Consider the following 52,912-nt stretch of genomic DNA (forward strand, 5'->3'; position numbering starts at 1 on the left):
ATGCCGCTGGGGCGGTGGCTCGTGGCCGCGACCTCGATGTGCGCGATGGGCCGCGCGGCCTGCGAGGGCGCGATGGCCGCGGCCTTGACGGTGCGCGTGATGCCGGTGGGCGCCGCGGCCTCGACGACGGTGCCCCACTGCTGGCACTCGGCGCAGCGACCGACCCATTTGGCGGTGCTCCACCCGCACTCGGTGCAGCGGAAGGCGGTGCTCGTTCGGGCCATGCCCAGAGCCTAGCCGGGGCCCCCGACACGCCCCCGCAGTTCGGCCAGGCGCGAGATCACCGCGGGCCGGAACGCGCCCGCCCAGACCCGATAGCCGCGGTCGTTCGGGTGGAACCAATCCTTCGCGAAGCCGGTCAGGATGCCGCGCACGCCCTGCCGCCTCGTCGCCTCGTGCAGGGGCACGACGACGAGTCCGCGCGCCGCGGCCTCACGGCGGAGGATCGCGTTCGCCTCGGCGACCTTGCGCTCGTTCGCGGGGAAGTAGAAGCACGGCAGATCCGCGACGACGGCGTGCTCGGGGACCGCGTCGAACACGGCGCGGATGCCCTCGGCGAAGGCCGCGGCATCCCAGTCGGCGATGTCGTTCGCGCCGATCGCGACGGTGACGACGTCGGGGCGCAGCTTGCCGAAGCGGGGGAGCTGGTCGCGCACCGCGAGCCCGACGGTCGCGCCGGAGACGCTGAGGTTCACGACCCGCACCGTGCGCCCGCTGCGGCTGCGGAGCTCGTCGGCGAGCAGGCCGACGTAGCCGAGATCGGGACGGCTTGCGCCGATGCCCTGGGCGGCGCTGTCGCCGATCGCGACGTAGAGCAGCTCGCCGCGGGTCTTCGCGAGCTCACGCCACCACTTCGAGTGCACGGGGAGCGTCTCGTTCAGCACCGCGGACTGCTCGCGCCGGCGCTCGCCGAAGGCGCGCCAGCCGAGGGCGCCGGCAGCCGCGGCGGCACCGACGCCTCCCGCGACGAGCGCGATGGTGGCGAGACGGTGCGGAGCGGGCATGCGACGAAACTATGGGTGTCCGCTGAACGTCTGCTGAGCCATCCGCCGTCCGTTCGTTTTGGCCAGCCGGGCGGGATCGTCTACTATCGATCCCGGTGACGTGTCCGAGCGGCCGAAGGTGCAACTCTCGAAAAGTTGTGTAGGGTAACCCCCTACCGTGGGTTCAAATCCCACCGTCACCGCCAGTGAAAAACCCCCGATCTCAGCTGAGATCGGGGGTTTTCTGCGTTACTGGGACGGCAGGGCCTTCCGGAGCAGCGAGGTCAGCTGCGCCTGCTCGTCGGGCGACAGTCGGCCGAGGGCCTCGCGGGCGAAGCCGAAGGCGCGGTCGAATCGCTCGGTGAGCTGTTCGCCGGCCGCCGTGCGGGCCACCATCCTGACGCGCTTGTCCGTCGGGGATGCCTCGCGGGAAGTGAGCCCCATCCCGTCGAGGCGGCCGACGATCTGCGTGATGTTCGAGGCGTCGCAGCCGAGCTCCGCGGCGAGCCCGCCCATCGAGCGGTGCTCGGAGAGCCGGCCGAGCACGCACGCCTGGGCCGCGCTCAGCTGCACGGACGCGGCGGCCCGCTCGAACGCCTGCTCGTAGGCGTTCACGAGGTCGAGGAGCACGCCCTCGGCCTCCGTGGTCTCGGTCGCGATGCGGAGGGGGAGCGCCATGCCCCGATCCTAACGCTGGAGCCGATCAAGCAATCAGGGCCGGTGCGCCGGCGAACCCGGAGCGGCCTCGTCGTCGGCGACGAGCAACGCCAGCTTCCCGATGTAGTGCTCGCGGAGCGCGCGATGGGCGTCCTGCACCCGGGCCATCGGGAATCGCTGCGCGACGTGCGGCGTGAACGCGCCCGCCGCGATGACGGCGTTGAGCCGGTCAAATGCCGCGCGGCTCCGGTCTCCATCGAAGCGGAGGATCGGCGCTGCGGGCGCGGAGGAGGTGACGGGATGCACGCCGTTCGGCCAAGCGATCCGCCCGGTAGGGGAGACCGCGCGGAGCGCGCGCTCGGCGGCCGGGCCGCCCGCCGTTGCGAGCGCGCCATCGATCCCGCCCGGGGCGAACGCCTCCGCCGCGGCCAACACGTCCTGGGTGCGGCCGTCGACCACCGCGTCCGCGCCCTGCGCCCGCGACAGGGCGACGCCGTCGGCCCCGGAGGAGACAGCGAGGACCCGGATGCCTCGGTGCCGCGCCAGCTGCACCGCCAGGTGGCCCATGCCTCCGCTGGCGCCGAAGACCATGAGGGTCTGGCCGGGGCGGAGGTCGAGCAGTTCGAGGCCGCTCTGCGCGGTCAGGGCGTCCCAGGCCATCACGCCGGCCTGCTCCATCGAGAGCGGTTCGGGGAGGTGCGCCGCGTGCTCCTCGTCGACGACGCCGAACTCGGCGTAGAAGCCTCCGCGCGGCACCGGCATGGAGGCCGCGTAGACGCGGTCGCCGACCGCGAAGCGCGTGACCTCGGTGCCGACCGCCGCGACGGTGCCGGCCGCGTCCCAGCCGAGGATGTACGGGAAGCGCGACGGGATGCCGAACACGCCGTCGTAGTGCCCGCCGCGCTCCTCGGCGTCCCAGGAGGCCACGCCCGCCACGCTCACCCGGATGAGGACCTCGCGTGCGCCCAGCTCGGGGACGGCGATCCGTCGGACGGCGAGTTCGTCCTCGTCTCCGAAGCGGTCGAGGACGACGGCGTTCATCTGGGCGGGCGCCGTCGTCGGGGACGGCGGCTGAGGTTGCGTGCGCATGCGTGCTCCTATTTGCTTGATCGAATCAACTAAAGCATCGATGCATGAGTCGATCAAGGAATTTGCCCCGCGGACCACCCAAGCCTCAGCCCTGACGGAATAATTGGGTACGCTGTACGCGTTTCAATGGATCGCGCACTGAGAACGCGACCAGGACCGGAAAGAGAGCACGACGCATGACGACCACAGAAACGCACGAGATCACCGCTGCCGCCGCAGGCGGCGACGCGACCGCCGAGCAGCTCGCCGAGGTGCTCGCCTGGTTCGACCACTATGACGAGCGGGTCGCCGCCGGCGACCTGAACGGCATGGCGGACCTCGCCGCCTTCCCGATCAACGAAGTCACCGACGACGCCGACGGCTACGGCATCGCCGCGGCCTGCGACCGGGACCGGTACCTGGCGCAGATGCGCGAGGTGGTCGGCGCGAACTCCGCCGAGCTGACGATGCACTCGACGAGGCATCCGATCTTCCTCTCGCCGGCGCTCTGCTTCGTCGTCACCGACGCGAGCTTCGAGGTCGGCGGGCACACCCAGCAGATGCGCTACGGCGATCTGCTGGTGCGCTCGGCCGACGGCTGGCGCTTCCAGACGATGGTGGCGGGCGGATGGCAGGAGCAGTTGTGACCCGCTGATCGGCGCCGGGGGAGAATGGCCGTATGCCCGACGACCGCACCGGCACGAGCGCCGGCGATCCCGCCGCGTCGATCCGCCTGCTCTGGCGCGCCCGACTCGCCCAGCCGGCGTCCCGGCCGGGTCCGCGCCCGACCTTGAGCGTCGACCGGCTGGTCGAGGCGGCCATCGAGCTCGCGGACGCCGAGGGGATGACTGCGCTCACCATGCGCCGGTTGGCCGAGCGGCTCGCGACGAAGCCGATGAGCCTGTACCGCTATGTGCCCGGCCGCGCCGAGCTCGTCGACCTCATGTTCGACCGCGTGTACGAGGGGATGCCCCGGACGCCGCACGGCGGCACCGACTGGCGCGCGCGAGTCCGGGCGCTCGCCGACGCGAACCGGGCGCTCTACCTGGCGCACCCGTGGGCCGCCGAGCTGTCGACGCTCCGCCCGCCGCTCGGACCGGGGCAGCTCGCCAAGTACGAGCACGAGCTGGGCGCGTTCGCAGGATCCGGGCTCTCGGACCTGGAGGTCGACGACGCGCTCACCCTCGTCCTGTCGTTCGTGCGGGCCAATGCCGCGGACGCCCTCGCCGCCGAACGAAGCCGCGCGGCCAGCGGCCTCGACGATCGCGGTTGGTGGGCGGTCGCCGGCCCGATCCTCTCCGGACTCGTCACGGACGACGCGTATCCGCTCGCGTCGCGGATCGGCTCGGCCGCGGGCGAGGCACGGGGGAGTGCCCACGACCCCGAGCACGCCTACGAGTTCGGGCTCGAGGTCATCCTGTCGTCGCTCGGAGTCTTGGCCGCCGGGGCCCCTGACGCTGGCTAGTCCTGCGCGGGCTCCACGTCCTGCACGTCGGCGCCGACGCCGATCGGCTGCCGCGGGTCGACCGGGATGGGCTCGGGGTCGAGGTGCTCCGGCACGAGCTCGATGCCGCCCGTGCTGTTCGCCGAGCGCATGAGGTCTTCCAGCCACTGAGCGTTGAGCTCGGGGCGCTCGGGCTCGGTGAAGACGAAGCGCAGCGGGATGGCCGGGTGCAGCCAGAGCGTCTCGCGCCCGCGCGGCTCGTCGTCCGGGTGCCGCCAGGACAGGGTGAAGCTCTCGTTGCGGCGCAGCTTGGTGGTCAGGACGATCTTCAGATGCGCGAGGGCGCGATCCTCGATCCCGATCGGGGTCTGCGAGTCCCCGTAGTACAGCGTTCCCATGACGCCGACCGTACCGTTTTTCTCCGGTTGTATTGAAGTCGTCGGCGGGCGACTGCGCGTTCCGTCCTGCTCGCTGCGTATTGCGGCTCCTGCACGCCTGCGGCAGGGGCTTGACGTGATCCGATGCCGTGCGGGACGGTGCTGGGGAACGGAGGAGCGGGATGCCGGTGCGGAACGGAACGGACGAGGAGACCGAGCGGCTGGCGCAGGCGGTCGCCGCGGAGGCCGGTCGGCGCGGGCTGCGCATCGGGGCGGCGGAATCGCTGACGAGCGGCGCCATCGCGGTCGCGCTCGGAAAGGCGGATGACGCGAGCGAATGGTTCGCGGGATCCATCGTGGCGTACGAGGCATCCGTGAAGTTCGAGGTGCTCGGGGTGACGCCCGGGCCGGTCGTCACCGCCCGCGCGGCCGAGCAGATGGCGACCGGCGCCCGGGAGCGGCTCGGCGCCGATGCCGCCGTCGCGGTGACGGGGGTGGGCGGCCCCGGTGAGGAGGAGGGGCGGCCGGCGGGCACCGTCTACGTCGCGGTCGCCCTCGGCGACGAGGTGCGCAACGGCGAGCACCACTTCGACGGCGACCCCGCCGAGGTCGTCGCGGCGACCATCCGGGCGGCGCTCTCGGCGCTGCTGGAGGGCCTGCGCGGGGGTTGACCGGCCGCACCCCCTGGAACTCTCAGCTGCATCGCGTACACTGGGACGCAGTGACTCACCGTGCAGCCCAACCGGTCGTCACGCCCGAGTGCCCGTCATCTTCGAGCACCGTCGCGTTCAACGCGTCCCGATTCCACCACCGCGCTTGGAGCGCATCCTCAGCTTCCCGCAGCCGCTGACGTCGACGTCACGCCGGCCGCCGTATCGAAACGATCGTTCTCATCTCTCTGCTCTTCACCAGTTCGTCCCCTCGCCTGCACTGGCGGCAAGCCGATCACGACGTGCACAGCGCCACGCGTGATGGCGAATACGCCGGGCACGTCGTGGCCGACGGCGACGCCTTCCTCGTCTCCGACGCGATCGGCCGCGCCGTGGCCCGCTGCGACTCGCTCGATGCGGCCTTCCTCGCCCTCGAGACGGCGAGCCCTCCAGGCATCCACTCCGCCGGCGACCACCTCGCCCGGCGCACCAAAGCCCCGCGGCGGCGCCGTCGCCGCGGATTCACGGATCACACCCGTGGTCCCAGACAACGAAGGAATGACGTCATGGCCACCGGCATCGTCAAATGGTTCAACACTGAAAAGGGCTTCGGCTTCATCGCTCCCGACGACGGCTCCGCCGACGTGTTCGCGCACTTCAGCGCGATCACCGGCAGCGGCTACCGCGAGCTGACCGAGAACCAGCGCGTCGAGTTCGACGTGGAGCAGGGTCAGAAGGGCCTCCAGGCCACCAACATCCGCGGCCTGTGAGCTCCCGGCCGGCCCCGTCGAGGCGGGGTCGGCCGTCCACTCCCAGCAGGGTCACGGGAGGTATGCAGGCAGCGGCATGGTTCGCCGCCTAGCGTGGGGACAGCGATGGGCACCCGCCTTTGGCTTCACGGCCGAAGACTCGCGGCCCAGCACAGACAGGCAGCCCCCATGCCGACCGTCCCCATCGTCCAGGAGGCCGTGCTCGGCCCCGTCCGACAGACCTACGCCCGCGCCGGCGACTTCCCGCCGATCACCCGGGCCTACAGCCAGCTCTCCCAGATCGTCCGCGAGACCGGGCTCCTGCGCCGCACGCCGTGGTTCTACGGCCTCGTCGGCGCGGGCATCGCGCTCGGCTTCGGCGGAGCGGTCGCCGGCTTCATCCTGCTCGGCGACAGCTGGTACCAGCTGCTCATCGCCGGGGCGCTCGGTGTGCTGTTCACGCAGCTCGCGTTCCTCGCGCACGAGGCGGCGCACCGCCAGATCCTCGCCTCCGGGCCCGCGAACGACCGGCTCGCGAGGGTGCTCGCCGGCCTCGTCGGCATGAGCTACGGCTGGTGGGACAGCAAGCACAGCCGGCACCACGCCAACCCGAACCGCGTCGGCAAGGACCCCGACATCGAGGTCGACACGATCTCCTTCCTCGACGAGGATGCCGCGGCTGCCCGTGGCCTGCGCCGGCTCCTCACCCGCAAGCAGGGCTGGTGGTTCTTCCCCCTGCTGACGCTTGAGGGCCTCAACCTGCACTTCCAGAGCCTCCGGTATCTCTTCGCCCGCGGCCCCGTGTCCGGCCGCTGGACCGAGCTCGGCCTCATCGCGGCGCGCTTCGCCGTGCTCTTCGTGCCGGTGTTCCTCGTGCTCCCGCTCGGCATGGCGTTCGCCTTCGTCGGTGTGCAGCTCGCCGTCTTCGGCGTGTACATGGGGGCCTCCTTCGCGCCGAACCACAAGGGCATGCCGGTGATCGCCCCCGACGCGAAGCTCGACTTCTTCCAGAAGCAGGTGCGCACCTCACGCAACATCCGCGGCGGCTGGTGGGCGACGTGGCTCTACGGCGGCCTCAACTATCAGGTCGAGCACCACCTCTTCCCGAGCATGTCCCGCATGCACCTCGCCCAGACCCGGGAGATCGTGCGCGAGTACTGCCAGACGCACGACGTGCCGTACGCCGAGACGTCGATGTGGCGCTCCTACGCGATCGTGATCGCGTACCTGAACCGCGTCGGGCTCGCCGCCCGCGACCCCTTCGACTGCCCGGTGGCCGCCAGGTACCGCTGAGCGCGCGCTGCTCGTCCGCCGCGCCGCTCGTCCGTGGCTCTGGGGGAGTTCCCGGGTGGATGGCGGACACTGGATGGAACCGGGGACCGGGGCTGACGGGGGAGGCGCGACGATGGGCATCAGACGACGTCGCGATGCGCCGCCGCCGACGAACCCCGAGGACGACCCGTATCTCGCCTACCTGATCTGGAAGGGCGAGCAGCCGCAGGCCGAGCCGGAGCCCGAGGCGCCGCCGAAGCGCGGCTGGTGGCAGCGCGTGCTCGGCCGGCGCGACCCCGACGGCGGCTCGCGGCGCGAGTCGTGAGGCGCTGCCTGCCGGGGCTCAGTGCGTGACGGTCGTCTGCTGGTAGAGCGCGAGCCGCGTCCGGCCGTCGCGGAGCACGTACACGCTCGTCATCAGGGCGGAGAACGGGTCCTCATCGCCGTCGCGCGCCGCGCGCGCCCGGTAGACGAGCGCCGCGGCATCGTCGCTGATTCGCACGAGCCTGGGCTCGGTGAGCTCGAACTCGGCCCAGGGCGGCGCCTCGTCGAGCGAGGCGGCGACCGCGTCGCGGTCGAGGACCATGCCGTTCACGAGTACCATGACGGCCTCCGCCGTCATCAGCTCGCCGTAGAAGCGCCCGCCGCGTGCACTGCAGAGCGCGTTCCAGCCGTCGCGCTCGAGGGCGAGCAGGGTCTCGAGGGTGAGTGCCGTCATGCGGCGGAATTTACGCGATCCTCGCGGGCGCCGGGAGGGCTTGACCGCGGGATCGTCAGCGCCCGGCGATCACATCGGCGACCTTCGCGATCACGGAAGTGCGCGGACTCGAGGAGCGCTGCTCGACCCAGTCGGCCACGGAGTAGGCGCGGTACAGGCCGTTCGCCCCGATCCAGCGCAGCGGCTCCGGCTCCCAGCGCCGCGGGCGCTGCCGGACCCAGGGGATGCGGGCGATCGGGTCGTCACTGCCGGTGAGGAGCGCGGCCGCCGCATCGGCCGCGAGCCGCGCCGCCGTCACCCCTTGACCGGCGTAGCCGCCGAGCTGGAGGATGCCGCTGCCGGAGTCCCAGTCGATGAACGGCGTCCAGTCGCGGGGCACGCCGAGCACGCCGCACCAGGCGTACTCCGCCTCGGCGCCGAGGCCGGGGAAGAGGTCCTCGACGATGGCCTCGAGCGCGCGGACGGTGCCGTGGTCGACCTGGCCGCGGTCGTCGAAGCCGGAGCCGAAGCGGTACGGCTTGCCCCGGCCGCCGATGATGATGCGGCCGTCGGGCGTGCGCTGGCCGTAGAAGTAGGTGTGCGCGGAGCCGGACAGCCCGGCCGCCGGGTCCCAGCCGATCCGGGCCCACTCGGCGTCGTCGAGCCGACGGGTCGCGATCATGGCGCTGTTCAGCGGCAGCATCTCGCGACCGCGGCCGGCGAGGCCGGCGGTGTAGCCCTCGGTGCCGAGCACGATCCGCTGGGCGCGCAGCTCGAGCGCGCCGACGCGGACGGCGCCGGGCTCGACGGCGGTGACGCGGGAGCGCTCGTAGAGTCGGATGCCGGCGGCGCGCGCCCGCTCGACGACGCCGCGCAGCAGCAGGAACGGGTCGACCCGCACGCAGTCGGGGGAGACGAGGGCGCCGACGGCGTCGTGGATGTCGATGCGCTCGCGCAGGGCGTCGCCGTCGACGAGGCGCACGTGTTCCTCGCCGAGGCCCCACGAGCGATGGCCGGCGAGGCTCGACTGCAGGCGGGCGAGCTCGGGGGCGGTGCGGGCGACTTGGATCCACCCGCCGCGCTCGGCGCCGATGTCGACGCCCGCCGCGGCGAACTCGTCGACGACGGTCTCCATGGTCTCGAGCAGACGCCGCTCCACGTCGAGCACGGCCTCGCGACCGCTGCCGCGGGCAAGCACGCGGCGCATCCCGACGGGCTTCGAGGAGAGCCATCCGCCGTTGCGACCCGAGGCGCCGAAGCCGAACTGCTCGGCCTCGAGCACGGCGATGTCGAGCGAGGGGTCGGCCGCGCGCAGGGCGAGGGCGGTCCAGAGGCCGGTGTACCCACCGCCGACGATCACGACGTCGGCGCGGCCGGACTCGCGCAGCGGGTCGGCTCGGATGGGTTCGTTCCGGTTCGCCCAGAAGCCGAATTCACCGTTGATCACGTGGGGTTCCGCCCTTCACATACCTCGTCGTTGCCCCTTGACTGTAAAGTTTTCTGAACCAATATTCAAGTCTTCTTGCGTGGGTGTGAACTCTGCTGTACGTTCGTGGCCATGCCGGAGAACGAGCTCCCGAACACCCACACCGTCGGCGAACGCCTGCGCTCACGCCGACGGGTGCTGCGCAAGACGCTCGCGAGCGTCTCGACCGAGGCGAACATCAGCGAGAGCTTCCTGAGCCAGCTCGAGCGCGACCGGGCGAGCGCGAGCATCGCGACCCTGCAACGCATCTGCGCCGCCCTCGAGATGCCCGTCGGCGACCTCTTCAACGAGCGCCGCCAGCTCTCCGTGCACCGGCACGCCTCGGCGAACTTCAACCCTTACGGCATCGGCGCGCGCAAAGTGCGCATCACGCCGACCACGAACACCCAGCTCGAATCGTTCATCGGCGAGTTCGACGCGCACGGCACGACCGGCGACGAGCTCTACGCCCACGGGGACTCCGAAGAGACCCTGCTCGTCGTGAGCGGCCGGCTCGAGGTCACCATCGGCACCGAGACCCACGTGCTCGGCCCGCTCGACAGCATCTCCTACGCGTCCTCGACGCCGCACCGGGCGCGCGAGGCCGACGGCGGCCGCGCGGTCGCCGTGTGGCTCATGTCGCCGCCGAGCTACTGACCCCCACAGAAAGCAAGAGGAACACCATGCGCATCGGAATCGAATGCGGCGGCACCTTCACGGATGTCGTCGTCGTCGATGACGTCGGACGGATCGTCGCGACGAACAAGGTCTTCTCCACCCCCGAGGACCCCTCGCTCGCCGTGCTCGAGGGCCTCGGCGGGCTTCCCGACGAGCTCGTCGACGGCGCCGAGCTGATGCACGGCAGCACGGTCGCCACCAACGCCCTGCTCGAGCGGAAGGGCGGCCCCATCGGCCTCATCACCACGAAGGGCTTCCGCGACCTCGTCTTCCTGCAGCGCCAGGACCGCACCCGGATGTACGACCTCGGCTACACCAAGCCCGAGCCGCTCGTCGCCCGCCGCCACATCGTCGAGGTCGACGAGCGCGTGTCGGCCGAGGGCGAGGTGCTCCGCGGCCTCGACGAGGAGGGCGTCGCCCGCGCCGTCGCGACGCTGGCCGAGGCCGGGGTCTCCGCGATCGCGGTCTGCCTGCTGCACGCCTACGCCAACCCCGAGCACGAGCGCCGCATCGCCGCCGCGATCGAGGCCGCCGGGCTCGGTCTGCCGGTCTCACTCAGCCACGAGGTCGTGCGCGAGTTCCGCGAGTACGAGCGCACCACGACGACGGTGGTCGACGCCTTCATCCGTCCCCGTGTCGGCGTCTACCTCGAGAACCTGCGCTCGCACGTCGCCGAGCGCAGCATCCGCTCGATGGCCGTCATGCAGTCCAACGGCGGCATCGTCCCGCCCGAGGCCGCCATCTCCCGGCCCGTGACCATGCTGCTGAGCGGGCCCGCCGCGGGCGTGAGCGGGGCGGTCACGATCGCCTCCGCGGCCGGCGTCGACCGCATCGTCACCATGGACATGGGCGGCACCAGCACCGACGTCTCCTTCGTCGAGGGCGAGGAGCCCGAGCTCGCGACGGGGACCGTCGTCGACGGCCTGCCGCTGCGGGTGCCGCTCGTCGACATCCACACCGTCGGCGCGGGCGGCGGCAGTATCGTGCACATCGACGCCGGCGGACTGCTCTCGGTCGGCCCGGAGAGCGCCGGCGCCGACCCCGGCCCCGCGTGCTACGGCCGCGGCGGCACCCGACCCACGATCACCGATGCGAACCTCCTCGTCGGCGCCATGCCCGCCGGGGCCCGGCTCGCCGGTCGCTTCGAGCTCGACCGGGATGCCGCGCGCGCCGCCTTCGAGCCGCTCGCCGCCGCCCTCGGGCGCTCCGTCGAGCAGGTCGCCGCCGACGCGCTGCAGCTCGCCGACGTCACGATGGCCGGTGCCATCCGCGAGGTCTCGCTCGAGCGCGGCCACGAGCTGGACGGCGCCGCGCTCATCGCCTACGGCGGGGCCGGTGCGCTGCACGCCGCCTCGGTCGCCGAGGAGCTCGGCATCGACCGGGTGCTCGTGCCGCCGCACGCGGGGCTCACCTCCGCCTACGGCCTGCTCACGGCCTCCTTCAAGCGCGACTTCTCGGCCACCTGGTTCCAGCCCGACCTCGCCGCGGTCTCCGCCGCCGAGCTCGCGGCCGCCTGCCGCGAGATCGAGGCCGCCGCGCGCGCCGAGATCGCCGCGACCGGCGTCGCCGCCGGCGGGCTCGTCGCGAGCTGGCTCGCCGACATCCGCTACCGCGGCCAGGGCTTCGAGCTCGCGGTGCCGTTCGCGCCGGGCGACGAGGCGGGTGAGCTGCTCGCCGGCTTCCACGCCGCGCATCACCGGCAGTTCGGCCACTCGAGCGAACAGCGCGCCGCGCAGCTCGTCACGGTGCGCCTCCGGCTCACCGGCGAGAAGCCGCCCGTCGCCGCGGTGCAGACCGCCGCGAACGACACTCCGGCCGGCACGACCTCGATCCTCGTCGACGGCGAGCGCCGGGACGCCCCGGTGCTGCACCGCGGCGGCATGTCCGCGCCGGTGCAGGGGCCCGCGGTCGTCGCCGACGACACCTCGACCACGCTCGTGCCCGCCGGCTGGCTGGCGGAGATCGACGAGCACGGAAACCTCCTCCTGGAACGGAGCGCCGCATGACCCAGCAGCACCAACTCGGCCTCTTCAAGTCGGCCTTCGAGTCGCTCACCCGCGAGATGGCGGTGAACCTCCGCCGCGCCGCGTTCTCCTCGATCGTGCGTGAGGCGCGGGACTTCTCGGTCGCGCTCGCCGACCGCCGCGGCGCGATCGTCGCGCAGGCGGAGTGCATCCCGATCATGACGGCGGGCGTCGCCATCGCCCTGCAGCACGCGCTCGCCGAGCTCGACGTCGACGCGCTCACCGAGGACGACGCGATCCTCTACAACGACCCGTACAAGGGCGGGCAGCACCTGCAGGACATCTACCTGTTCAACCCGATCTTCCTCGACGGCTCGCTCGTCGGCTTCGCGGCGACCACGGCGCACCACGTCGACGTCGGCGGGGCGTACGCCGGCCTCAGCGCCGACGCGACCGAGATCTACCAGGAGGGGCTGCGCCTGCCCGTGTCGACCTTCTCGCTCAGCCGGGACTGGGGCGAGCGCGGCTTCGTGCGGCGCATCATCGAGGCGAACGTGCGGGTGCCCGACCTCGTCATCGGCGATCTCGAGGCGCAGCTCGCCGCGAACCGCATCGCTCAGCAGCGCTTCGCCGAGATCGCGGCGCGGTACGGGCTCGACCCGACGCTCGCGGCGATGGACGAGCTGCAGGATTACGCCGAGCGCCGCTTCCGCAGCGCGATCCGGGCGATCCCCGACGGCGAGTACCGCGCGGCGGACTTCGTCGACGGCTCGCCGTGGGGCGCCGGCGACATCCCCGTCGAGGTCGTGCTCACGGTCGCCGGCGACGAGATCGTCGTCGACCTGCGCGGCAGCGGACCGCAGGTGGTCGGCAACGTGAACTGCCCCTACGCCTCGACGGTGTCCGCGGTGCAGAGCGCCATCCGCTGCATGATCAGCGACACCGACATCCCGTTCAACGAGGGCTGCAACCGGCCGATCACCGTGCTCACCGAGTACGGCTCGATCCTGAATCCCGCGCCTCCGGCGGCGGTGCGCGCCCGGCTCACCCCGGCGAGCCGGGTCTTCAACGTCGTGGTGAGCGCGATGGGGCAGGCGGTGCCCGAGGCCGCGGTCGCCACCGGCTTCGACACCACGACCGCGTTCGCGATCAGCCACCTCGCCGCGACGGGCGACTACCAGGTCGTCGTCGAGATCCTCGGCGGCGGCTGGGGCGGATGCCAGGCGCACGACGGGGCCGACGCCCTCGACAACCCCATCTCGAACTGCGCGAACGCGCCCATCGAGTCACTCGAGACGGACTACTCGCACTTCGCGATCACCGAGTACTCGCTCGTCGAGTCGAGCGGCGGCGACGGCGAGCACCGCGGCGGCCTCGGCATCCGCCGCGTCTACGAGGCGCTCGCCGACGGCGTGCAGATCGCCGGCTACGCCGACCGGCACCGCAGCGGCGCCCCCGGTCTCGCCGGCGGCGAGCCGGGCGCGGTCGGCCGCTTCCGGCTGACGCGGGCCGACGGCCGCGTCGAGCCGATCACCGCCGTGTTCAGCGGCACGCTCGACCGCGGAGACCGGATCGAGGTGCTGACCGGAGGCGGCGGCGGCATCGGCGACCCCGGCTCCCGTTCGGCGCGCGCCCGAGAATCCGACACCACCGATGGCTATGCGAAGGAGCATCAGCGATGAGCACCACCTCCCCCACCACCTCCCAACCCACCTCGATGCGCCGCGTCGCCGCGGCGGCCGTGATCGGCACCTCGATCGAGTGGTACGACTTCTTCGTCTACGCGCAGGCCGCCGCCCTCGCGCTGAACGTCGTCTTCTTCCCCGAGGTGTCGCCGCTCACCGGCGTCCTCATCCTCTTCGCGACGATGGGCGTGGGCTTCGTCGCCCGCCCCCTCGGCGCGATCATCTTCGGCCACATCGGCGACCGCATCGGCCGCAAGAAGACGCTGATCATCACGCTCCTGATGATGGGCGTCGCGACCTTCGCGATGGGCCTGCTGCCGGGCTACGACGCCTGGGGTGCGGCCGCGCCCGTGCTGCTCGTCGCCCTGCGGCTCTGCCAGGGACTCGCGGCGGGCGGCGAGTGGGGCGGCGCCGCCCTCATCGGCGTCGAGCACGCGCCGCCGGAGAAGAAGGCGCTGTTCGGCTCCTTCGCCCAGCTCGGCTCCCCGATCGGCCTCGTGCTCGCGACCTCGATGACCCTCGCGGTGAACGCCGCGTTCGGCCAGGAGGCGATGCAGGAGTGGGCCTGGCGCATCCCGTTCCTCGCCTCGATCGTGCTCATCCCGATCGGCTTCATCATCCGTTCGAAGGTCGCCGAGAGCCCCGAGTTCGCGGCTCTCTCGAAGCAGGAGCGCAGCGGCTCCGTGCCGATCGTGAAGCTGTTCCGCTTCCAGACCCCGCACCTGCTCGTCGGCATCGGCTCGTTCGCCGCCGTGTTCCTCACCTACTACCTGATGACGAGCTTCATGCTCGTGTACGCGACGGACTCCGTCGGGCTGTCCTCTGCGGTGTCACTGCCGGCGAACCTCATCGCGGCGGTGGTCGAGGGCGTGTTCATCGTGATCGCGGCGGTGCTCAGCGTGCGGATCGGCACGAAGCGCATCAACGTCGTGTCCGCGGTCGCGCTGCTGCTCTGGGCGTTCCCCTCGTTCTACCTGGCCGCGGCGGCGCCGCCGTGGGGCCTGTACGTCTCGGTCGGCGTCTCGATGGTGTTCGTCGGCGCGGCCTACGGCGTGCTCGCCTCCGACGTGGCGCGGCTGTTCACGACCGACACCCGCTACACGGGCGCCTCGCTCTCGTACCACCTCGCCGCGGTCATCGGCGGCGGCCTGGCGCCGATCGCCGCGACGGCGATCCTCGAGGCGACCGGCGGCGATGTCTTCTTCATCGCGCTGATCCCGGCGGTCACCGCCGCCGTGATGATCGTCTGCGTGCTGATCCTGCCGCGCCTGCAGCAGCCCGACGTGGCCGGCGAGGGCGAGGCGACGACCGCCGACGGCGAGCTCGTCCGCGCCTGACGCGCACCCACCGGGAAGACCGGTACGGCGGGCCCGGCCCGCGACGATCGCGGGCCGGGGCCGTTCGGCGTTCCGCTAGCCCGCGACGTCGATCACCCAGGTGACGCCGAAGCGGTCGGCGAGCATGCCGAAGCCCGGCGACCACGCCGAGGCCGCGAGCGGTTCGACGATGGCCGCCCCCTCGGCGAGCCCGTCCCAGGCGCGCTCCGCCTCGGCGAGCGAGTCGGCCCGGAGCGACAAGAAGAAGGGGCGGTCCGTGAGGGTCGCGCCGTGCTCGCGCCGGGTCGCGGTGGGGGAGGCATCCGCCGGCCCGGCATCGCCGGGCACGTCGTAGGCCATGACGCGGAAGCCGTCGGGGCTCGTGACGCTGCCGAACACGATCCGCTCGGCGTCGGGGGCGTCGGCGGGCATGCCGAGCTCGCCGTAGCTCGTGAGCGCGAGCTCGCCGCCGAACACGCGGTGGTAGTGCTCGAGGGCCACGCGGGCGCGGCCGTCGCGGAAGTTCAGGTGGGTGGTGGTGCGCAGGCTCATCGCCGTTCCTCTCGGTCGTGGGCGGCCGGGTTCGACCGCCTGCGCCCAGTGTTCCCGCAGTTGAGGACACCGAATGTCCGCGACCTGACGCAGACTGGACGGCATGACGGATGGCTCGGCGCGCATGCTCTCGCTGCTCTCCCTGCTGCAGGCGAGACGCGAGTGGCCGGCCGCCGAGCTCGCGGAGCGGCTCGCGGTCAGCACCCGCACCATCCGTCGCGACGTCGAGCGGCTGCGGGAGCTCGGCTATCGAGTGTCTGCGACGATGGGCCCCGACGGCGGCTACCGGCTCGCCGCGGGGGAGGAGCTGCCGCCGCTCCGCTTCGACGACGAGCAGGCGGTCGCCCTCGCGATCGCGCTGAGCTCGGTCGCGGGCGGCGGCGCGGCGATCGAGGAGGCGGCCGAGCGGGCGCTCGCCACGGTGCGCAAGGTGCTGCCCTCGCGGCTCCGGCACCGCGTCGACGGACTGCGCTTCGCGCACGAGCCGAGCGCGGTGCGCACGGACCCCGAGGTGATCCTCGCCGTCAGCGAGGCGGTGCGCGAACGCCGGGTGCTGCGCTTCGGCTACCGGCGCGGCGATGGCGTCGAGGCCGACGGCGGCCCGCCGCGCCGCGTCGAGCCGCACGAGCTCGTCGCCCGCGACGGCCGCTGGTACCTCGTCGCCTTCGAGCTCGAGCGCGAGGACTGGCGGCTGTACCGGCTCGACCGGATGGCACCGCGCGCGCCGCACGGGGCGCGCTTCGCCCCGCGGCGCATCCCGCACGGCGACGCGCTGGCGTTCCTGACCGCGCGCTTCCGCGGGGCGGTGGAGCACCGCGACGTGGCCGCGGGCAGCGCGGACGCCGGCAGCGGGGCCACGCCGGCGTGGCCGTGCATCGGCGAGGCGGTGGTGCGGGCCGAGGCATCCGAGCTCGCGCCCTGGCTGGAACCGGGCGAGCTGATCGAGGCGGCCGACGGCCGCTGCCGGCTGGCGCTCGGCTCCTGGTCGTGGGCGGGGGTCATCGCGCGCCTGCTGCAGTTCGAGCGGCCGTTCGAACTGCTCGGCCCGCCCGAGCTCGAGGTCGCGGCCGAGTCGGCCGCGGCGAGACTCAGTTCGGCCGGTAGAGCGTCGCCTGGAACTCGTACGCGTCGTGCCGGTAGGTGACCCGGCCGAGCAGCACCGGCGTGCCGGAGAGCTCCGAGGCGGTCTCCTCGCCGACGAGCACCGGGGCGCCCGCCGCGATGCCGAGCGCGGCGGCGATCGCCTCGTCGGCGGCCTCGGCGCGCACCGTGTAGTCGCTGCGCACCACGCGCAGCCCGCACACCGACTCGAGCGTGCCGTAGAGGGAGGCGTCCTCGAGCATCTCGGGCTCGAGGCCCACCGCCCGCTGTGCCGGGATGATCGACACGTCGTAGCAGATCGGCACCTCGTCGAGGGTGCGTACCCGGTGCACCTCGAGCACGGGGGAGGCTGGGGCGAGGGCGAGACTGCCCGCCTCACCGAGGCTCGCGGGGCGCACCTCGCTGCGGTGCACCCGGGCCCCGGGACGCAGCCCGCGGGCGAGCGCCATCTCGGTGAACGACTGCAGGGCGACCCGCTCAGCCATGTGCGGGGCGGTGACGAACCAGCCGCGCCAGGGGGAGCTCTCGAGCAGGCCGTCGCGCTCGAGCGACGCGAGGGCGTCGCGCAGCACGACCCGGCTGACCGAGACCCGCTCGGCGAGCTCGCGCTCGCCGGGCAGCTTCTGCCCCGGCTCGAAGACGCCCGCCTCGATGAGTTCGCGGATCGCGTCCTTGGCCCGGGCCGCGGTGCGCCCGAGCTGGCGCGGCGCAGCCGTCGCGGTCGCGTGTTCGCTCATCGTGGCCGCCTCCCCGCCCCGATTCTCCTGAGCGGGTGGCCGCCGGTCAAGCCGGGCCGGCGCGTGCCGCCGGGCTCCCGGTTCACTCCTTCACCGCCCCGGCGACGACGCCCGTGATGAAGCGGCGCTGGAAGATCGCGTAGACGACGAGGATCGGCAGCGCGACGATGACGGCGGCGGCCGCCGTCACCGAGGGGTCGAAGTTGCGCGTGCTGCCCGCGAAGAAGGAGAGGGCCAGCGGCGCGGTCTGCACGTCGGGGTTCTGCGGCACGAGCACGAGCGCCATCAGGAACTCGTTCCACGTGTACAGGAACAGCAGCGTGCCGAGGGTGGCGATCGCGGGCGCGGAGACCGGCACGTACACGCGCCAGAGCGTCGCCCAGCGACCGGCCCCGTCGATCGAGGCGGCCTCGCCCAGCGAGCGCGGCACGTTCGCGTACGCGGTGCGCATCCACAGCACTCCGAGCGAGACCGAGGTCGCGATCTGCGGCAGGATGAGCGCCCAGTACGTGTTGAGCAGGCCCATGCCCTCGAGCAGGTAGTAGAGCGGCACGATGATGCCCTCGTAGGGCATCACGAGGCCGACGAGCAGGATGCCGAGCAGCACGAAGCGCCCGGGGAAGCGCATGGTGGAGAACGCGTAGCCGGCGAGCACCGAGACGAGGCTCGCCCCCAGCACGACCGCGACGGCCACGACGAGCGAGGACCAGAGCGCCTGCCCGAAGCCGCCCCGCGTCCACGCGGTCGCGAAGTTCTCGAGCGTGAGGCTCGACGGCAGGCCGCCCCCGCCCGTGCGCTCGCCGGACGGCGTGAGCGCGAGCAGGACGATGGAGAGGAAGGGGAGCAGCGCGAGCAGCGCTCCGACGATGAGCAGCAGGAGTCCCAGGAGCTGCTCGGAGCGGCGGATCCTCATCGGGTCCCTCCTCGGGGTGCGGCGGCGTCGCGGTCGCGGGTGAGCCACATCACCGCGCCGACGATGGCGAAGATGAGCAGCGTCAGCACGACGGCGATGGCCGAGGCGCGGCCGACCTGGTGGGTGACGAAGGCCTCGCGGTAGATGAAGTAGGAGGGCACCGTGGTCGAGGTGCCCGGGCCGCCGGCGGTCGTGTTCCAGACGATGTCGAAGTTGCGCAGCGCCGCGGTGATCATCAGCACGAGTGCGACCTGGATCTCGCCGCGGAGCGCGGGGAGGGTGACCGCGAAGAACTCGCGCACGGGCCCGGCGCCGTCGAGGCGGGCGGCCTCGAACTGCTCGGCGGGGATGTTCTGCAGGCCGCTCACGAACAGCACGAAGGCGAGGCCGAACATCACCCAGGTGCCGATGATGCCGACCGAGGGCAGCGCCGTGGTGAAGTCGCCGAGCCAGGTGCGGGTGAGCCCGTCGAGCCCGATCGCGCGCAGCGCGGTGTTCAGGGGTCCGGTCTCGGCGAAGATCCAGCGCCAGGAGATCGCGACGACGACGGTCGAGAGGATGTACGGCACGAACAGCAGCGCGCGGAACGCGGCGAGGCCGCGCACCCGGATGCGGGCGATCGCGCCGACGAAGACGAGGGCGAGCGCCGTCGGCAGGAGGGCGTAGAAGACCACGAAGACGAGGGAGTGCAGCGTCGCCTGCCAGATCTGCGGATCGGCGAGCACGTCGGCGAAGTTGTCGAAGCCGACCCATTCGCTCGCGGTGATGCCGTCCCAGTCGAACAGCGCGATCCAGATCGACTCCACGACGGGGCGGACGAGGAAGACCAGGTAGAACGCGAAGGCGGGGACGAGGTAGAGGTACGCGTCCCAGTCGTAGCGGCGGAGGAGCGGCCGGCGGCGCGGGGCGCTGCCGGTGGCCCGGGCGGGGCCCGGGCGCGGGGGCGAGAGGGTCGTCATCGAGGAGTCTCCGGGTGGATGCCGGGGGCGGGCCGCGATCGGCCCGCCCCCGGTCGCGGTCAGTCGGTGTGGAAGTCGACCCAGTCGGACTGCACGCGCTCGAGCAGCGCGTCGGCGCTCTCGCGTCCGGCGAGCACCTCCTGCAGGCCGCCCGTGAAGGTGTCGAACATCGTGTCGGTCGCCCAGTCGTACCAGTAGAGCGGGCCCGCACCGTCGAGCTGGGTGGCGGAGGCGTCGAGCAGCGCCGCGAACATCGCGTCGTCGCCGGCGGCCTCGACCGGCTGGATCGGCACCCGGTGCGTGCCGGCGAGGAGCTCGGCGGACTCGGGGGAGTTCACCATGCCGACGAAGGCGATCGCCGCGAGGGTCGCGTCCGACTTGGAGCTCACGTGCCACGGCATGCCGAAGGAGCCGCTGGAGGCGTAGTCGCCGTCGGAGAGGCCGGGGGTGAAGTCGAAGGCGGCGCCGTCGGAAATCGCGCCGGCGTACCAGTTGCCGCCGATGAAGAAGACGCCCTCGCCCGAGGCGAACGCCGCTGCCGCGTCGTCGGGGCTCGTGCCATCGTAGCCGGCGGAGACGTAGCCCTTCGCGACCCACTCGGCGAAGCGGTCGAGCGCCTCGCGGTTGGAGTCGACGGCGAAGTCGGCGTCCTTCGCGCCGGTGATCCACTCGCGGGTGTCGGCCGCCGGGGTGAGCGCGCCCTGCAGGATCGAGAAGGTCTGCATCGCGGAGGCCTTGTCGGCGTTGCCGAGCACGAGCGGGGTCTGCCCGGCGGCCTTCGCGGCGGCGAATGCCGCCTCGAGCTCGTCGAGGGTCGTCGGGGTGCCGAGGCCGAGCGCGGCGAGCTTCTCGCGGTTCGAGAACAGGCCGACCATCTGGTTGTCGGGCGACATGCCGTAGACGGCGCCCTCGCCGAAGGCGGAGCCGTCCTCGGACCACTGCAGCTGGGTGATGGCGTCGCCCGCGGCGTCGCGGTAGTCGTAGGCGTCGGCGACGTCGTCGAGCGGGCGGATGAGGCCGGCCTTCACGAGCGCGCCGTCGGTGGCCCAGCCCTGGTTGCCCTGGGCGACGTCGGGGGCGTCGGCGGAGTTCATCGCGTTCAGGACCGTCGCGGTGAGGTCGTTGAAGCTCTTGAACTGGATGTCGACGGTGACGTTCGGGAACTCCGCCTCGTAGGCGGGCACGAGCTGGTCCATGAAGTCCTGCTCGCCCTGGTCGGCCCAGACGTTGAGCGTGACCTCGCCGAGCTCGGCGACCTGCTCCGGGGTGACGGGGGCGGTGATCTCCTCGACCGGCGCGGAGGGGGCGGTGCGCGAACCGCCGGGGGCGCTGCACGCGGCGAGCCCCAGGGCGAGTGCGGTGACCGCGGCGGCGGCACCGGTGAGACGCATTCGACGGGTGGGCATGAGTGGTCCTTTCCGGAGCGGCAGCGATGTCGCTCGCGGGGTGGTCGGCATCGCTGCCGAATCGGGGGAACGCCCGGGCGTCTCGGGTTGTCGCCGTCGGCGCCGCGGACGTCGTCATCGTGTCATGATGAGACCAATTAGTCCAGTTTCAGGACCAGTGGTCAGTTCGCTGATTCAACCATCCGTAATTCATGTTACTTTGTCAAGACAAAGTTCCCCCTCGAAACCGGAGCGCCAGCCGTATGAACCCCACCCCCGACGCCGCCCTCGACGTCCTGACCATCGGCCGGGTCGGCGTCGACCTGTACCCGCTGCAGGACGCGACCCCGCTCGAGGAGGTGTCGACCTTCGGCAAGTACCTCGGCGGCAGCGCGACGAACGTCGCCGTCGCGGCGGCCCGGCACGGCCTCTCCTCCGCCGTGGTCACGCGCACCGGCGACGACCCCTTCGGCCGCTTCGTGAGCCAGGAGCTCACCCGCCTCGGCGTCGACGCCCGCTTCGTCGCGCCCCTGCCCGGCCGCAAGACGCCGATCACCTTCTGCGAGATCTACCCGCCCGACGACTTCCCGCTGTACTTCTACCGCGACCCGATCGCGCCCGACCTCCTCATCGAGGCCGCCGAGCTCGACCTCGACGCGATCCGCGACGCCCGCGTCTACTGGGCGACGGCGACGGGGCTCTCCGAGGAGCCGAGCCGCTCGGCGCACCTCGCCGCCTGGACCGCCCGCGGTCGCGCGCCGCTCACCGTGCTCGACCTCGACTACCGCGCGGTGTTCTGGGAGCACGAGCAGCTCGCCCGCGAGCAGGTGTCCGCCGCGCTCGAGCACGTCACCGTCGCCGTCGGCAACCTCGAGGAGTGCGACATCGCCGTGGGCGAGCGCGACCCCCAGCGGGCCGCCGACGCGCTCCTCGACCGCGGCGTCGAGCTCGCCGTGGTCAAGCAGGGGCCGCGCGGCGTCCTCGCGAAGACCCGTGACGAGACGGTCGAGGTGCCGCCGCACCTCGTCTCGGTCGTGAACGGCCTCGGCGCGGGCGACGGCTTCGGCGGCGCGCTGTGCCGCGGGCTGCTCGCGGGCGAGTCGCTCGACCGGGTCATCCGCTTCGCCAACGCGGCCGGCGCCATCGTCGCCGGCCGCCGCGAGTGCTCGACCGCCATGCCGACGACCGCCGAGGTCGAGACCGCGCTCGCCGCGGCCGCCGAGGGGAGCCGGGATGCCTGAGCCGACCATCGCCGCCGAGCCCGCCGCGGGCGGGCTGCCGCCCGAGTCCTACGCGGCGCTCCGCGAGGCGCGCGCCGCCGACCCCGACGCCATCGCCCGCGCGCTCGACGCGCGCCGCTCGCGCCAGCTGCTCCGCGGCGACCGCCGGCTGTTCATCGTCGCGGCCGACCACCCGGCCCGGGGCGCCCTCGGCGTCCGCGACGACGACTTCGCCATGGCCGACCGCTACCGCCTGCTCGACCGGCTCGCGATCGCCCTCCGCCACCCCGGCGTCGACGGTGTGCTCGGCACCCCGGACGTCATCGAGGACCTCGCCCTGCTCGGCCTCCTCGACGACAAGATCGTCGTCGGCTCGATGAACCGGGGCGGCCTGCGCGGTGCCGCGTTCGAGATGGACGACCGCTACACGGGCTACGACGTGCCGACGATGGTGCGCTCGCGGCTCGACTTCGGCAAGCTCCTGGTGCGGGTGAACCTCGAGGACCGGGCCACCGCGCCGACCCTGCAGGCCACCGCCGAGGCGGTCGGCCAGGCCGCCGCGGCCCGGCTGCCGATCATGCTCGAGCCCTTCATGAGCTCCTGGCGCGACGGGCGCATCGTCAACGACCTGAGCGCGGAGGCCGTGATCACCTCGATGGCGATCGCCTCCGGCCTCGGCACCAGCTCGGCGTACTCGTGGCTGAAGCTGCCCGTGGTGCCCGAGATGGAGCGCGTGATGGCCGCCTCCACCCTGCCGACCCTGCTACTCGGCGGCGACCCGCGCGAGCGCCCCGACGAGACGTACGCCTCGTGGGCCGACGCGCTCGAGCTGCCGGGCGTGCACGGGCTCGTCGTCGGCCGCACCCTGCTCTACCCGCCGGACGGCGACGTGCACCGGGCCATCGACACCGCGGCCCGCCTCGTGCACCCGGGAGGACTGGCATGAGCGCGCGCTGGCTGCACCGGCGCGGCGAGCTGGCCGAGGGGCCCTGGGAGTCCGTCGTCGACGACCGTGTCGAGGGCTGGAGCTGGACGGGCCTCCGAGTGGCCGAACTCGACGCCGACGCCGCGCTCGCCCTCCCCGCCGGCGGGCTCGAGCGCCTCGTCGTGCCGCTCGCCGGCAGCTTCGCGCTCGAACTGGAGCACGCCGACGGGCGGCGCGAGCGCCTCGATCTGCGCGGCCGCGACTCGGTCTTCGCCGGGCCGAGCGATGTCGCCTACCTCGGCGTCGGCACCGCCGCGACGCTCAGCGGCTCCGGCCGGGTGGCCGTCGCCGAGGCGCCGAGCGACGAGCGGCACCCCTCCCGGCGGATCGCCGCCGAGGAGGTGCCCGTCGAGCTCCGCGGCGCCGGGCGCTCGAGCCGGCAGGTGCACAACTTCGGCACGCCGGAGACGCTCGCGGCCGGCCGCTTCATCGTCTGCGAGGTGCTCACCCCGGCCGAGAACTGGTCGTCGTACCCGCCGCACAAGCACGACGAGCACGTGCCGGGCGCCGAGTCGCAGCTCGAGGAGATCTACTACTTCGAGGCGGCCGTGACCCGCGGCGCCGAGGCGCCGGCCGGCGCGGAGCCGTTCGGCCTGTTCTCCACCTCGAGCTCCCCGGCCGGCGAGATCGAGATCGACGGCCGGGTGGGCACGGGCGACATCGCGCTCGTCCCCTTCGGCTACCACGGGCCGGCGGTCGCCGCGCCCGGCTACGACCTGTACTACCTGAACGTCATGGCCGGCCCCGGGCCGGAGCGCGCCTGGCGGATCAGCGACGACCCCGCGCACGCGTGGGTGCGCGACAGCTGGGCGGGCCAGGAGCTCGACCCGCGACTGCCGTACCGCGCGCCCGCCTCGGAAGGAGCACGACCATGACCGCACGCAACGCCACCCGGCGGATGACCGTGAGCCAGGCCCTCGTCGAGTTCCTGGCCAATCAGTGGACCGTCGACGGCGACGTCCGCGAGCGCACCATCGCCGGCACCTTCGGCATCTTCGGCCACGGCAACATCGCCGGCGTCGCGCAGGCGCTGAAACAGCTCGCCCGCGAGGACCCGGCCCGCATGCCATACCACCAGGCGCGCAACGAGCAGGCGATGGTGCATCAGGCCGTCGGCTACGCGCGGATGCACCGCCGGCGCGCGACCTACGCGTGCACCGCCTCGGTCGGCCCCGGCGCGACGAACATGCTGACGGGGGCGGCCCTCGCCACCACCAACCGGCTGCCCGTGCTGCTGCTGCCCTCGGACACCTTCGCGACGCGCGTCGCCGACCCGGTGCTGCAGCAGCTCGAGCTGCCGCACGACGCGACGGTGTCGGTGAACGACGCGTTCCGCCCGCTCTCGCGCTTCTTCGACCGGGTGAGCCGCCCCGAGCAGCTCTTCTCGGCCGCGCTCGGCGCGATGCGCGTGCTGACCGACCCCGTGGAGACCGGCGCGGCCACGATCTCGCTCCCGGAGGACGTGCAGGCCGAGCTCATCGACGTGCCGCTCGAGTTCCTCCGCGAGCGGGAGTGGCACGTGCGCCGACCGCAGCCCGAGCCGGGCGAACTCGCCCGCGCCGTGGCGGCCATCCGCGGCGCGGCGGCGCCGCTCATCGTGGCCGGCGGCGGCGTGCTCTACTCCGACGCGGCCGAGGAGCTGCGCCGCTTCGCCGAGGCGACGGGCATCGCGGTCGCGACGACGCAGGCCGGCGTCGGCGCCCTGCCGTGGGACCACCCGCTCGCCGCGGGCTCGGTCGGCGCGACCGGCACCACGACCGCCAACCGGCTCGCCGCCGAGGCCGACCTGGTGATCGGCATCGGCACGAGGTACAGCGACTTCACGACCGCGTCGCGTTCGGCGTTCCAGCACCCCGGGGTGCGCTTCGTGAACCTCAACGTCGCGAGCTTCGACGCGCTGAAGCACGGCACCGAGCTGCCCCTCGTTGCCGACGCCAGGGCCGGCCTCGCCGCCCTCGGCGCCGAGCTGGCGGGCTACACCACCTCCGCCGGGTACCGCGGCGCGCTCGCCGAGGGCAAGGCGGCCTGGGACGGCGTGGTGGATGCCGCGTTCGCCCCGAGCGGTCGGCCGCGGCCCGCGCAGTCCGAGATCATCGGGGCCGTGCAGGCGGCGAGCGATCCCCGCGACGTCGTCGTCTGCGCCGCCGGCTCGCTGCCGGGCGACCTGCACAAGCTGTGGCGGGTGCGCGACGACCTCGGCTACCACGTCGAGTACGCGTACTCCTGCATGGGCTACGAGATCGCGGGCGGCCTCGGCGTGCGCCGCGGCGCCCCCGACCGCGACGTGATCGTCATGGTCGGCGACGGCTCGTACCTGATGATGCACACCGAGATCGTCACGGCGGTCGCCGAGGGGCTGAAGGTGATCATCGTGCTGATCCAGAACCACGGCTACGCCTCGATCGGCGCGCTCAGCGACACGGTCGGCACCGACCGCTACGGCACGCGCTACCGCTATCAGGATGCCGAGGCGAACGACGTCGACCCGGAGCGGGCACTGCCCGTCGACCTCGCGGCGAACGCGGCGAGCCTCGGCATCGACGTCGTCCGCATCGAGCCCGGCGCCGACGTCGTCGCGCAGCTGGGCGAGGCGGTGCGGGCGGCGAAGGCCTCGCCGACCGCGACGCTCATCCACGTCGAGAGCGATCCGCTCATCCCCGCGCCCGACGGCGGCGGCTGGTGGGACGTGCCCGTCGCGGCCGTCTCGGAGCTGTCGAGCACGCAGCGCGCCCGCGCGGCGTACGAGGCGGCCCGCGAGGCGCAGCGCCCGCTCGTCTGAGCCCGCGCGACCGAATCATCGGGGCGCCCGGCGCCCCAGTCGAGAGGAGAACCATGTCCACCGTCCCCGTGACCCGGGTGCTGGCCGACGCCGAGGCCGTCGCCGAGTTCGTCGCCGAACGCATCGCCGACGGCATCGAGCGCGCCCGCGAGGCCGGCGCCGACTACGTGCTCGGCTGCCCGAGCGGCCGCACGCCGCTGCCGACGTACCGCGCGCTCGCGCGCCTCGTCCGCGAGCGCGGGCTCGCCATCTCGCACGTGCGCATCGCCCTGATGGACGACTACGTGGTCGAGACCGAGTCGGGCTTCCGCAACGTCGACCTCGAGGCGCACAACAGCTGCCGCCGCTTCGTCCGCGACGAGGTGGTCGGCCCGCTGAACGCGGCCGCGGCCGACGAGGGGATGCCGGAGGACCGGCTGCTCCAGCCGGATCCGGCGAACCCCGAGGCGTACGACGAACTGCTGCGCGAGGCGGGCGGCATCGACTGCTTCCTGCTCGCGAGCGGTGCCGGCGACGGGCACGTGGCCTTCAACCCGCCCGGTTCGGCCCGCGACAGCGGCAGCCGGATCGTGCGGCTGGCCGAGCAGACCCGCATCGACAACCTGGGCACCTTCCCCGAGTTCGGCTCGCTCGACGCGGTGCCGAGCCACGGGCTCACGGTCGGCATCGGCACGATCGCGGAGCTCTCCCGCAGCGCGGTGATGATCATCACGACAGCGGAGAAGCGCGAGGCGTTCGAGCGCATCTCGACCGCTGCGGCGTACGACCCGGAGTGGCCCGCGACCGTCGTCGCGGAGTGCGCCGACGCGCTCGTCGTGGCCGATCGCGCCGCCGCCGGAGTGCGCGAGTAGGCGGCGCGCCATCCCGTTCGATGGCTTTGTATTGTCAAATTGACATTCTGACATCACTGGTCGAGGATGGGACTGCGCTCGCGCACCTCCCCCGATTCAAGGACGCATCATGACCGCACCCTCTGCCGATCGACCCGGCACCGTGCTGCTCGACGTCGCCGACGTGCTGCGGCAGCCGCTGCCCGGCGAGTACCTCGATCGGGTCGTCGACGTGCCTGCGGGCACGGGGGAGCTGCGGGTCGAGCTCGACTACGACAAGGTCACCGACCGCTTCCAGCTCTACGCCGCGCTCATCGACCCCGACGGCGTGTTCCGCGGGCACGTGCAGTGCCCCGGCGGCCCGGGCCCGCGCGAGCTGCGCTTCACCGTCGGTGAGCGGCACGCGAGCCCCGGCGCCATCGCGGGGCCCATCCCCGCGGGGGCCTGGACCCTCCGGATCGACCTCGACCGCTTCCGCGAGGACGGCCCCTATGCGCTGCGGCTCATCGCGGTGCCGGGAGAGTCCGGAGCGCCGACGGCGGCGCCCGACGCCGAGGGGCGGACCGAGGCATCCGCCGCGCCGGCCTCCGGTGCCGAGCCCGCGAGCGCGCCGAGCTGGCTCCGCGGCGAGCTGCACTGCCACTCGGTGCACAGCGACGGGCGCGACGGGGTCGACGCCATCGTCGCCGAGGCGCGCCACCGCGGCTTCGACTTCCTCGCGCTCAGCGACCACTTCACCTGGAGCCACTGGGGGCCGCTCGCCGAGGCCGCGACCGCGGCCGGCGGGCCGATCGTGCTGCCCTCGATCGAGGTCACCACGCACCGCGGCCACGGCAACGCCCACGGCCTACGCGAGTGGGTCGACGTGTACGTCGACGGCCCCGGGCGGGGCGCGGGCGAACTCGTCCGCGAGGTCCACGCGCAGGGTGGGCTGTTCGGCGTCAACCACCCCTTCAGCGGCCAGCAGGCCTGGCGGCGCGCCGACGTGCCGTGGGCCGAGGTCGACCTGCTCGAGGTCGTGAACCAGGGGCAGGACGCCAACAACGACGCCGCCATCGGCCTCTGGGACCGCCTGCTCGCCGAGGGCCACGACATCGCCCCCGTCGCCGGCACCGACTGCCACGAGCTCGGCGACCCCGCCCAGCGCCTCGGCCAGGTGGTCACCGCCGTGCGGGTCGCCGAGCGCAGCGCCGAGGGCCTGCTCGACGGGCTCCGCCGCGCCGCCACCGTCGTCACCCGCGGCGCGGAGCTCGAGCTGCGGCTGCGCAGCGAGGGCCGGGAGGCCGGCCTCGGCGAGCACCTCGAGCTCGGGGCGGGCCCCGTCGAGCTCGAGATCGACTTCCGCATCGACGTGCCCTGCGCCCTGTTCGTGCTGCGCGACGGCCTGATGTGGTTCCAGGGCGACGTCGAGCCCGAGCAGTCGCGGCTCGTCGTCGTCGACGAGGAGCCCGTCGCCGCGGCGTACCGCGTCGAGCTGCACCGCCGCTCCGACGACCCGCGGCACTGGGCGTCCGCCTGGCGCTCGCACGAGTCCTTCGAAGCCCTCACGAGCTTCGTCCGCACTGTCCATCGCACCACCAGTCACACGCACGAAGGAGAATCATGAAGCACGGCAGGAAGTTCGCCGCGGTCGGCATCGCCGCCGTCTCGGCGTCGCTCGTCCTCAGCGGCTGCAGCGCCATCGTCGGCGGCCAGCCCGCGGGCGGCGACGACTCGGCCGAGTCCGGCACCGTCGTCGTCTACGCGGCGCACGGCCCCGAGGTGACCGACCCCATCATCGCCGCGTTCGAGAAGGCGTACCCCGACATCTCGGTCTCGCTCACCGCGAGCCCCGGCACGGGCGAGCTCATCAGCCGCGTCGAGAGCGAGATGAAGAACCCGCTCGGCGACGTCGCCTGGGGCGGCTCGAGCGAGAACTACGCGGCCGCGTCCGAGGGCGCCTTCGCCGCGGTCGAGCTCGAGAACGACGAGGCCACCGTCGTCACCGACCCCGAGCACAAGTGGCACGCCACCGACGCGCTCTTCCAGGCCATCGCGGTGAACACCGAGCGCGTCACCGACGCGTCGAGCTACCCCGAGAGCTTCGAGGACCTGGCCGACCCGAAGTGGCGCGAGGCGGGCCAGATCGCCTTCGCGAACCCGCGCTCCTCGGGCACCTCCTACTCGCTGCTCGCCGCCATGGTGACCGCGCACGACTGGGACTTCCTCGACGGTTTCCTGCCGAACGCGAAGGTCGTCGACGGCAGCTCGCAGATGTTCGACGGCGTGCGCACCGGCGAGTACGCGCTCGGCTTCATCAACGAGGACCTCGGCGCGACCTGGGTCGCCGAGGGCGCCCCGCTCGAGCTCATCTACCCGAGCGACGTCGTGTCGAACCAGATCGGCGTCGCCGCCGTGATCGAGGGCGCGAAGCACCCGAAGGCCGCCGAGACCTTCGTGAACTACCTCATGTCGAAGGAGGCGCAGCAGCTCATGGTCGACGAGGTCGGCCGCCGCTCCGCGCGCACCGACGTCGCCCCGCCCGCCGGGCTGCCCGCCGCCGACGAGCTGAACCTCGCCGCTCCGGACCCCAAGGTCTTCGCGACCGACAAGGACGCCGTGCTCGCCCGCTTCGACGAGAAGCTCGCGAGCGCCAAGTAATCCATCCCCGAGGCCGGGTCGACGCGACGCGTCGGCCCGGCCGGAAACGGTGCCACCATGCCTAGCAACGACCTGCGGGAACGCGTCGAACCGCTCGAGGAGACGCTCGCGCCGCCCGCACCCGTCCCCGTCAAGCGCCGCGCGAGCCGTCGCCCCGGCGTCTGGCTCCTCGTCGCGCTCGGGCTGCTCCTGCTGCTCGCCTCGACGATCGTGCTCCCGCAGCTGCGGCTCGTCGGCGAGGCGTTCACGGACGACGGCGGCTTCTCGTTCGCGAACTTCATCGAGTTCTTCACGACGCCGAGGTTCCAGGAAGCCATCCTGAACTCCCTCGTCGTCGCGGTCGTCGCGGGCGTGCTCGCCTGCGCCGTCGCGGTGCCGGCGGCCTACGTGCTCGCGCAGTTCGACCTGCCGGGCCGCAACGGCTTCCTCACCCTCGCCACGATGGCGACGGTGTCGCCGCCGTTCCTCGGCGCCTACGCGTGGGTGCTGCTGCTCGGCCGCGGCGGCATCCTCACCACCCAGCTGCGGGCGTGGGGCATCGAGCTGCCGTTCGACACCATCATCGGGCCCGGCGGCATCGTCTGGGTGACCGTCTGGGCCACCCAGGCCCTCGTCTTCCTGCTCGCCTACGACGCGTTCCGGGCGATCGACCCGAGCCTCGACGAGGCCTCCTCGAGCGTCGGCGCCGGCCCCTGGCGCACCCGCCTGCGGATCGTGCTGCCGATGGCGGTGCCGGCACTTGTGACCGGGTTCTACATGTCGAGCATGAAGATCTTCACCGACTTCGGCACGCCGCTCATCATCGGCGGCGGCACCCCCATGCTGCCCACCGCGGTGTACTACGAGTTCCTCTCCGAGGTCTCGACGAACCCGGCCATCGCTTCGGCCGGCAGCCTCGTCATGCTCGGCGTCGCCTGCATCGCCCTCGCCCTGCAGCAGTGGGCGCTGCGCCGCCGCACCTACGCCTCGGTGTCGAGCCGGCGCCGTCCGCTCCAGCCGGTGCGCGGTGTGAAGAAGGGCCTCATGATCGCGTACCTGGGCGTCGTCTTCGGCCTCTCCTTCGTGCCGCACCTCGTCGTCGTCGGCACGAGCCTGCTCACCTGGAAGGCGGGCATCCTGAAGTGGATCCCCACCTTCGACAACTACGTGCGGCTCTTCGACGAGAACCTCGAGGTCATCCTGATGAGCCTGCTGCTCGCGGGCATCGCCTGCGTGCTCTGCGTCATCGTCGCCGTGCTCGTCGCGTACCTCACCGTGCGCCGCCGCTACACGGTCATCAGCCCCGCGCTGAACGTCATCACGATGGTGCCGTACATCATCCCGGGCACCGTGCTCGCGATCGGCCTCATCCTCGCCTTCGGCAGCGGGCCGCTGATCCTCACCGGCACGGCGACGATCCTCGTGCTGGCGTACTTCATCCGCCGCATCCCGTACGTGACCAAGTCGATCGAGGCCGCGCTCACGCAGGTGCACCCGGCCCTTGAGGAGGCGGCCATGAGCGTCGGCGCGAAGCCCATGCGCGCCTTCCGGCAGATCACGGTGCCGCTCGTGCGGCCCGCGATCGTGTCCGGCGGCACCGTCGGCTTCCTGCAGATGGTCACCGAGCTGAGCGCCACGGTGATGCTGTACTCGGTGCCGTTCATCACGATGACCGTCGTCATCTTCACGAACGCGATGCAGCCGGCGAGCCCCTTCGGCGTCGCCTCCGCCATGACCGTCGTGCTGATGCTGGCCGTCTACATCCCGCTGTACTTCGTGCGGCGCAAGTTCGCCTCGGTCACGAGCGTCTAAAGAAAGCGAGAGAGCAATGGAACGTGGCAACGGAGTCGCCGTCGGCGTCGAGGCCATCAGCAAGGAGTTCCCGGGGCACGTCGCGCTGAAGGGCGTCGACCTCGAGATCGAGGCGCGCTCGTTCACGACGCTGCTGGGGCCCTCGGGCTGCGGCAAGACGACGCTGCTGCGCATCCTCGCGGGCTTCGAGACCGCGACGAGCGGCCGGGTCACCTTCGACGGGCGCGACATCGCGCGGATGCCGTCGTGGAAGCGCAACATCGGCTTCGTCTTCCAGAACTATGCGCTCTGGCCGCACATGAGCATCCGCGACAACATCGCCTACGGGCTGAAGCTGCGCAAGCTCGGCAAGGAGCAGATCGCCGAGCGGGTCGCCGAGTCGCTGCGGATGGTCGGCCTCGACGGCCGCGCCGAGGCGTTCCCGGGCCAGCTCTCCGGCGGGCAGCAGCAGCGCGTCGCCATCGCCCGCGCCCTCGCGCTCCGGCCGAACGTGCTGCTCCTCGACGAGCCGCTGTCGAACCTCGACGCGAAGATGCGCATCGGCATGCGCCAGGAGCTGCTGCGCCTGCAGCGCGAGGTCGGCATCACCGCGGTCTACGTGACGCACGACCAGGAGGAGGCGCTCGAGATGAGCGACCAGGTCGCGGTCATGCACGACGGCCGCATCGACCAGGTCGGCTCGCCGCAGGCGATCTACGAGACCCCGGAGACGGCGTTCGTCGCCTCCTTCATCGGCCACGTGACCCTCCTCGGCGGCGTGAGCGACGGCGCCGGCGGCTTCCGCCCCGACCTGCCGATCGCCGGCACCCTGCCCGCGTTCAGCGGTGCGCTCCCGAACGGCCGGGCGCAGCTCGTGCTCCGGCCCGAGGACCTCGACCTCGTCGACGACGTCGAGCAGGCGCACCTCCGCGGCACCCTGGTGCGCTCGAGCTACCACGGCCGCGGCTACCGGTCCGCGCTGCGGCTGGCCGACGGCACGATGTGCGAGGTCGACCACCGCCGTCCGGTGGCGGCCGGCACGGGCGAGGAGGCCGGCATCCGCGTCGGCGCAGCCGCCCTCGTCCCCGAGTCGGACGACTACTATCGCGAAGCGGCGCCCGAGGCCGAGGCGGCCGAGGAGCTCGTCGCCGCACCGGCCGCGTGAGCGACCGCAGGAAGAAGGAGCAGCAGATGCGCATCGGTTCGGCCCCCGTCAGCTTCGGCATCCACGGCGGGGCGGATGTCTCCAAGCTCGCCGCGACCCCGCGCGAGCTCGTCGCGGCGATGGCGGCCGCCGGCTACACCGGCTCGGAGCTCGGCCCGCCCGGGTTCTTCGGCACCCCCGAGCAGACCGCGACCCTGTTCGCCGACCACGGCCTCGCCGTGCTCGGCGCCTACGTGCCGCTGCACCTCAGCCAGCCGGACGAGGTCATGGCGGCCGACCTCGAGGGCATGCGCCGCACGCTCGAGGAGCTGGCCGCGGCCGGCGGCGAGGGGCTCGCCATCCTCGCCGACGAGGGCGACGAGGCGATCATCGCGCACCCGTTCCGCCCGAACGCCGAGCGCGGCCTCGACGCCGCGCAGTGGGACCTCGCGCTCGAGCGCCTCGCCGCGGCCGAGGAACTGGCCCGCCAGGCCGGCCTGCGCACGAGCTTCCACCCGCACTTCGGCACCTACGTGGAGCAGGCGCCCGAGATCGACGTGCTGCTCCAGCGCACCGGCATCGGCCTCTGCCTCGACACCGGCCACTTCGTGCTCGGCGGCGCCGACCCGGTCGCGTACCTGCGCGAGTGGGGCCACCGCGTGAACCACGTGCACGTGAAGGACGTCCGCCCCGCCGTGCTCGAGGCCGCGAAGGCCTCGGGCAACGAGCGCATCGACGACTGGTGGGACGAGGTCTCGGTGCCGCTCGGCACCGGCGACGGGCCGCTCGAGGAGTTCCTCGCCGAGATCCGCCGCAGCGACTACGACGGCTGGCTCGTCGTCGAGCAGGACGGCGCGCCCGCGACCGCCGAGACCTGGGACCGCATCGTCGGCGACCAGCGGCACAACCACGACTGGATCGCCGAGCGGCTCGGCCGATGACCGAGGCCGTGCTCGCCCTCGACGTCGGGGGCACGAAGGCGCACGGCGCGCTCGTCGACCGCGAGTACCGGCTGCTCGACGAGGGCTTCGCGCGGACCGCCGGGCGCGACCCCGGCCTCGCGGCGACGCTCGGCCTCGCCGCCGAGCTGCTCGAGCGGGCCCGGAACACCGGCACGGCGGTGCGCGCCGTCGTCGCCGGCTTCCCCGAGTACGTCTCGAACGAGGGCGTCGTGACCGCGCACGAGGTGCTCGACTGGACCGTGCAGCCCGGCGAGGCGCTCGCCGGGCTCGCGGGCGGCGTGCCGGTTCGCATCGCGAGCGACGTGAAGGCGGGCGCGCTCGGCGAGCTCGCCCTCGGCCGCGGGCGGGAACACGACGGCTTCGTCTACGTGTCGCTCGGCACCGGCATCTCGACCGCGATCGTGCTCGACCGCACGCTCCACGATGGCGTGCGCGGCGAGGCGATCGGCTTCGGCGAGTGGTCGGTGCCCGCCGAGCTCGACCCCGAGTGGCGCGGCAACCTCGAGGGCTTCGCCTCCGGCTCCGGCATCGCGGCCCGCTACCTCGCCCGCACCGGCACCGAGCTCGCCGAGGGCGGCGCGCGCGGCGTGCTCCAGGCGGATGCCTCGGGCGACCCCGTCGCCGCCGAGATCGTCGACACCGCCGCCGTCGCGATCGGGCGCGCCATCGCGCAGCTCGTCTCGCTGCTCGACCCGCCCGCGATCGTGCTGGCGGGCGGCCTCGGCTCCGCGGACACCCGGCTGGCCCGAGGCATCCGCACCGAGTACGAGCGCGTCGCATCGCGCCGGCCGTCCCCGCCGCCGCTGCTGTCGAGCGGCGTGCCCACGAACCCCGGACTCCTGGGCGCCGCCGCGCTCGCCTGGGAGCTCGCCACCGCCTCCGAGGCCGCACCGCCGCCCGCGGCCGGCCCGGCATCACGAGAAGAGAGAACCGCATGACCGCACCCGTCCGCATCGCCGTGATCGGCGCAGGCACCATCACCCAGTCGGTGCACCTGCCGAGCCTCGCGCGCGCCGGCTACGAGATCGCCGTCGTCTGCGACCTGTCGCCGTCGCGCGTCGCCGAGGTCACCGGACGCACCGGCATCCGCGGCACCACCTCCCCGGCCGAGGCGATCGCCGCGCCCGAGGTCGAGGCGGTGCTCATCGCCACGCCCGGCTCGCACGCGCAGCTCGCGCTCGCCGCCATCCGCGCCGGCAAGCACGTGCTCGCCGAGAAGCCGCTCGCGCTCACCATCGCCGAGATCGAGGAGCTCGAGGCGGCGGCCGCGGAGGCCGGCGTCGTCGCGCAGGTCGGCTACATGAAGATGTACGACCCGCTCACCGAGCGGGCGCGCGCGGAGCTCGCCGAGCTCGACGACGTGCGCCTGGTGCGCATCACCGTCGCCCACCCCGACGACCTGCCGCAGGTCGACCACCTGCGGATGACGCCGCCGCAGCCCGACGCCGACCTCGCCGAGATCGAGCGGGCGCAGGCGTACGAGGCCGAGCAGTCGGCGATCGCCCTGCCCGGCGCTTCGGAGGCGGTGCAGCGCTACTACCGGAACGTGCTGAACGGCTCGGTCGTGCACGAGCTGAGCCTGCTGCGCGCCCTCGGTCTGGAGCTGCCCGAGACGTGGACCGCCGAGGCGTTCCCCAGCCTCGAGGGCAGCGCGCCGGCCTCGCTCATCGCGACCGCCGCCGTCGGCGACGTGCGCTACGTCCTGAGCTGGAACTGGCTGCCCGAGTACCCCGAGTACGACGAGGAGCTGAAGGTGCTCGCCTCGAACGGCCGCCTCGAGTACCACCTCGCGAAGCCGTACCTGCTCGAGGAGCGCAGCCGCCTCCGCGTCGAGCGGAACGTCGGGCTCGAGCGCCGCGACACGAGCTACGCCGACGGCTACGAGACGGGCTTCCTTCGCCAGCTCGACGCCTTCGCCCGCTCCATCCGCCACGACGAGCCCGTCGTCTCGGACTTCGCCGGCGCCAAGCGCGACGTGCGCAGCCTGCAGGCGCTCGCGAAGGCCGTCGCGGCCGCCCGCGGCGAGACGGTCCGCACGGAGTCCGACGCGGCCTGAGGCCAGCCCCCCTCGACGGGCTCGGGGAACCACGCGTGGTTCCCCGAGCCCGTCGTTCGGCTGGCCCGCTGAGCCCGTCGAAGCGTTGGTCCGCTGAGCTCGTCGAAGCGTTGGTTCGCTGAGCCCGTCGAAGCGTTGGCCCGCTGAGCCTGTCGAAGCGCCCCCTCGACGGGCTCGGGGAACCAAGATGGTTCGCTGAGCCCGTCGAAGCGCGGGGGCCGCTTTTACTTCTGCACGAGCGTGACGTCGAAGGAGTAGAGGTCGGGGCGGTAGCAGTGCGTGCCGAGCTCCACCGCCCGCCCGGAGTCGTCGAAGACGGTCCGCGAGGCGGTGAGCACCGGGGCGCCGTCCTCGAGCTCCAGCAGCTCGCTCTCGTCGGCGCTCGCACGGCGGGCGCCGATGCGCTGTCGGGCGACGCGCATGGTCGTGCCGCGGGAGCGCAGCACCTGGTAGAGCCCGTAGCTCTGCAGTGCCGCCGTGTCGAGATCGAGGTAGTCGGCGGGCAGCACGTTGTCGAGCACCGCGACGGGCACCCCGTCGGCGGAGCGCAGCCGGCGCAGGTGCAGCGTGTCGCTGCCGAGCGGCACGGCGAGCGCCTCGGCGACCGCCGCGCTCGCCGGCAGCGTCTCGCGGGAGAGCAGCGCGGTCGTGGGCACCTGGCCGCCGCGGATGAGGTCGTCGAAGAGGCTCGTGAGTTCGAGCCCGCGCGTCACCTGCCCCTGCACGACCTGCGTCCCGATGCCGCGCCGGCGGACGAGCAGGCCCTTGTCGACGACCTCCTGGATGGCCCGGCGGATCGTCGGCCGGGAGATGCCGAGCCGCTCGCTGAGGGCGATCTCGTTCTCGATGCGGGACCCGGCGGGCAGGGCGTGCGAGGTGATCGCCGATTCGATGCGCTCGGCGACCTGGTAATACAGCGGGACGGGGCTCGAACGATCGAGGTCCATGAACAGCTCGGGCGGGAACGGGGCGTCGCCCACCGTCGTCGTCTCTGCCACGTCATCCTCCGAGCCTGGATATGTCAAGACAAATATAGATGCTCGGAGCGGCATCCGCCCGGGTTTTCCGCGGCGGGGCGGGGCGGCTGGGCGGGGTGGGGCGCGCGGGCCGCGCCCCACCCCGCCGGCGCCTACGGGGCGGTGACGGCCTCGGCGTCGGCCTTCGCCGGCGCGAGATCGCCCGTCTCGTCCTCGAGACGCGGCACGGGGCGCCGGAAGCCGCGGGTCGCGACGGCGAGCACCACCACGCCGAGCACGAGCCAGGCGCCGCCGATGAGGAAGGCGGTGTCGTGCAGCTGCGAGAACAGCGCCAGATCGATCGCGGCGCCCGCGATCGGCACGAGCGAGAGCAGGCTCGAGGCCCAGCCGGCGCGCTGCGCGCGCGCGCGCCAGATCCAGGCCAGGAAGGCGGTGTTCACCAGGGCGAAGGCGAGGAAGGCGCCGAAGTTGATCAGGGCGGTGGCCTGGGCGATGTCGAGCAGCATGCCGATCATCCCGATGCCGGCGATGAGCAGGATGTTGACCCACGGCACCCGGAACGCGTTCAGCCGCCCGAAGAGCCCGCGCGGCAGCACCCCGTCGCGGCCGATGACGTAGAGCAACCGGCTCGACGTCGCCTGGATGGCGAGGCCCGAGCCGAAGGCGGCGATGATGCCGACGAGGTTGATCACGTTCGCGAGCTGCTCGCCGCCCGCCGCGACGAGCAGCGAGTAGCCGGCGATGTCCGGGTTGTCGAAGTCGCCGCCCGGGTGCGCGAGCTGCATCACGAAGGAGACGCCGACGAAGATCGCGCCGCCGATGAGCACGACGAGGATGATCCCGAGCGGGATGTTGCGGCGCGGGTTCCTGGTCTCCTCGCTGAGCGTCGACACGGCGTCGAAGCCGAGGAACGAGTAGGCGGCGACGGCCGCCGCCGCCGCGACGGCGAGGATCGAGGCATCCGCTCCCCAGAACGCGTCCGCCGGTGCGGCCGCGGGGCTCGCGCCGCTCACCACGAAGCCGATGATGACGGCCGTGGTCGTGGCGACGAGCGCCATCGCCGCGATGGTGAGCCACGTGTTCACCCGGTCGGCGAGCGTGATGCCCAGCAGGTTCACGATGGTGGTGGGCACGATGTTCACGAGCACCCACACCCAGAGCGGCACGCTCGGGAACTGCGCGTTGAGGTACACCGACTGGATGAGCCAGGCCACCATCGGCAGGAACAGGTAGTCGAGCAGGATCACCCAGCCCGCGAGGAATCCCGCGTGGCGGCCGAGCAGCCGGCCGACGTAGCTGTACGAGGAGCCGGAGCTCGGGTAGGCGCGGGCGAGCATCGCGTAGGACACCGCGGTGAGGCCCATGGCGACGGTCGCCACGAGGTACGCGGTCGGGGCCGCGCCGCCGCTCGTCGACGACACCACGCCGAACGTCGAGGTGACGATGCCGGGCGCCATGTACGCCAGGCCGAAGAACACGACGCCGGCGAGGCCGAGGCGGCGCAGCAGCCGGCGGGGGTCGGGCGCCGCGGCGGGCGTCGAGGTGGGGGATGGGGCGGTCACGGGCGGTTCTCCTTCGAACGGGGGTGCCAGTTCGACGGCTCGATGCGGCCGTCGTAGAGGGGGAGGGCGACGGGGGCGTCGCCCTCGTGGAACTGCGACCAGGGTCGGGAGACCCCGGCGGTGCCGCGATCGCGGGTGAGCTCGGTGAGGCCGAAGTCGACGACGACGGTCAGCACCTCCTCGGATGCGTCGGGCGAGGCGGCCCGCACCGAGCCGGTGGGGTCGACGACGAGGGACCGGCCGCGGCCGGTGGGCGCGGCCGCGTTGACGGAGGCGATCCACAGCTGGTTCATGACGGCGTTGCCGCGCACGATTGCGAGCTCCTGCTCGCGGTCGCTCGTCGCGGTCTGCACGAGGTTCAGGATGACGTCGGCTCCGAGCCAGGCGAGGTGCCGCGCGTGCTCGGGGAACCAGATGTCGTAGCAGACGGACAGCCCCATCCGCCCGATCCCGGGAAGCTCGAACACCTCGAAGCGGTCGCCGGGCGCCGCGGTCTCGAGGGGGCGCCACGGGAAGATCTTGCGGTAGCCGGCGACGCGCTCCCCGCTCGGGGCGAACACGAGCGCCGTGTTGTGCACGGCGCCCGTCTCGCCGCGTTCGTAGATCGTGCCGGGAGCGAGCCAGACGCCCAGCTCGCGGGCGAGCTCGCCGAGCGCGGCGAGGCGCGGGTCGTCGAGCGGGCGGGCGGATGCCTCGATGCCCTCGGCGGTGTCGGCCGGGTCGAGGTGCAGCTCGGGGAATGCCCAGAACTCGGCCGTCGGATTGCGTCGCACGAGCGCTCGCAGGCGCTCGCCGAACTCCCCGACCTCGAACCGGGGCGCCGCCGCAAGCTGGGCGAGCGCGACCGTCAGACTCCGCGTCATCGCAGACCTCCATTTATTCGTCAAAGTTTGAAGAATGAATATACGGGCTGTCAAGCGTTCGTCAAAAGAACGTGGAAGAATTGCGGCATGGCGCGACCACGGAACCAGGCGCAGCGACGGAGCGAACTCGTCGCCGTGACCTCCCGGCTGCTCATCGAGCGGGGCGCCGCGGCCGCCCGGCTCACCGACATCGCCGACGCCGCGAAGCTCACGCCCGCCTCGGTGTCCTACTACTACCCGGAACTCCCCGCGCTCTACGCCGAGACCTACGAGACCGCGGCGCTCGAGTACATCGCCCGGCGCCGCGAACGCGTCGCGCTCGCCGAGGGCGCGCCGGCCCGACTCGCCGAGTGCCTGCGGCTCGGCATCCCGATCGCGGGCGAACCGTCGTTCGACGCGACCGTGCTCCTCATCGAGCTCGGCGCCCAGTGCGTGCGCGACCAGGGCTTCGAGGCCCCGGCGACCGAGTTCGAGCGGGCCCAGCTCGAGCTCTTCGAGGAGATCGTGCGCGACGGCCTCGACGCCGGCGACTTCCGCACCGAGCTCCCGCCCGGGCGCGTCGCCCGCCTGCTGCTCGCCGCGGAGGACGGGCTCGCCGGGCCGGTGATCACCGGTCGGCTCACGAGCGGCGAGGCGCTCGAGACCATCCTGAGCCTCGGAGCGGCGCTCCTCGGGGCCGTGCTGCCGGTGCCCGCGGGGGTCGCCCGGTGATCACCCCCATCGAACTCGACGGCGGCATCGAGCTGCGGGCGATCGCCGCCGGAGACGGGGCCGCGCTCGCCGCGGCCTACGCGCGCAACCGGGCGCACCTCGCCCCGTGGGAGCCGGAGCGCACGCCCGAGTTCTTCAGCGCCTCCGTGCAGGAACGCGAAGCGGTCGCGAGCGTGCGCCGCCTCGCCGAGGGCACTGCGATCCCGCTCGTGCTCGTCGAGCGCGGCGACGACGGCGACGACCCGGGCGGCGAGCGCATCGTCGGCCGGGTGAACCTCAGCGACGTCGTGCGCGGCGTGTTCCTGAACGCGCACCTCGGCTACTGGATCGACGCCGAGCGGCAGGGGCGCGGACTCGCGACCGCCGCCGTCGGCGGCGCGCTGCACTTCGCCCGCCGCGCCGGCCTGCACCGGGTGCAGGCCGGCACCCTCGTGCACAACGCCGCCTCGCAGACGGTGCTCCAACGCAACGGCTTCACGCGCATCGGGCTCGCCCCGCGGTACCTCCGCATCGCGGGGGAGTGGCAGGACCACGTGCTCTTCCAGCGGCTCCTCGACGACTGACGCCACTGGCCTGGTACCGTCGAGGCAGCGCCCGCACGGGCGCGGGAGGACCCCATGATCGAGCTGCTGACGAACCTGCTGCGCTTCCTCGCGGCCGCGTTCGAGCTCGGCGCGGCCGCGAACGGCCAGCTGAGCGTGCTGCTCCTCGGCGTCGTCGGCGCCGCGGCGGTCGCCGTCGTCGTGCTCTCGGTCCGCGCGCTGCCCGCGCTCGTCGCGGCCGATCCGGCGGGCGCGGCCACCAGGCTCCGGCAGACCGCCGACCCCTGGCGACTCCTCTCGCAGTCCGACCCCGACGCCCCCGGGCGGGCGCGTCCCAGGGCGCCGGGACTGGCGGCCTCGGCCGCCTGACCCGCACGCCACCGCGCCCCGGCGCGAGCTGCGGCCCCGCGGCCAGACGGAACCCCGTTCCGCGCGCGACGATCGTCGCGCCGACCGCTAGGACGCCTCAGTGGACCTCTACGCCTTTCCGCCCATCGCCGCCGTCATCGACGGCGCCTACACCCTGCTCATGGGGCTCGCCGGATTCCTCGAGCCCCTCCTCGGCGGAGCCGCCGCCGCGGCCTCCGTCGTGCTCGTCACCCTCCTCGTGCGCGCCGCGCTCATCCCCGTCGGCGTCGCGCTCGCGAAGGGCGAGCAGACCCGCGCCAGGATCGCCCCGAAGCTGCAGGAGCTGCAGCGGAAGCACGCGAACAACCCGGAGCGGCTGCAGCGCGAGTTCCGCGCGCTCTACGCCGAGGAGGGCACGAGCCCGTTCGCGGGCTGCCTGCCGATGCTCGTGCAGGCGCCCGTCGTCGGCATCATCTACGCGCTGTTCATCCTGCCGGTGGTGAACGGGCACCCGAACCTGCTGCTCGACCAGACGCTCCTCGGCGTCCCGCTCGGGCACAGCCTCGTCGGCACGATCGCGGCCGGCGTGCCGCAGCCGCTCGAGCTGCTCGTCTTCGCCGGGCTCGTCGTCGCGATCGCCGCGGTCGGCTTCCTGACGCTGCGGGCGGCGCGCCCCGGCGGGCCGCTCGCGGTGCCCCGGCCGGCCACGAGCGCCGCGCCGGTGCCCGCCGCGCCCGGCGCTCCGGCGATGCCGGACCTGTCGAAGGCGCTCCTGCCGCTGCATTTCCTCACCGCGGGCATCGCGATGTTCGTGCCGCTCGCGGCGGGGCTGTACCTGCTGACGACGGTCGCCTGGACGCTCGTGCAGCGGCTCGTGCTGCGCCGCCGCTACCCGCTCGGCTGACCCCTTTCCGACTGGGGAGGCTCAGGCGGGGTCGGCGGCGAGCTCGACGAAGCGGCGCAGCAGGCGCTGCGGCTCGGTGACGGATGCCGCGCCGAGCCGCAGCTCGACCTCGCGCAGCTCGCTCGCCGGGAAATAGCCGTGGTGCCGGTACACCCGCGCCCGCGCGACGAAGTCGGCCGTGGACACCTCGGGGTGGAACTGCGTCGCGTAGACGTGCTCGCCGACGCGGTACAGCTGCACGGGGCATCCGGCCGAGCCGGCGAGGAGCACCGCCTCGCCGGGCAGCTGCTCCGTCGCCTCCTTATGGCCGACGAGCGCGTCGAAGCGCTCGGAGAGCACGCCCGCGAGCCGGTCGGCGCGGCCGGCCTCGGTGAGCGCGAGCTCGACGGCGGCGGCGTCCTCGCCGAAGCGGGTGCCGACCGTGCCGCCGAGCAGCCGGGTGAGCACGCCGATGCCGTAGCAGGTGAACATGACGTGCCGGTCGCCCGCGAGCGCCCACTCGGCGAGCCGGGCGAGATCGTCCTCGACGCGGCGCTGCATCGCGCCCTTGCGCTCCTCGGGGGTGGTCACGTTGAACGGGCTGCCGCCGACGACGATGCCCGCGAAGTCGCCGAGCACGAGCTGCGACAGGGGCTCCACGTCGAGGCGGAGGTGCTCGAGTCGTGCGGCGTCGAGACCCATGGCCCGTCGCACGGCCTCGTACTCGGGGCCGACCGCCTCGGCCTCGGGCCGCGCCGAGAGGAAGAGGAAGGGGCGGGTCATGTCGTCCATCGTCTCCCGGGAGGCCGGGTGGGCGCCACTCGGTGACGAGGGCTCAGCGCTTGCGCCCGCGGTTCGGGCGGCCGCGCCCCGAGGCCCCGCGCCCGGAACCGCCGCCGCGCCCGGACCCGCCGCGCCCGGGCGTCCCGCGACCCTGGCCGCCGCCGCGCCCCGCGCCGGGCTTCCCGGCGGTGCCGCCGCCGTCGCCGCGCCCGCGCTCGCGGTGCCGCTCGGAGCCGCCGCGCTCCGCCGTCGCCTCGCCCTCCGCGCCGCGCGAGCTGCGCGCGGTGCGGCCGCGCACGACGCCGACGAACTCCTGCACCGTCTCGTCGTCGCGCTCGACGCGCCAGACGAGCGCGATGCGGGTGGTCGGCGCGCCCTCGAGCGGCAGCGCGACGACGTCGCGCCGATGGTGCAACCGGGCGATCGCGTGCGGCACGACGGCGTAGCCGGTGCCCGCGGCGACGAGCTCGATGGTCATGGCCGGGTCGGGCTGCACGGGGGCGAGCGGCTCGCCCTCGAGCTCGGCGAGCGAGAGCGCCTCGGCGTCGGCGAAGGGATGCCCCTTCTCGAGCACGACGACGGGCTGCTCCTCCCAGAGCGGGATGACGTGCAGGCCGGCGTCGTCGACGGGCAGCCGCACGAAGGCGAGGTCGACCTCGCCGGCGAGCAGCCGGTCGAGCTGCGCGGGCTCGTCGACCCGCACGGCCTCGAGCGGGAGCTCCGGGTGCCGCTCGGCCCACGCGCGCAGCCACTTCGCCGGGCTCACCCCGGCGACGTAGTCGAGTCGCAGCGTCATCCGTCTCAGGCTACCGTCGGCTACGGTTGCAGGGTGAGCGAGAACCAGCCGAGCCGCGCCAAGGCGCAGACCATGAAGCCCGAGACCGCGGCGAAGAAGCTCGGCATCCTGCTGTCGGCGGCGCCCGCCGAGTTCCAGGAGGGCGTCGTCTCCCGCGACGAGCTGGCCGCGCTGCAGGCCGACCCGCCGGAGTGGCTGCGCACCCTCCGCGCCGAGGGCCCGCACCCGCGCGGCGTCGTCGCCGCCAAGCTCGGGGTCTCGAACTCCGGCCTCGCCCGCGGCGGCGTGACCGACCCGCTGACGACCGCCGAGATCAAGGCGCTGCTCGCCGCACCGCCCGCCTGGCTCGTGCAGGAGCGGGCCACGCAGGCCGCCGTGCGCGCCGAGAAGGCCCGCATCGCCGACCGCGACCGCGAGCGCGCCGCGCGCGCCGCCGAGCAGGACTGACGACGCGGCGCTCCGCCGGCTAGCTCCCGCCCGCCGGCCGCGTCCCTTCGCGGATGTGCGTGAGCACCGCCGTGCGCACGCGGGAGAACTCCGCGGTGGCGCGCGTCGCCAACTGGTCGCGGGCGGCGCCGAGCTCCACGTCGAGCACCTCCACGACCCGGGCCGGGGACTGCGCCAGCACGACGATGCGGTCGCTCAGGTACACCGCCTCGTCCACGTCGTGCGTGACGATCACGACGCTGAGGCCGAGGGTCCGGCGCAGCTCCAGCACGAGGTCCTCGAGCTCCAGGCGGGTCTGCGCGTCGACGGAGGCGAACGGCTCGTCCATGATCAGGATGGGTGCGCCGTAGGCGAGGGCCCGGGCGATCGCCACCCGCTGCTGCATCCCGCCAGAGAGCTGCCAGGGGTAGCGGGACGCGGCGTGGCCGAGGCCGACCTGCGCGAGCGCCGCATCGGCCAGGGCGTCGCGCTCGCTCCGTCCGACGCCCCGACCCTGGAGCGGGAACGCGACGTTGTCCAGCGCCGTCATCCAGGGCATGAGCGAGCGGCTGTAGTCCTGGAAGACGAGTCCGATCTCGCGCGGCGGCCCGCTCACGCGTGCCTCGTCGAGCCGGACCTCGCCCGCGCGCGGCTGGAGCAGCCCCGACAGGCAGCGCAGCAGCGTCGTCTTGCCGACCCCCGAGGGGCCGACGATGCAGACGATCTCGCCGCCGGCGACGGTCAGCTCGACGTCCGCGAAGACGGGTGCCGAGGCGCCGTAGGCCATCGTGAGCCCGTCGACGTGCAGGGTGGGCGGTGCCGCGGTGGTGGTCATCCGCGCGCTCCTCTCTCTTCGGTCGACCCGTCGAGCGGGCCGTGGTGCCAGTGCAGGGCGCGGCGCTCGACGGCGAGCATCGCGAGGTTGAGCAGGTAGCCGACGACGCCGAGCACGATCGTGCCCGCCCAGGTGCCGACGATGTCGAAGCTCCGCCCGGACTGCAACACGGAGAAGCCGATGCCCTGCGTCGCCGCGTACATCTCCGACACGACGAGCACGGTCACGCCGAGCGAGAGCGCGATCGCCACCCCGGCCAGGATCTGCGGCAGCGCGGCGGGCAGGATGACCCGGCGGATCCGGAGCCCGAGCGGGATCTGGAAGGCGCGGGCCACGTCGACGGCGTTCGCCTCGAGCCCGCGCACGCCGTCGACCGTGTTGAGCAGGATCGGCCAGACGGCGGCGAGCGCCACGATGGCGATCTTCGGCTCGGCGCCGAGGCCGAGCAGCGCCACGAGCAGGGGGATGAGCGCGACCTTCGGCGTCGCGCGGAGCAGCTGCAGCGCCGGATCGACGACCCGGTGGGCGAGCTCGGACATGCCGAGCAGGAGGCCGATCGAGACGCCGGCCACGGCGCCGATCGCGAGCCCCGCGAGCAGGTTGCCGAGGGAGTAGGCGAGGTGACCGAGCAGCGGGCCGTCGACGAATCCGCGCGCGATCGCGGCGAGCACCTCGCCGAGCGGCGGGAAGTACAGCGACGGCGCCAGCGCGGTCGCCACGAGGAGCACGGCGACGAGGAGCGCGACGAGCCAGAGCTCGCCGAGGACGCGGCGGACGGGATGGGCCCGGCGCATCAGCCGACCTCCGCCGGGCGCCAGCGGGTGAGTGACCGTTCTGCAGCGACCGCGAGCACATTGCAGGCGAGGCCGAGGAGCGCGGCGAGCAGCACGTACGCGAACATCAGGGCCATCGCGCCCGACCGCTCGGCGATCGCGATGCGCTCGCCGAGACCGGTCGACTGGATGATGGTCTCCGTGCCGATCGTGACGACGACGGCCATCGCGAGCGCGATGCGAAGGCCCGTGCCGATCATGGGCAGGGCCTGCGGCAGCAGCACTCGGCGCACGACGAGGGGGCGCGGCACCCGGTACGCGCGGACGACGTCCCGCAGTTGCGGGTGCAGCCCGGCGACGCCGAGCCTGGTCTGCACGAGGAACGGCCAGACGCAGGCGGTGACGACGATGACGACGGTCAGCGGGAACCCGGTGCCGAGCAGGAGGATGCACACGGGCAGCAGCCCGAACACCGGCATGGCGCGGGCGAGCTCGACGAGGAGTCGGGTCGCCCGCGCGACGGCCGGCAGCAGCCCGAGCAGCGTGCCGAGCGCGACCCCGAGCACTCCGGCGATCGCGAGGCCCGTGAGCGCGGCGCCGAGGGTCGCACCGACCGCCGCCCACGTCTCCGCGCGGAGCGGTAGCCCGGCGAGGGCGACGCCGATGTCGGCGAGCGGCGGGAGCAGCTCGGCGGCGGGGCTCCACGGCGCCCGGGAGAGCTCCCAGAGCCCGGCGAGCAGCAGCACGAGCGCGAGCCGCCACCCCCAGACGAGTCGCCGGGTGCGCGCGCCGGCCGTCGCGACCGGCCGGCCGGTGGCGAGAGCGGTCGCGGTCATGATCCCTCGCGCAGGAGCTCGGCGAGCTCGACGCCGCGGTCGATGAAGCCGTAGTCGAGCATCGCGTCCGCGAGCCGGCCCACGACCTCCGGCTCGATCGTCATGCCGAACTCGATGAGCTCGGTGGCCTCGAGGTCCTCGGCCGAGAGCTCGGTGACCTCGTCGAGCACCGCGCGGACGGCGTCCGGGTGCTCGTTCGCATAGGCGTAGGCCTCGGCCATGGCCGCGGTGTAGGCGTCGATCACGGCGGGGTTCTGCTCCGCGTACGCGCTCGTGGCGACCCAGGCGACGGCGGGGGCGCCGGCGAAGTCGGCGGAGTACGGGTTCTCGAGCCGGACGCCGTCGACGCTCGAGGAGAACGGGCTGACCTGGTAGATCGCGTCGACCTGGCCGCTCGCGAGCGACTGGTTCATCGCCGAGTAGGGGATCTCCACGAACTGGGTCTTCGACGAGTCGCCGCCGTCCTCGTCGATCGCGATCCGCAGCAGCAGCTCCGTGGTGTTGCGGAGGCCGTTGATCGCGATGGTCGCGCCGGTGAGGTCGGCCGGGGAGTCGAAGCCGGAGCCCGCGCCGACGTAGATGCCGCTGTTCGCGTCCTCGTCCATCCCGGAGATGCCGCCGACGATCCGGGCGTCGATCCCGCGGCTGGCGGCGGTGATCGTGGCGACGCCGCTGGAGCCGGCGAGCTGCGCGGAGCCGTTCGCCAGCGCCGCGAGCGCGGCGTCGGCGGTGGTTCCGCGCTGGATGGTGACGTCGAGGCCGTGCTCGGCGTAGAAGCCCTGCGCCTCGGCGACGTAGTTCGCCTCGAAGTAGACGGGGGCGACGAGCACCGTGATCGCGACCGGGGCGTCGGGGTCGGGGACGAGCGGCTCGGCGGCGGGGGCCGCGCAGCCGGCGAGGGCTGCGAGGAGGGCCGAGGCGGCGAGGGCGGCCGTGAGGACGGCGGCGGGGCGGTGGCGGTGGGCGTGCATGTGGTCTCCTTCGACGATGCGGGGCGGATGCCTCGGGCGGGGTCAGTGGTACTCGTCCCAGGTGTGCCCCGGGATGCTGAGACGGTCGGCGGCGGCCTGGACGTCCGCCGGCGAGCTCGCCGCGAGTGCGGCGGCCGCCGAGTTCTGCTGCAGCTGGGCGAGGCTCGACGCGCCGAACACGGTGCACGTGGTCCGCGGGTCGAGCAGGGTGAAGGCGAGGGCGAGCGTCGCGGGGGCGACCTCGAGCCGCTCCGCCTCGCGGGCGAGGCCCGGCGCGACCTCGTCGACGATGCGCCCGCGGATGCCTCCCGGATCCCTCGCGATCGTGCGGTCCGCACTGCGCCGGCCGAGGAGCACCCCGCCCTCGAGCGCATCGGCCGCGCAGAGGGTGATGCCGCTCTCCTCGTGGAACCTGGCGAACTCCGGGCTCTCGACGACGGCGCGGCGGGCGATGCCGTACTTCAGCTCGATGAGCTGCGGGCCCGTGCCGCCGGCGGCGCGCGCGTGCCGCCAGGCGGCGAGCGCGTCGTCGAGGTGCCAGTTGCAGAGGCCCCAGGAGCGGATGACGCCGTCGGCGAGCAGCTGCTCGAACTCGTCGGTCAGGGCGGCGAGCACCGTGCCGGGTTGCGGGTCGAAGGCGACGACGGCGTCGAAGCGGTCGAAGCCGAGCCGTTCCGCGCTGCGTTCGAGCTGCCCGCGGAGGGTGCCGTTGACGCTCTCGACCTTCTCGATGAGCGAGAACTCCTCGCGGCGCGCCCCGGCCGCCCTGAGATGCTCGCCGAGGAGCACCTCGCTGGAGCCGTCGCCGTACGCGGCGACGTCGAAGGAGGCGGGCCCCGAGCGGAGCGCCCATTCGACCATCGCCGCTCCGGTCTCGCGGGGGATGCGGGCGTAGGTCTGCCAGGAGCCGACCGTGAGGACGGGGAGCTCGAGCTCGGTGGTGCCGATCGTTCGGCGCTCCATCGGCGCCTCCTTCCGGATCTGCGTCGCTCCTCGGCCATCGAGGACGATCTAATCGCTATATTGAATAGATCGATAAGGTAGTGTCAAGTCCAGACGGCGTCAACCCGATGCCGTCGGGTTCCGAAAACACCAGGGGGGAGTGGGGTTCGGATGGATCAGGAGGGGCTCCAGCCGCAGTTGCGGCGCTCGAGCCAGCTGGCCGACCTCATCGTGCAGCGGATCCTCGATCAGGGGCTCGCCGTCGGCACGAGGCTCGGCACGAAGCAGTCGCTCGCCGAGGAGTACGGGGTCGCCGTCGCGACGCTGACGGAGGCGATCCGCGCCCTCGAGGAGCTCGGCCGGGTCGAGACGCGCACCGGCCGCTACGGCGGGGTGTTCGTTCGGGAGCCGAGCGAGGTGTTCCGGCTCGCCAGGGGGAGCAGCTTCGTCATCCACGGCGACGCCAGCTCGTTCAGCGAGATGCTGCAGGTCGTGGACGCCCTCGAGCCCGAGATCGCCCAGGAGGCCGCCCTGCACTGCAGCCCGGCCGACGCCCGCCTGCTCCGCGAGCGGCTGGCGCGGCTCGAGCAGGCGTGGACCGGTGCCGCCGCCGTCGAGCAGCAGCGGCGGAACTGGGAACTGCACCTCGCGATCGGGGCGATCACCCCGAATCGCACCCTCTCGACCCTCTACACGGGCATGCTGCAGCACGTGGCGAACCGCCTCGAGGACCGGGAGCTCGGCGAGGGGCCCAACACGGTCGGCCTCGAGATCCACCAGCAGCTCGTCGAGGCCATCATCGCCGGAGACGTCGCCGGCGCGCGCGAGCAGGCCCGCCGGCACCGGCTGCTCGCGACCGGCGAGGAGCTCGAGGACGGCGCCGGCTAGTACCGGGCGCCGACGAAGGCCGTGAGGTCGGCGAGCTCCCGCTCGGAGACCGAGTGCGCGAGGCCCTCGTAGATCCGCGAGTCGAGCTCGCTGTGCCCGGGCAGCCAGGCGGCCGTGCGGGCGACGGCCGAGGCGGGGATGACCGCATCCTCCGTGCCGCGCCCCCAGAACACCGGGCGCGCCAGCTCGGCGAGGCGGGCGTCGCCGTCGCGCACGCCCGGCATCGCGAATCCGGCCAGGATGGCGGCGAAGGCGAAGCGCTCCGGGGCGCGGCGCAGAAGTTCGAGGCTCATCGCCCCGCCCTGCGAGAAGCCGATGAGGCCGATGGACGGCGCGTCGCCCGCGTTCCGGTCGAGCCAGCCGATCACGGCGTCGACCGCCTCCTCGGCGGCGGCGAGCTTCGCCGGATCGTCGTCGTCGAGCCGCCCGGCCGCGTCGAAGATCTCGAACCACGCGTAGCCGTAGCCGGCGTCGAGCGGGGCGCGGAGCGACGCGATCACGGGGTCGAGCGGCAGGTACGGGGCGAGCCCGAACAGGTCGCCCTCGTTCGAGTTGTAGCCGTGCAGCAGCACGAGCAGTGGGCGGCCCGCCCGGTCGTCGCCGGAGGCCGACCAGAGCACCGCCTCGTCATCGATCCGCATCGTCCGAGCGTACGCCGGGCGGCCGGGTGGGGCAGAATCGACGCATGAGCGTGCGCACCCCGGACCCCGACTGGACCCCGGGCGACGAGCCCGACGTCCCGCAGCCCACGAACCCCGGCTGGCTGAGCGACCTCGAGCTCGCCGAAGTCCGCGGCCGACTGCCGCTGCTCTACGTCGAGGCGCTGCCGGTGCGCGTCGACGGACTCGGCCAGGTCACCGAGGTCGGCCTGCTGCTGCGGGCGAACACGGTCGGCGAGATGACCCGCACGCTCGTCTCCGGGCGGGTGATGTACGGCGAGACGCTGCGCGACGCGCTGTTCCGCCACCTCGAGAAGGATCTCGGGCCGATGGCGTTCCCGCTGCTGCCGGCGAGCCCGGTGCCCGCGACGGTCGCCGAGTACTTCCCGATGCCGGGCATCACGCCCTTCACCGACGAGCGGCAGCACGCCGTCTCGCTCGTCTACGTCGTGCCCGTCACCGGCACCTGCGAGCCGCGCCAGGACGCGCTCGAAGTGAGCTGGATGCCGCCCGAGGAGGCGGCGAGCCGCGCCGTCGGCGACGAGCTCGAGGGCGGTCGCGGGGTCCTCGTGCGCCAGGCGCTCGCCTCCGTCGGCGCTCTGCGCTGAGGGGCGCAGCTGCTAGCCTGAACCGTCCGTGCAGCGAGCCGAGGAGGTGGTACCCGTGAACGAATCCACGTCGGTGCTCCCCAGCGGAGTCACGGTCGGGCGATAAGTCGTCCGGGAGCGCCGCGAATCCGCCGCACTCCGAAAGGCACGACCATGCACGTCACCTCCACGCACCGTCACGACGACGGCCTCACTGAACGGACCTTCGCCCTCGGCGACGTCCCCGGCATCCTCTGGACGCCGCCCTCCGCCTCGCCATCCGCCCCGGCCCCGCTGATCCTCATGGGCCAGCCGGGCGGGATCGGGATGGCCAGGATGCATCCGCGCCTCGCCGCACGCGCCCGCGCCGCGGCCGCGCAGGGCTTCGCCTCGGCCACCCTCGAGCTGCCCGGGGCGGGCGAGCGGGCCCCGCTGCCCGGCGCGGCGGAGGCCAGGGCCGAGCTCGGCCGGGCGATCGCCGCCGGCGTCCCGCCGACGGAGGACACCGTCGACCGGCTCATCCTGCCGCTCGTCGATCGCGCCGTCCCCGAGTGGCGGGCCGCGCTCGACGAGCTGCTCGGGCTCCCCGAGCTCGCCGAGCGGGTCGGCTTCTCCGGCGGCGTCATCGCGATCGGGGTGCGCCTCGCCGCGATCGAGCCGCGCATCCGGGCGGCCGGGCTGTTCGCCGGCAGCTACGTGCCCCGCGCGACCCTGGCGGAGGCGCGGGAGGTCACCATCCCGCTGCACGTGCTCCTGCAGTGGGACGACGAGGGCAACGACCGCGGGATGGCGCTCGAGCTCTTCGACGCCTTCGGCTCCGCGGAGAAGACCCTGCAGGCCAACCTCGGCGGCCACACCGGGGTGCCCGCGTTCGCGGGCGAGGACGCCGCCCGCTTCTTCGCCCGCCACCTCGGACCTCTGGCCGACTGAACCGGGCCGGAACCCGAGCGGCGGGCTGCGCGGATTCCGCGCAGCCCGCCGTGGTATTCATGTGCACATGGAGTTCTCGCTCGAGTTCACGCCCGACCTGATCGCCGTCTTCCTGACGCTCTTCGTGCTCGAGGTGGTCCTCGGCGTCGACAACGTCATCTTCATCTCGATCCTCGCCTCGAAACTGCCGGTGGATCAGCAGGCGAAGGCCCGCAACCTCGGCCTCACGCTCGCGATGCTCATGCGCGTGCTGCTGGTGCTCTTCGCGGGCTGGATCATCACGCTGAAGACCGACCTCTTCGAGATCGCCGGCATCGGCTTCTCCGGCCGCGACCTCATCCTCATCGCCGGCGGGCTCTTCCTCGTGTACAAGGCCGTGCACGAGATCCACCAGAAGCTCGAGGGCGCCGAGGAGCACACCGCGGGCTCGGCAGCCCGGGCGAGCTTCGGCTCGGTGATCGCGCAGATCCTCGTGCTCGACCTGGTGTTCTCGCTCGACTCGGTGATCACCGCGGTCGGCATGACCGAGAACCTCGTCGTCATCATCACGGTCGTCGTGCTGTCGTTCGGCATCATGCTCTTCGCCGCCCGGTTCATCTTCGCCTTCGTGAACGCGCACCCGACGGTGAAGATGCTCGCGCTCGCGTTCCTGCTGCTCATCGGCGTGTTCCTCATCGCCGACGGCTTCGGCGTGAAGATCGACAAGGCGCTCATCTACGGCCCGATGGCGTTCGCGATCTTCGTCGAGGCGCTGAACCTCATCGCCGCGGGCCGGCGCGCCAAGCGCCTCGCCCAGCAACGCGACCCGGTGCGCCTGCACACCGCGTTCCCGGTCGAGAACGAGGAGATCGCGGTGCACGCCGCGACGTCCACGGCGCCGGGCAGCGGGGCGGTCGGCCTCTCCGGCAAGCCCGTCGAGGGCGAGCTCGCCGCCGGCGACGGGCACCAGGAGCCCCGCGGACTCGGCTGAGCCGGCTCGGTCGGTCCGCGACGTCGCGCGAACGGGGTATCCCCGGGCGCCGAAGCAGCCGTTCGCGCGACTCCACGATGCGAAGTCGCGCGAACGATGGGAGCCGCCGGTCCGTCGGAGCCGTTCGTGCGACGTCGTGGCGCCGGCGGGTCGGCGGGTCGGCGGGGCGGCTCAGCCGAGCACGGTGTCGAGGAAGAGCGCGGCGACCCGCTCCGCGTCCACGCCGAGCGCGACCTCGGCGGTCGCCCACTCGCCGGCGAGGCCGTGCACGACGTCCTCGCCGGGGAACTCGCGGAGGTCGACGAGCGTCTGCCCGCGGCTGTAGCCCGCCAGCTCGACCCGGACCGGGCGCTGCTCGGTGCGGAGCGCCGCGGGGTCGACGAGCGCGCAGACGGCGCCGGCGTCGCCGATGAGGCCCGTGTACTGGGCGTGCTCGTCCTCGCTGAGGGCGATGCGGTGGCCGAGCAGGGCGCCGATGACGCGGCCGACGGGGTGCTCGCCCGCCTCGAGCTCGGCGGCGCGGTCCTGCGCGACCGAGACCCGGTTGAAGACGTCGAGGCCGTACATGTAGCACGGCACGCCCGAGTCGAGCACGATCGCGGCGGCCTCCGGGTCGTGCCAGACGTTGAACTCCGCGACCGCGGTCGCATTGCCGACGCTCGCCGAGCCGCCCATGAAGACGATCCGCTCGAGGTTCGCGGCGACCTCCGGGTGGGTGCGCAGCAGCAGCGCGAGGTTCGTCTGCGGCGCGAGTGCGACGAGCGTCACCGGCGTCGGGTGCTCGAGGATGGTGCGGCGCAGCAGCTCGACGGCGCTCAGCTCGACCGCGCGGCGGGAAGTCTCGGGCAGCACGAGCCCGCCGAGGCCGTCGGCGCCGTGCACGTGGGAGGCGGAGCGGGCGGGCTCGAGCAGCGGCCGCACGGCGCCCGCGGCGACCGGGACCTCACCGGCCCCGGCGACGTCGAGGATCCGCAGCGTGTTGTCGACGACCTGCTCGAGCGAGGCGTTGCCCGCGACGCAGGAGACGGCGAGCACGTCGATCTCGGGGTGCGCGACGGCGAAGAGGAGGGCGAGGGCGTCGTCGACACCGGTGTCGACGTCGAGGATCACGGGAATCGGCATGCCGAGAAGCCTAAGCCCGCCGGGGCGTCCGTGACGCGCGCGGTCAGCGCACGAAGCGGACCTCGTCGATCTCCTCGCCGAGGAACGGCTGGCGCTGCGTCGCGCCGTCGAGCACGAAGCCGTTGCGCTCGTAGAAGCGGTGCGCGCGCGGGTTGTCGGCGGCGACCCAGAGGTAGACGGGCTCGTCGCCGACGGCCGCGTCGAAGAGCTTCTTGCCGATGCCCGTGCCGTGGTACGCGTCGAGCACGTAGATGAAGTTCAGCTCGCGCTCGCGCGGGGCGTCCTCGTCGCGGGCCGGACCGGAGCCGACGAAGCCGACGATCTCACCGTCGACGAGTGCCGCGAACTGGCGGTACTCCTCGCCGCGGGAGGCCATGTGGCTCCACAGCTCGGCCATGCGGCGGGGCGAGAGGTTCTCGAGCGCCGCCTTCGAGATCAGGTGGTCGTAGGTCTCGTGCCAGCAGGTCGCG

General features: G+C 73.2%; 57 protein-coding genes, 1 tRNA gene and 1 pseudogene (1 of these 59 cut by a window edge). 33 read left to right on the plus strand and 26 right to left on the minus strand.

All coding sequences use genetic code 11. The annotated features are described in order from the left end of the window. Positions 1-224: pseudogene (locus IEY71_RS01930) on the minus strand (DNA repair protein RadA); the annotation flags it as partial. Between the two features lie 9 nt (positions 225-233). Next, entirely contained in the window at positions 234-1,004 is a 771-nt protein-coding gene (locus IEY71_RS01935; protein WP_189083624.1) for an SGNH/GDSL hydrolase family protein, read from the minus strand. A gap of 94 nt (positions 1,005-1,098) precedes the next feature. Here IEY71_RS01935 and IEY71_RS01940 point away from each other — a divergent pair. Further along, positions 1,099-1,189, plus strand: a tRNA-Ser gene (locus IEY71_RS01940). Between the two features lie 43 nt (positions 1,190-1,232). On the opposite strand, the gene IEY71_RS01945 is transcribed toward IEY71_RS01940, so the two are convergent. Further along, on the minus strand, positions 1,233-1,661 hold the full coding sequence (locus IEY71_RS01945) for a MarR family winged helix-turn-helix transcriptional regulator (RefSeq protein WP_189083625.1): 429 nt from the start codon (positions 1,659-1,661) through the stop codon (positions 1,233-1,235). Between the two features lie 33 nt (positions 1,662-1,694). After that, positions 1,695-2,729 carry a quinone oxidoreductase family protein gene (locus IEY71_RS01950; protein ID WP_229781485.1) on the minus strand — a complete coding sequence of 345 codons (1,035 nt, stop codon included), beginning with the start codon at positions 2,727-2,729 and terminating at the stop codon, positions 1,695-1,697. A 176-nt stretch (positions 2,730-2,905) separates the two neighbouring features. Between IEY71_RS01950 and IEY71_RS01955 the strand changes: the two genes are divergently transcribed. Then, positions 2,906-3,355, plus strand: a complete 450-nt coding sequence (locus tag IEY71_RS01955; protein ID WP_189083626.1) for a nuclear transport factor 2 family protein — start codon at positions 2,906-2,908, stop codon at positions 3,353-3,355. A gap of 32 nt (positions 3,356-3,387) precedes the next feature. Beyond that, complete coding sequence (locus IEY71_RS01960; RefSeq protein WP_189083627.1) at positions 3,388-4,173, plus strand: TetR/AcrR family transcriptional regulator; 786 nt, start codon at positions 3,388-3,390, stop codon at positions 4,171-4,173. Here IEY71_RS01960 and IEY71_RS01965 read toward each other — a convergent pair. Continuing rightward, a complete protein-coding gene (locus IEY71_RS01965) occupies positions 4,170-4,550 on the minus strand; it encodes a DUF7882 family protein (protein ID WP_189083628.1) in 381 nt (126 codons plus the stop codon). The genes IEY71_RS01960 and IEY71_RS01965 overlap by 4 nt on opposite strands. A gap of 167 nt (positions 4,551-4,717) precedes the next feature. Here IEY71_RS01965 and IEY71_RS01970 point away from each other — a divergent pair, with 167 nt between their 5' ends. Then, positions 4,718-5,200: a CinA family protein gene (locus tag IEY71_RS01970; RefSeq protein WP_229781486.1), complete on the plus strand. Its 483-nt coding sequence runs from the start codon at positions 4,718-4,720 to the stop codon at positions 5,198-5,200. Positions 5,201-5,358: 158 nt separating this feature from the next. Here the strand turns inward: IEY71_RS01970 and IEY71_RS01975 are convergent, their stop codons facing one another. Beyond that, positions 5,359-5,712 (minus strand): hypothetical protein, encoded by a 354-nt coding sequence (locus tag IEY71_RS01975; protein ID WP_189083630.1) that lies wholly within the window; start codon positions 5,710-5,712, stop codon positions 5,359-5,361. 33 nt (positions 5,713-5,745) lie between these two features. On the opposite strand from IEY71_RS01975, the gene IEY71_RS01980 reads away from it, so the two are divergent. The 3 genes from IEY71_RS01980 to IEY71_RS01990 all read left to right on the plus strand — a co-directional run bounded on the left by IEY71_RS01980 (position 5,746) and on the right by IEY71_RS01990 (position 7,525). Further along, positions 5,746-5,949, plus strand: coding sequence for a cold-shock protein (locus tag IEY71_RS01980; RefSeq protein ID WP_189083631.1), 204 nt, complete (start codon positions 5,746-5,748; stop codon positions 5,947-5,949). Positions 5,950-6,117: 168 nt separating this feature from the next. After that, positions 6,118-7,221, plus strand: a complete 1,104-nt coding sequence (locus IEY71_RS01985) for a fatty acid desaturase family protein (RefSeq protein WP_189083632.1) — start codon at positions 6,118-6,120, stop codon at positions 7,219-7,221. A 112-nt stretch (positions 7,222-7,333) separates the two neighbouring features. Further along, the gene (locus IEY71_RS01990; RefSeq protein ID WP_189083633.1) at positions 7,334-7,525 is read left to right on the plus strand and encodes a hypothetical protein; all 192 of its coding nucleotides are present in this window, start codon (positions 7,334-7,336) and stop codon (positions 7,523-7,525) included. Between the two features lie 18 nt (positions 7,526-7,543). Here the strand turns inward: IEY71_RS01990 and IEY71_RS01995 are convergent, their stop codons facing one another. Both IEY71_RS01995 and IEY71_RS02000 read right to left on the minus strand, forming a co-directional pair. Beyond that, the gene (locus IEY71_RS01995) at positions 7,544-7,918 is read right to left on the minus strand and encodes a nuclear transport factor 2 family protein (protein ID WP_189083634.1); all 375 of its coding nucleotides are present in this window, start codon (positions 7,916-7,918) and stop codon (positions 7,544-7,546) included. A gap of 55 nt (positions 7,919-7,973) precedes the next feature. Beyond that, positions 7,974-9,344: an NAD(P)/FAD-dependent oxidoreductase gene (locus IEY71_RS02000; RefSeq protein ID WP_189083635.1), complete on the minus strand. Its 1,371-nt coding sequence runs from the start codon at positions 9,342-9,344 to the stop codon at positions 7,974-7,976. Between the two features lie 111 nt (positions 9,345-9,455). On the opposite strand from IEY71_RS02000, the gene IEY71_RS02005 reads away from it, so the two are divergent. The 4 genes from IEY71_RS02005 to IEY71_RS02020 are packed head-to-tail and all read left to right on the plus strand — an operon-like array spanning position 9,456 to position 15,026. Then, a complete protein-coding gene (locus IEY71_RS02005; RefSeq protein ID WP_189083636.1) occupies positions 9,456-10,019 on the plus strand; it encodes a helix-turn-helix domain-containing protein in 564 nt (187 codons plus the stop codon). A 26-nt stretch (positions 10,020-10,045) separates the two neighbouring features. Continuing rightward, complete coding sequence (locus tag IEY71_RS02010) at positions 10,046-12,046, plus strand: hydantoinase/oxoprolinase family protein (RefSeq protein ID WP_189083637.1); 2,001 nt, start codon at positions 10,046-10,048, stop codon at positions 12,044-12,046. Further along, positions 12,043-13,686 carry a hydantoinase B/oxoprolinase family protein gene (locus IEY71_RS02015; protein WP_189083638.1) on the plus strand — a complete coding sequence of 548 codons (1,644 nt, stop codon included), beginning with the start codon at positions 12,043-12,045 and terminating at the stop codon, positions 13,684-13,686. The genes IEY71_RS02010 and IEY71_RS02015 overlap by 4 nt, the downstream gene beginning before the upstream one ends. Then, positions 13,683-15,026, plus strand: a complete 1,344-nt coding sequence (locus IEY71_RS02020) for an MFS transporter (protein WP_229781487.1) — start codon at positions 13,683-13,685, stop codon at positions 15,024-15,026. The genes IEY71_RS02015 and IEY71_RS02020 overlap by 4 nt, the downstream gene beginning before the upstream one ends. 75 nt (positions 15,027-15,101) lie before the next feature. Here IEY71_RS02020 and IEY71_RS02025 read toward each other — a convergent pair whose 3' ends face one another. Then, positions 15,102-15,557 (minus strand): VOC family protein, encoded by a 456-nt coding sequence (locus IEY71_RS02025; RefSeq protein WP_189083639.1) that lies wholly within the window; start codon positions 15,555-15,557, stop codon positions 15,102-15,104. 103 nt (positions 15,558-15,660) lie between these two features. Here IEY71_RS02025 and IEY71_RS02030 point away from each other — a divergent pair, with 103 nt between their 5' ends. After that, positions 15,661-16,701, plus strand: a complete 1,041-nt coding sequence (locus tag IEY71_RS02030) for a helix-turn-helix transcriptional regulator (protein ID WP_189083640.1) — start codon at positions 15,661-15,663, stop codon at positions 16,699-16,701. Here the strand turns inward: IEY71_RS02030 and IEY71_RS02035 are convergent. The 4 genes from IEY71_RS02035 to IEY71_RS02050 all read right to left on the minus strand — a co-directional run bounded on the left by IEY71_RS02035 (position 16,646) and on the right by IEY71_RS02050 (position 20,673). Further along, positions 16,646-17,395, minus strand: a complete 750-nt coding sequence (locus IEY71_RS02035; protein WP_189083641.1) for a GntR family transcriptional regulator — start codon at positions 17,393-17,395, stop codon at positions 16,646-16,648. The two genes, IEY71_RS02030 and IEY71_RS02035, sit on opposite strands and share 56 nt — an antisense overlap. A gap of 82 nt (positions 17,396-17,477) precedes the next feature. Further along, on the minus strand, positions 17,478-18,308 hold the full coding sequence (locus tag IEY71_RS02040; protein ID WP_189083642.1) for a carbohydrate ABC transporter permease: 831 nt from the start codon (positions 18,306-18,308) through the stop codon (positions 17,478-17,480). Continuing rightward, a complete protein-coding gene (locus IEY71_RS02045) occupies positions 18,305-19,267 on the minus strand; it encodes a carbohydrate ABC transporter permease (RefSeq protein ID WP_189083643.1) in 963 nt (320 codons plus the stop codon). The genes IEY71_RS02040 and IEY71_RS02045 overlap by 4 nt, the downstream gene beginning before the upstream one ends. 59 nt (positions 19,268-19,326) lie before the next feature. After that, on the minus strand, positions 19,327-20,673 hold the full coding sequence (locus IEY71_RS02050) for an ABC transporter substrate-binding protein (RefSeq protein WP_189083644.1): 1,347 nt from the start codon (positions 20,671-20,673) through the stop codon (positions 19,327-19,329). Between the two features lie 242 nt (positions 20,674-20,915). Here IEY71_RS02050 and iolC point away from each other — a divergent pair, with 242 nt between their 5' ends. From iolC to IEY71_RS02110, 12 genes are all read left to right on the plus strand, one after another. Continuing rightward, the gene (iolC, locus tag IEY71_RS02055) at positions 20,916-21,893 is read left to right on the plus strand and encodes a 5-dehydro-2-deoxygluconokinase (RefSeq protein ID WP_189083645.1); all 978 of its coding nucleotides are present in this window, start codon (positions 20,916-20,918) and stop codon (positions 21,891-21,893) included. Next, positions 21,886-22,818: a Cgl0159 family (beta/alpha)8-fold protein gene (locus tag IEY71_RS02060; protein ID WP_189083646.1), complete on the plus strand. Its 933-nt coding sequence runs from the start codon at positions 21,886-21,888 to the stop codon at positions 22,816-22,818. The genes iolC and IEY71_RS02060 overlap by 8 nt, the downstream gene beginning before the upstream one ends. Then, positions 22,815-23,732: a 5-deoxy-glucuronate isomerase gene (gene iolB, locus IEY71_RS02065; RefSeq protein ID WP_189083647.1), complete on the plus strand. Its 918-nt coding sequence runs from the start codon at positions 22,815-22,817 to the stop codon at positions 23,730-23,732. The genes IEY71_RS02060 and iolB overlap by 4 nt, the downstream gene beginning before the upstream one ends. Beyond that, positions 23,729-25,636, plus strand: coding sequence for a 3D-(3,5/4)-trihydroxycyclohexane-1,2-dione acylhydrolase (decyclizing) (iolD, locus tag IEY71_RS02070; RefSeq protein WP_229781488.1), 1,908 nt, complete (start codon positions 23,729-23,731; stop codon positions 25,634-25,636). The genes iolB and iolD overlap by 4 nt, the downstream gene beginning before the upstream one ends. Positions 25,637-25,689: 53 nt before the next feature. Beyond that, on the plus strand, positions 25,690-26,487 hold the full coding sequence (locus IEY71_RS02075) for a 6-phosphogluconolactonase (protein WP_189083648.1): 798 nt from the start codon (positions 25,690-25,692) through the stop codon (positions 26,485-26,487). A 109-nt stretch (positions 26,488-26,596) separates the two neighbouring features. Further along, positions 26,597-28,072, plus strand: coding sequence for a CehA/McbA family metallohydrolase (locus tag IEY71_RS02080; RefSeq protein WP_189083649.1), 1,476 nt, complete (start codon positions 26,597-26,599; stop codon positions 28,070-28,072). Beyond that, the gene (locus IEY71_RS02085; RefSeq protein ID WP_189083650.1) at positions 28,069-29,106 is read left to right on the plus strand and encodes an extracellular solute-binding protein; all 1,038 of its coding nucleotides are present in this window, start codon (positions 28,069-28,071) and stop codon (positions 29,104-29,106) included. The genes IEY71_RS02080 and IEY71_RS02085 overlap by 4 nt, the downstream gene beginning before the upstream one ends. Positions 29,107-29,163: 57 nt before the next feature. Then, positions 29,164-30,897 (plus strand): ABC transporter permease, encoded by a 1,734-nt coding sequence (locus IEY71_RS02090; RefSeq protein ID WP_189083651.1) that lies wholly within the window; start codon positions 29,164-29,166, stop codon positions 30,895-30,897. 16 nt (positions 30,898-30,913) lie between these two features. Beyond that, complete coding sequence (locus tag IEY71_RS02095) at positions 30,914-32,041, plus strand: ABC transporter ATP-binding protein (RefSeq protein ID WP_189083652.1); 1,128 nt, start codon at positions 30,914-30,916, stop codon at positions 32,039-32,041. Positions 32,042-32,067: 26 nt separating this feature from the next. After that, entirely contained in the window at positions 32,068-32,961 is an 894-nt protein-coding gene (locus IEY71_RS02100; protein ID WP_189083653.1) for a TIM barrel protein, read from the plus strand. Next, on the plus strand, positions 32,958-33,920 hold the full coding sequence (locus tag IEY71_RS02105; protein WP_189083654.1) for an ROK family protein: 963 nt from the start codon (positions 32,958-32,960) through the stop codon (positions 33,918-33,920). Before IEY71_RS02100 ends, IEY71_RS02105 begins: the two co-directional genes overlap by 4 nt. After that, a complete protein-coding gene (locus IEY71_RS02110) occupies positions 33,917-35,038 on the plus strand; it encodes a Gfo/Idh/MocA family protein (RefSeq protein WP_189083655.1) in 1,122 nt (373 codons plus the stop codon). Before IEY71_RS02105 ends, IEY71_RS02110 begins: the two co-directional genes overlap by 4 nt. 224 nt (positions 35,039-35,262) lie before the next feature. On the opposite strand, the gene IEY71_RS02115 is transcribed toward IEY71_RS02110, so the two are convergent. From IEY71_RS02115 to IEY71_RS02125, 3 genes are all read right to left on the minus strand, one after another. Continuing rightward, positions 35,263-35,985, minus strand: coding sequence for a GntR family transcriptional regulator (locus IEY71_RS02115; protein ID WP_229781620.1), 723 nt, complete (start codon positions 35,983-35,985; stop codon positions 35,263-35,265). A 182-nt stretch (positions 35,986-36,167) separates the two neighbouring features. Beyond that, positions 36,168-37,577 (minus strand): APC family permease, encoded by a 1,410-nt coding sequence (locus IEY71_RS02120; RefSeq protein ID WP_229781489.1) that lies wholly within the window; start codon positions 37,575-37,577, stop codon positions 36,168-36,170. After that, on the minus strand, positions 37,574-38,440 hold the full coding sequence (locus tag IEY71_RS02125) for a carbon-nitrogen hydrolase family protein (protein ID WP_189083657.1): 867 nt from the start codon (positions 38,438-38,440) through the stop codon (positions 37,574-37,576). Before IEY71_RS02125 ends, IEY71_RS02120 begins: the two co-directional genes overlap by 4 nt. Positions 38,441-38,527: 87 nt before the next feature. Here IEY71_RS02125 and IEY71_RS02130 point away from each other — a divergent pair, with 87 nt between their 5' ends. The 4 genes from IEY71_RS02130 to IEY71_RS02145 all read left to right on the plus strand — a co-directional run bounded on the left by IEY71_RS02130 (position 38,528) and on the right by IEY71_RS02145 (position 40,945). Further along, the gene (locus IEY71_RS02130) at positions 38,528-39,151 is read left to right on the plus strand and encodes a TetR/AcrR family transcriptional regulator (RefSeq protein WP_189083658.1); all 624 of its coding nucleotides are present in this window, start codon (positions 38,528-38,530) and stop codon (positions 39,149-39,151) included. Next, a complete protein-coding gene (locus IEY71_RS02135) occupies positions 39,148-39,714 on the plus strand; it encodes a GNAT family N-acetyltransferase (RefSeq protein ID WP_308426113.1) in 567 nt (188 codons plus the stop codon). The genes IEY71_RS02130 and IEY71_RS02135 overlap by 4 nt, the downstream gene beginning before the upstream one ends. Positions 39,715-39,768: 54 nt before the next feature. After that, on the plus strand, positions 39,769-40,062 hold the full coding sequence (locus IEY71_RS02140) for a DUF6412 domain-containing protein (protein ID WP_189083659.1): 294 nt from the start codon (positions 39,769-39,771) through the stop codon (positions 40,060-40,062). A gap of 100 nt (positions 40,063-40,162) precedes the next feature. Next, positions 40,163-40,945 carry a YidC/Oxa1 family membrane protein insertase gene (locus IEY71_RS02145; RefSeq protein WP_189083660.1) on the plus strand — a complete coding sequence of 261 codons (783 nt, stop codon included), beginning with the start codon at positions 40,163-40,165 and terminating at the stop codon, positions 40,943-40,945. A gap of 21 nt (positions 40,946-40,966) precedes the next feature. Here the strand turns inward: IEY71_RS02145 and IEY71_RS02150 are convergent, their stop codons facing one another. After that, a complete protein-coding gene (locus IEY71_RS02150) occupies positions 40,967-41,707 on the minus strand; it encodes a glutamine amidotransferase (RefSeq protein WP_189083661.1) in 741 nt (246 codons plus the stop codon). Positions 41,708-41,759: 52 nt separating this feature from the next. Continuing rightward, positions 41,760-42,503 carry a LysR family transcriptional regulator substrate-binding protein gene (locus IEY71_RS02155; RefSeq protein WP_189083662.1) on the minus strand — a complete coding sequence of 248 codons (744 nt, stop codon included), beginning with the start codon at positions 42,501-42,503 and terminating at the stop codon, positions 41,760-41,762. Positions 42,504-42,575: 72 nt separating this feature from the next. Between IEY71_RS02155 and IEY71_RS02160 the strand changes: the two genes are divergently transcribed. Then, positions 42,576-42,950: a DUF5997 family protein gene (locus IEY71_RS02160; protein ID WP_189085035.1), complete on the plus strand. Its 375-nt coding sequence runs from the start codon at positions 42,576-42,578 to the stop codon at positions 42,948-42,950. Positions 42,951-42,969: 19 nt separating this feature from the next. On the opposite strand, the gene IEY71_RS02165 is transcribed toward IEY71_RS02160, so the two are convergent. The 5 genes from IEY71_RS02165 to IEY71_RS02185 are packed head-to-tail and all read right to left on the minus strand — an operon-like array spanning position 42,970 to position 47,307. After that, entirely contained in the window at positions 42,970-43,764 is a 795-nt protein-coding gene (locus IEY71_RS02165; RefSeq protein WP_189083663.1) for an ABC transporter ATP-binding protein, read from the minus strand. Then, entirely contained in the window at positions 43,761-44,558 is a 798-nt protein-coding gene (locus tag IEY71_RS02170) for an ABC transporter permease (protein WP_189083664.1), read from the minus strand. The genes IEY71_RS02165 and IEY71_RS02170 overlap by 4 nt, the downstream gene beginning before the upstream one ends. After that, the gene (locus IEY71_RS02175) at positions 44,558-45,373 is read right to left on the minus strand and encodes an ABC transporter permease (protein WP_189083665.1); all 816 of its coding nucleotides are present in this window, start codon (positions 45,371-45,373) and stop codon (positions 44,558-44,560) included. Before IEY71_RS02175 ends, IEY71_RS02170 begins: the two co-directional genes overlap by 1 nt. Next, the gene (locus IEY71_RS02180; RefSeq protein WP_189083666.1) at positions 45,370-46,344 is read right to left on the minus strand and encodes an ABC transporter substrate-binding protein; all 975 of its coding nucleotides are present in this window, start codon (positions 46,342-46,344) and stop codon (positions 45,370-45,372) included. Before IEY71_RS02180 ends, IEY71_RS02175 begins: the two co-directional genes overlap by 4 nt. A 42-nt stretch (positions 46,345-46,386) precedes the next feature. After that, the gene (locus IEY71_RS02185) at positions 46,387-47,307 is read right to left on the minus strand and encodes an aldo/keto reductase (RefSeq protein WP_189083667.1); all 921 of its coding nucleotides are present in this window, start codon (positions 47,305-47,307) and stop codon (positions 46,387-46,389) included. 150 nt (positions 47,308-47,457) lie between these two features. Between IEY71_RS02185 and IEY71_RS02190 the strand changes: the two genes are divergently transcribed. Next, positions 47,458-48,174 carry a FadR/GntR family transcriptional regulator gene (locus tag IEY71_RS02190; RefSeq protein ID WP_189083668.1) on the plus strand — a complete coding sequence of 239 codons (717 nt, stop codon included), beginning with the start codon at positions 47,458-47,460 and terminating at the stop codon, positions 48,172-48,174. Here the strand turns inward: IEY71_RS02190 and IEY71_RS02195 are convergent. After that, positions 48,171-48,815 (minus strand): alpha/beta hydrolase, encoded by a 645-nt coding sequence (locus IEY71_RS02195; RefSeq protein WP_189083669.1) that lies wholly within the window; start codon positions 48,813-48,815, stop codon positions 48,171-48,173. The two genes, IEY71_RS02190 and IEY71_RS02195, sit on opposite strands and share 4 nt — an antisense overlap. Before the next feature lie 44 nt (positions 48,816-48,859). Here IEY71_RS02195 and IEY71_RS02200 point away from each other — a divergent pair, with 44 nt between their 5' ends. The 3 genes from IEY71_RS02200 to IEY71_RS02210 all read left to right on the plus strand — a co-directional run bounded on the left by IEY71_RS02200 (position 48,860) and on the right by IEY71_RS02210 (position 51,320). Continuing rightward, positions 48,860-49,441, plus strand: a complete 582-nt coding sequence (locus IEY71_RS02200; RefSeq protein ID WP_189083670.1) for an NUDIX hydrolase family protein — start codon at positions 48,860-48,862, stop codon at positions 49,439-49,441. Between the two features lie 153 nt (positions 49,442-49,594). Beyond that, a complete protein-coding gene (locus IEY71_RS02205; protein ID WP_189083671.1) occupies positions 49,595-50,350 on the plus strand; it encodes a dienelactone hydrolase family protein in 756 nt (251 codons plus the stop codon). Positions 50,351-50,417: 67 nt separating this feature from the next. Then, positions 50,418-51,320, plus strand: coding sequence for a TerC family protein (locus tag IEY71_RS02210; RefSeq protein WP_189083672.1), 903 nt, complete (start codon positions 50,418-50,420; stop codon positions 51,318-51,320). A gap of 171 nt (positions 51,321-51,491) precedes the next feature. Here IEY71_RS02210 and IEY71_RS02215 read toward each other — a convergent pair whose 3' ends face one another. Next, positions 51,492-52,442 (minus strand): nucleoside hydrolase, encoded by a 951-nt coding sequence (locus tag IEY71_RS02215; RefSeq protein ID WP_189083673.1) that lies wholly within the window; start codon positions 52,440-52,442, stop codon positions 51,492-51,494. 43 nt (positions 52,443-52,485) lie between these two features. Further along, a protein-coding gene (locus tag IEY71_RS02220) for a GNAT family N-acetyltransferase (RefSeq protein ID WP_189083674.1) crosses the window boundary here: on the minus strand, positions 52,486-52,912 show its 3' portion. It continues 77 nt past the right edge of the window; the window shows 427 of its 504 coding nt (coding positions 78-504); the start codon falls outside the window, past its right edge — the gene reads right to left on this strand; the stop codon is at positions 52,486-52,488.

It is taken from the genome of Agromyces mediolanus (assembly GCF_014648575.1).
In the GTDB taxonomy this organism is placed as follows: domain Bacteria; phylum Actinomycetota; class Actinomycetes; order Actinomycetales; family Microbacteriaceae; genus Agromyces; species Agromyces mediolanus.

Excerpts from the sequence above, each read along its gene's own strand:
- IEY71_RS01985 (WP_189083632.1), top strand. The coding sequence starts at position 6,118 with ATGCCGACCGTCCCCATCGTCCAGGAGGCCGTGCTCGGCCCCGTCCGA.
- IEY71_RS02020 (WP_229781487.1), top strand. The coding sequence starts at position 13,683 with ATGAGCACCACCTCCCCCACCACCTCCCAACCCACCTCGATGCGCCGC.
- iolD (WP_229781488.1), top strand. The coding sequence starts at position 23,729 with ATGACCGCACGCAACGCCACCCGGCGGATGACCGTGAGCCAGGCCCTC.
- IEY71_RS01995 (WP_189083634.1), bottom strand. The coding sequence starts at position 7,918 with ATGACGGCACTCACCCTCGAGACCCTGCTCGCCCTCGAGCGCGACGGC.
- IEY71_RS01980 (WP_189083631.1), top strand. The coding sequence starts at position 5,746 with ATGGCCACCGGCATCGTCAAATGGTTCAACACTGAAAAGGGCTTCGGC.
- IEY71_RS02155 (WP_189083662.1), bottom strand. The coding sequence starts at position 42,503 with ATGACGCTGCGACTCGACTACGTCGCCGGGGTGAGCCCGGCGAAGTGG.
- IEY71_RS02180 (WP_189083666.1), bottom strand. The coding sequence starts at position 46,344 with ATGCACGCCCACCGCCACCGCCCCGCCGCCGTCCTCACGGCCGCCCTC.
- IEY71_RS02030 (WP_189083640.1), top strand. The coding sequence starts at position 15,661 with ATGACGGATGGCTCGGCGCGCATGCTCTCGCTGCTCTCCCTGCTGCAG.
- IEY71_RS02035 (WP_189083641.1), bottom strand. The coding sequence starts at position 17,395 with ATGAGCGAACACGCGACCGCGACGGCTGCGCCGCGCCAGCTCGGGCGC.
- iolC (WP_189083645.1), top strand. The coding sequence starts at position 20,916 with ATGAACCCCACCCCCGACGCCGCCCTCGACGTCCTGACCATCGGCCGG.
- IEY71_RS01960 (WP_189083627.1), top strand. The coding sequence starts at position 3,388 with ATGCCCGACGACCGCACCGGCACGAGCGCCGGCGATCCCGCCGCGTCG.
- IEY71_RS02045 (WP_189083643.1), bottom strand. The coding sequence starts at position 19,267 with ATGACGACCCTCTCGCCCCCGCGCCCGGGCCCCGCCCGGGCCACCGGC.
- IEY71_RS02115 (WP_229781620.1), bottom strand. The coding sequence starts at position 35,985 with ATGGACCTCGATCGTTCGAGCCCCGTCCCGCTGTATTACCAGGTCGCC.
- IEY71_RS02215 (WP_189083673.1), bottom strand. The coding sequence starts at position 52,442 with ATGCCGATTCCCGTGATCCTCGACGTCGACACCGGTGTCGACGACGCC.
- IEY71_RS02110 (WP_189083655.1), top strand. The coding sequence starts at position 33,917 with ATGACCGCACCCGTCCGCATCGCCGTGATCGGCGCAGGCACCATCACC.
- IEY71_RS02040 (WP_189083642.1), bottom strand. The coding sequence starts at position 18,308 with ATGAGGATCCGCCGCTCCGAGCAGCTCCTGGGACTCCTGCTGCTCATC.
- IEY71_RS02125 (WP_189083657.1), bottom strand. The coding sequence starts at position 38,440 with ATGACGCGGAGTCTGACGGTCGCGCTCGCCCAGCTTGCGGCGGCGCCC.
- IEY71_RS02210 (WP_189083672.1), top strand. The coding sequence starts at position 50,418 with ATGGAGTTCTCGCTCGAGTTCACGCCCGACCTGATCGCCGTCTTCCTG.
- IEY71_RS02195 (WP_189083669.1), bottom strand. The coding sequence starts at position 48,815 with ATGCGGATCGATGACGAGGCGGTGCTCTGGTCGGCCTCCGGCGACGAC.
- IEY71_RS02085 (WP_189083650.1), top strand. The coding sequence starts at position 28,069 with ATGAAGCACGGCAGGAAGTTCGCCGCGGTCGGCATCGCCGCCGTCTCG.
- iolB (WP_189083647.1), top strand. The coding sequence starts at position 22,815 with ATGAGCGCGCGCTGGCTGCACCGGCGCGGCGAGCTGGCCGAGGGGCCC.
- IEY71_RS02160 (WP_189085035.1), top strand. The coding sequence starts at position 42,576 with ATGAAGCCCGAGACCGCGGCGAAGAAGCTCGGCATCCTGCTGTCGGCG.
- IEY71_RS01935 (WP_189083624.1), bottom strand. The coding sequence starts at position 1,004 with ATGCCCGCTCCGCACCGTCTCGCCACCATCGCGCTCGTCGCGGGAGGC.
- IEY71_RS02205 (WP_189083671.1), top strand. The coding sequence starts at position 49,595 with ATGCACGTCACCTCCACGCACCGTCACGACGACGGCCTCACTGAACGG.
- IEY71_RS02060 (WP_189083646.1), top strand. The coding sequence starts at position 21,886 with ATGCCTGAGCCGACCATCGCCGCCGAGCCCGCCGCGGGCGGGCTGCCG.
- IEY71_RS02130 (WP_189083658.1), top strand. The coding sequence starts at position 38,528 with ATGGCGCGACCACGGAACCAGGCGCAGCGACGGAGCGAACTCGTCGCC.
- IEY71_RS02100 (WP_189083653.1), top strand. The coding sequence starts at position 32,068 with ATGCGCATCGGTTCGGCCCCCGTCAGCTTCGGCATCCACGGCGGGGCG.
- IEY71_RS02170 (WP_189083664.1), bottom strand. The coding sequence starts at position 44,558 with ATGCGCCGGGCCCATCCCGTCCGCCGCGTCCTCGGCGAGCTCTGGCTC.
- IEY71_RS02095 (WP_189083652.1), top strand. The coding sequence starts at position 30,914 with ATGGAACGTGGCAACGGAGTCGCCGTCGGCGTCGAGGCCATCAGCAAG.
- IEY71_RS02015 (WP_189083638.1), top strand. The coding sequence starts at position 12,043 with ATGACCCAGCAGCACCAACTCGGCCTCTTCAAGTCGGCCTTCGAGTCG.
- IEY71_RS01945 (WP_189083625.1), bottom strand. The coding sequence starts at position 1,661 with ATGGCGCTCCCCCTCCGCATCGCGACCGAGACCACGGAGGCCGAGGGC.
- IEY71_RS01965 (WP_189083628.1), bottom strand. The coding sequence starts at position 4,550 with ATGGGAACGCTGTACTACGGGGACTCGCAGACCCCGATCGGGATCGAG.
- IEY71_RS02150 (WP_189083661.1), bottom strand. The coding sequence starts at position 41,707 with ATGACCCGCCCCTTCCTCTTCCTCTCGGCGCGGCCCGAGGCCGAGGCG.
- IEY71_RS02185 (WP_189083667.1), bottom strand. The coding sequence starts at position 47,307 with ATGGAGCGCCGAACGATCGGCACCACCGAGCTCGAGCTCCCCGTCCTC.
- IEY71_RS02025 (WP_189083639.1), bottom strand. The coding sequence starts at position 15,557 with ATGAGCCTGCGCACCACCACCCACCTGAACTTCCGCGACGGCCGCGCC.
- IEY71_RS02050 (WP_189083644.1), bottom strand. The coding sequence starts at position 20,673 with ATGCCCACCCGTCGAATGCGTCTCACCGGTGCCGCCGCCGCGGTCACC.
- IEY71_RS01990 (WP_189083633.1), top strand. The coding sequence starts at position 7,334 with ATGGGCATCAGACGACGTCGCGATGCGCCGCCGCCGACGAACCCCGAG.
- IEY71_RS01950 (WP_229781485.1), bottom strand. The coding sequence starts at position 2,729 with ATGCGCACGCAACCTCAGCCGCCGTCCCCGACGACGGCGCCCGCCCAG.
- IEY71_RS02075 (WP_189083648.1), top strand. The coding sequence starts at position 25,690 with ATGTCCACCGTCCCCGTGACCCGGGTGCTGGCCGACGCCGAGGCCGTC.
- IEY71_RS01955 (WP_189083626.1), top strand. The coding sequence starts at position 2,906 with ATGACGACCACAGAAACGCACGAGATCACCGCTGCCGCCGCAGGCGGC.
- IEY71_RS02090 (WP_189083651.1), top strand. The coding sequence starts at position 29,164 with ATGCCTAGCAACGACCTGCGGGAACGCGTCGAACCGCTCGAGGAGACG.
- IEY71_RS02080 (WP_189083649.1), top strand. The coding sequence starts at position 26,597 with ATGACCGCACCCTCTGCCGATCGACCCGGCACCGTGCTGCTCGACGTC.
- IEY71_RS02005 (WP_189083636.1), top strand. The coding sequence starts at position 9,456 with ATGCCGGAGAACGAGCTCCCGAACACCCACACCGTCGGCGAACGCCTG.
- IEY71_RS02105 (WP_189083654.1), top strand. The coding sequence starts at position 32,958 with ATGACCGAGGCCGTGCTCGCCCTCGACGTCGGGGGCACGAAGGCGCAC.
- IEY71_RS02165 (WP_189083663.1), bottom strand. The coding sequence starts at position 43,764 with ATGACCACCACCGCGGCACCGCCCACCCTGCACGTCGACGGGCTCACG.
- IEY71_RS02140 (WP_189083659.1), top strand. The coding sequence starts at position 39,769 with ATGATCGAGCTGCTGACGAACCTGCTGCGCTTCCTCGCGGCCGCGTTC.
- IEY71_RS02200 (WP_189083670.1), top strand. The coding sequence starts at position 48,860 with ATGAGCGTGCGCACCCCGGACCCCGACTGGACCCCGGGCGACGAGCCC.
- IEY71_RS02190 (WP_189083668.1), top strand. The coding sequence starts at position 47,458 with ATGGATCAGGAGGGGCTCCAGCCGCAGTTGCGGCGCTCGAGCCAGCTG.
- IEY71_RS02175 (WP_189083665.1), bottom strand. The coding sequence starts at position 45,373 with ATGACCGCGACCGCTCTCGCCACCGGCCGGCCGGTCGCGACGGCCGGC.
- IEY71_RS02010 (WP_189083637.1), top strand. The coding sequence starts at position 10,046 with ATGCGCATCGGAATCGAATGCGGCGGCACCTTCACGGATGTCGTCGTC.